The 56,423-nt window shown below is 60.7% G+C and carries 53 protein-coding genes and 1 pseudogene (1 of these 54 only partly in view); 28 read left to right on the top strand and 26 right to left on the bottom strand.

Annotation, left to right across the window (positions count from 1 at the left end; all coding sequences use genetic code 11):
• From J2Y90_RS06335 to J2Y90_RS06305, 7 genes are all read left to right on the top strand, one after another.
• Positions 1-239 carry the 3' portion of a c-type cytochrome gene (locus tag J2Y90_RS06335; protein ID WP_253497577.1) on the top strand. The gene continues 67 nt to the left of window position 1, outside the view, so 239 of the gene's 306 nt are visible here — the last part of the coding sequence; its start codon lies beyond the left edge, outside the window; the stop codon is at positions 237-239.
• Between the two features lie 30 nt (positions 240-269).
• A complete protein-coding gene (locus J2Y90_RS06330; protein WP_253497574.1) occupies positions 270-881 on the top strand; it encodes a c-type cytochrome in 612 nt (203 codons plus the stop codon).
• Positions 882-1,080: 199 nt separating this feature from the next.
• The gene (locus tag J2Y90_RS06325) at positions 1,081-1,722 is read left to right on the top strand and encodes a thiol:disulfide interchange protein DsbA/DsbL (protein ID WP_253497572.1); all 642 of its coding nucleotides are present in this window, start codon (positions 1,081-1,083) and stop codon (positions 1,720-1,722) included.
• A 14-nt stretch (positions 1,723-1,736) separates the two neighbouring features.
• Entirely contained in the window at positions 1,737-2,615 is an 879-nt protein-coding gene (locus J2Y90_RS06320; RefSeq protein WP_253497570.1) for an endonuclease/exonuclease/phosphatase family protein, read from the top strand.
• On the top strand, positions 2,612-4,627 hold the full coding sequence (locus tag J2Y90_RS06315; RefSeq protein ID WP_253497567.1) for a diguanylate cyclase: 2,016 nt from the start codon (positions 2,612-2,614) through the stop codon (positions 4,625-4,627). Before J2Y90_RS06320 ends, J2Y90_RS06315 begins: the two co-directional genes overlap by 4 nt.
• A gap of 101 nt (positions 4,628-4,728) precedes the next feature.
• Positions 4,729-5,511 (top strand): N-acetylmuramoyl-L-alanine amidase, encoded by a 783-nt coding sequence (locus J2Y90_RS06310; protein WP_253497564.1) that lies wholly within the window; start codon positions 4,729-4,731, stop codon positions 5,509-5,511.
• Positions 5,512-5,586: 75 nt separating this feature from the next.
• Positions 5,587-7,200, top strand: a complete 1,614-nt coding sequence (locus J2Y90_RS06305) for an EAL domain-containing protein (RefSeq protein WP_253497562.1) — start codon at positions 5,587-5,589, stop codon at positions 7,198-7,200.
• Here the strand turns inward: J2Y90_RS06305 and J2Y90_RS06300 are convergent.
• The gene (locus tag J2Y90_RS06300; protein WP_253497559.1) at positions 7,197-8,987 is read right to left on the bottom strand and encodes an ATP-binding protein; all 1,791 of its coding nucleotides are present in this window, start codon (positions 8,985-8,987) and stop codon (positions 7,197-7,199) included. The two genes, J2Y90_RS06305 and J2Y90_RS06300, sit on opposite strands and share 4 nt — an antisense overlap.
• A gap of 10 nt (positions 8,988-8,997) precedes the next feature.
• A complete protein-coding gene (gene algB, locus J2Y90_RS06295) occupies positions 8,998-10,344 on the bottom strand; it encodes a sigma-54-dependent response regulator transcription factor AlgB (RefSeq protein ID WP_039757147.1) in 1,347 nt (448 codons plus the stop codon).
• A 428-nt stretch (positions 10,345-10,772) separates the two neighbouring features.
• On the opposite strand from algB, the gene J2Y90_RS06290 reads away from it, so the two are divergent.
• The 5 genes from J2Y90_RS06290 (at position 10,773) to J2Y90_RS06270 (ending at position 15,254) form a co-directional block, all read left to right on the top strand.
• Complete coding sequence (locus tag J2Y90_RS06290) at positions 10,773-11,057, top strand: hypothetical protein (RefSeq protein ID WP_024014979.1); 285 nt, start codon at positions 10,773-10,775, stop codon at positions 11,055-11,057.
• 75 nt (positions 11,058-11,132) lie between these two features.
• Positions 11,133-11,297: a DUF1328 domain-containing protein gene (locus J2Y90_RS06285; RefSeq protein WP_003177151.1), complete on the top strand. Its 165-nt coding sequence runs from the start codon at positions 11,133-11,135 to the stop codon at positions 11,295-11,297.
• 2 nt (positions 11,298-11,299) lie between these two features.
• Positions 11,300-11,764, top strand: coding sequence for an inhibitor of vertebrate lysozyme family protein (locus J2Y90_RS06280; protein ID WP_253497556.1), 465 nt, complete (start codon positions 11,300-11,302; stop codon positions 11,762-11,764).
• A 713-nt stretch (positions 11,765-12,477) separates the two neighbouring features.
• The gene (gltP, locus tag J2Y90_RS06275) at positions 12,478-13,809 is read left to right on the top strand and encodes a glutamate/aspartate:proton symporter GltP (RefSeq protein ID WP_253497553.1); all 1,332 of its coding nucleotides are present in this window, start codon (positions 12,478-12,480) and stop codon (positions 13,807-13,809) included.
• Positions 13,810-14,024: 215 nt separating this feature from the next.
• Positions 14,025-15,254, top strand: coding sequence for a nucleoside recognition domain-containing protein (locus tag J2Y90_RS06270; protein WP_042608285.1), 1,230 nt, complete (start codon positions 14,025-14,027; stop codon positions 15,252-15,254).
• A 115-nt stretch (positions 15,255-15,369) separates the two neighbouring features.
• Here J2Y90_RS06270 and J2Y90_RS06265 read toward each other — a convergent pair whose 3' ends face one another.
• From J2Y90_RS06265 to J2Y90_RS06215, 11 genes are all read right to left on the bottom strand, one after another.
• Complete coding sequence (locus J2Y90_RS06265) at positions 15,370-15,996, bottom strand: ABC-type transport auxiliary lipoprotein family protein (protein WP_253497550.1); 627 nt, start codon at positions 15,994-15,996, stop codon at positions 15,370-15,372.
• Positions 15,993-16,931 carry an MlaD family protein gene (locus J2Y90_RS06260; RefSeq protein WP_253497548.1) on the bottom strand — a complete coding sequence of 313 codons (939 nt, stop codon included), beginning with the start codon at positions 16,929-16,931 and terminating at the stop codon, positions 15,993-15,995. The genes J2Y90_RS06265 and J2Y90_RS06260 overlap by 4 nt, the downstream gene beginning before the upstream one ends.
• A gap of 1 nt (position 16,932) precedes the next feature.
• On the bottom strand, positions 16,933-17,736 hold the full coding sequence (locus J2Y90_RS06255) for an ABC transporter ATP-binding protein (protein WP_253497546.1): 804 nt from the start codon (positions 17,734-17,736) through the stop codon (positions 16,933-16,935).
• Positions 17,733-18,881: an ABC transporter permease gene (locus tag J2Y90_RS06250; protein WP_042608281.1), complete on the bottom strand. Its 1,149-nt coding sequence runs from the start codon at positions 18,879-18,881 to the stop codon at positions 17,733-17,735. Before J2Y90_RS06250 ends, J2Y90_RS06255 begins: the two co-directional genes overlap by 4 nt.
• 54 nt (positions 18,882-18,935) lie before the next feature.
• The gene (locus J2Y90_RS06245) at positions 18,936-19,964 is read right to left on the bottom strand and encodes a DUF5924 family protein (protein WP_253497543.1); all 1,029 of its coding nucleotides are present in this window, start codon (positions 19,962-19,964) and stop codon (positions 18,936-18,938) included.
• A 174-nt stretch (positions 19,965-20,138) separates the two neighbouring features.
• Positions 20,139-21,536, bottom strand: coding sequence for a M16 family metallopeptidase (locus J2Y90_RS06240; RefSeq protein WP_253497540.1), 1,398 nt, complete (start codon positions 21,534-21,536; stop codon positions 20,139-20,141).
• Positions 21,537-21,701: 165 nt separating this feature from the next.
• Positions 21,702-23,360 carry a Na/Pi cotransporter family protein gene (locus J2Y90_RS06235; protein ID WP_253497538.1) on the bottom strand — a complete coding sequence of 553 codons (1,659 nt, stop codon included), beginning with the start codon at positions 23,358-23,360 and terminating at the stop codon, positions 21,702-21,704.
• A 214-nt stretch (positions 23,361-23,574) separates the two neighbouring features.
• Positions 23,575-24,276, bottom strand: coding sequence for a hypothetical protein (locus tag J2Y90_RS06230; RefSeq protein ID WP_253497536.1), 702 nt, complete (start codon positions 24,274-24,276; stop codon positions 23,575-23,577).
• Positions 24,254-24,883, bottom strand: coding sequence for a hypothetical protein (locus J2Y90_RS06225; protein WP_042608274.1), 630 nt, complete (start codon positions 24,881-24,883; stop codon positions 24,254-24,256). The genes J2Y90_RS06230 and J2Y90_RS06225 overlap by 23 nt, the downstream gene beginning before the upstream one ends.
• Positions 24,883-26,040, bottom strand: a complete 1,158-nt coding sequence (locus J2Y90_RS06220; protein ID WP_253497534.1) for a DUF2515 family protein — start codon at positions 26,038-26,040, stop codon at positions 24,883-24,885. Before J2Y90_RS06220 ends, J2Y90_RS06225 begins: the two co-directional genes overlap by 1 nt.
• Positions 26,041-26,057: 17 nt before the next feature.
• The gene (locus J2Y90_RS06215; protein WP_253497532.1) at positions 26,058-26,555 is read right to left on the bottom strand and encodes a PAAR domain-containing protein; all 498 of its coding nucleotides are present in this window, start codon (positions 26,553-26,555) and stop codon (positions 26,058-26,060) included.
• Between the two features lie 537 nt (positions 26,556-27,092).
• On the opposite strand from J2Y90_RS06215, the pseudogene J2Y90_RS06210 reads away from it, so the two are divergent.
• A pseudogene (locus J2Y90_RS06210) lies at positions 27,093-27,453 on the top strand (DUF6124 family protein).
• A 130-nt stretch (positions 27,454-27,583) separates the two neighbouring features.
• Here the strand turns inward: J2Y90_RS06210 and J2Y90_RS06205 are convergent.
• Both J2Y90_RS06205 and J2Y90_RS06200 read right to left on the bottom strand, forming a co-directional pair.
• Entirely contained in the window at positions 27,584-28,351 is a 768-nt protein-coding gene (locus J2Y90_RS06205; RefSeq protein WP_042608270.1) for a TerC family protein, read from the bottom strand.
• A gap of 85 nt (positions 28,352-28,436) precedes the next feature.
• Positions 28,437-29,744, bottom strand: coding sequence for a CitMHS family transporter (locus J2Y90_RS06200; RefSeq protein WP_042608269.1), 1,308 nt, complete (start codon positions 29,742-29,744; stop codon positions 28,437-28,439).
• Positions 29,745-30,072: 328 nt separating this feature from the next.
• Between J2Y90_RS06200 and J2Y90_RS06195 the strand changes: the two genes are divergently transcribed.
• Positions 30,073-30,483, top strand: coding sequence for a GFA family protein (locus tag J2Y90_RS06195; protein WP_253497530.1), 411 nt, complete (start codon positions 30,073-30,075; stop codon positions 30,481-30,483).
• On the opposite strand, the gene J2Y90_RS06190 is transcribed toward J2Y90_RS06195, so the two are convergent.
• Complete coding sequence (locus tag J2Y90_RS06190; RefSeq protein WP_123417631.1) at positions 30,480-30,806, bottom strand: DOPA 4,5-dioxygenase family protein; 327 nt, start codon at positions 30,804-30,806, stop codon at positions 30,480-30,482. The genes J2Y90_RS06195 and J2Y90_RS06190 overlap by 4 nt on opposite strands.
• A gap of 81 nt (positions 30,807-30,887) precedes the next feature.
• Here J2Y90_RS06190 and J2Y90_RS06185 point away from each other — a divergent pair, with 81 nt between their 5' ends.
• The gene (locus J2Y90_RS06185; RefSeq protein WP_253497528.1) at positions 30,888-31,553 is read left to right on the top strand and encodes an NAD(P)-dependent oxidoreductase; all 666 of its coding nucleotides are present in this window, start codon (positions 30,888-30,890) and stop codon (positions 31,551-31,553) included.
• 46 nt (positions 31,554-31,599) lie between these two features.
• Here the strand turns inward: J2Y90_RS06185 and J2Y90_RS06180 are convergent, their stop codons facing one another.
• The gene (locus tag J2Y90_RS06180) at positions 31,600-32,550 is read right to left on the bottom strand and encodes a choline sulfate utilization transcriptional regulator (RefSeq protein WP_253497526.1); all 951 of its coding nucleotides are present in this window, start codon (positions 32,548-32,550) and stop codon (positions 31,600-31,602) included.
• Between the two features lie 114 nt (positions 32,551-32,664).
• Between J2Y90_RS06180 and betC the strand changes: the two genes are divergently transcribed.
• From betC to J2Y90_RS06165, 3 genes are all read left to right on the top strand, one after another.
• Positions 32,665-34,179, top strand: a complete 1,515-nt coding sequence (gene betC, locus J2Y90_RS06175) for a choline-sulfatase (RefSeq protein WP_253497523.1) — start codon at positions 32,665-32,667, stop codon at positions 34,177-34,179.
• A 16-nt stretch (positions 34,180-34,195) separates the two neighbouring features.
• Complete coding sequence (gene choX, locus J2Y90_RS06170) at positions 34,196-35,116, top strand: choline ABC transporter substrate-binding protein (protein WP_253497520.1); 921 nt, start codon at positions 34,196-34,198, stop codon at positions 35,114-35,116.
• Between the two features lie 255 nt (positions 35,117-35,371).
• Positions 35,372-36,940 carry a SulP family inorganic anion transporter gene (locus J2Y90_RS06165; RefSeq protein ID WP_253497517.1) on the top strand — a complete coding sequence of 523 codons (1,569 nt, stop codon included), beginning with the start codon at positions 35,372-35,374 and terminating at the stop codon, positions 36,938-36,940.
• A gap of 77 nt (positions 36,941-37,017) precedes the next feature.
• Here J2Y90_RS06165 and aroE read toward each other — a convergent pair whose 3' ends face one another.
• Positions 37,018-37,839, bottom strand: coding sequence for a shikimate dehydrogenase (aroE, locus tag J2Y90_RS06160; RefSeq protein WP_253497514.1), 822 nt, complete (start codon positions 37,837-37,839; stop codon positions 37,018-37,020).
• A 9-nt stretch (positions 37,840-37,848) separates the two neighbouring features.
• Positions 37,849-38,763, bottom strand: a complete 915-nt coding sequence (hemF, locus tag J2Y90_RS06155) for an oxygen-dependent coproporphyrinogen oxidase (protein ID WP_253497511.1) — start codon at positions 38,761-38,763, stop codon at positions 37,849-37,851.
• A 150-nt stretch (positions 38,764-38,913) separates the two neighbouring features.
• Between hemF and J2Y90_RS06150 the strand changes: the two genes are divergently transcribed.
• Positions 38,914-39,891: a quinone oxidoreductase family protein gene (locus J2Y90_RS06150; RefSeq protein ID WP_253497508.1), complete on the top strand. Its 978-nt coding sequence runs from the start codon at positions 38,914-38,916 to the stop codon at positions 39,889-39,891.
• 172 nt (positions 39,892-40,063) lie between these two features.
• Here J2Y90_RS06150 and J2Y90_RS06145 read toward each other — a convergent pair whose 3' ends face one another.
• The 4 genes from J2Y90_RS06145 to J2Y90_RS06130 form a co-directional block, all read right to left on the bottom strand.
• Positions 40,064-40,810, bottom strand: a complete 747-nt coding sequence (locus tag J2Y90_RS06145) for a hypothetical protein (RefSeq protein WP_253497505.1) — start codon at positions 40,808-40,810, stop codon at positions 40,064-40,066.
• 184 nt (positions 40,811-40,994) lie between these two features.
• A complete protein-coding gene (locus J2Y90_RS06140) occupies positions 40,995-41,552 on the bottom strand; it encodes an L-threonylcarbamoyladenylate synthase (RefSeq protein ID WP_042608257.1) in 558 nt (185 codons plus the stop codon).
• A gap of 54 nt (positions 41,553-41,606) precedes the next feature.
• Positions 41,607-42,704: a DNA-processing protein DprA gene (gene dprA, locus J2Y90_RS06135; RefSeq protein ID WP_253497502.1), complete on the bottom strand. Its 1,098-nt coding sequence runs from the start codon at positions 42,702-42,704 to the stop codon at positions 41,607-41,609.
• Between the two features lie 84 nt (positions 42,705-42,788).
• Positions 42,789-43,814 (bottom strand): LysM peptidoglycan-binding domain-containing protein, encoded by a 1,026-nt coding sequence (locus J2Y90_RS06130; RefSeq protein ID WP_253497499.1) that lies wholly within the window; start codon positions 43,812-43,814, stop codon positions 42,789-42,791.
• 159 nt (positions 43,815-43,973) lie between these two features.
• Between J2Y90_RS06130 and def the strand changes: the two genes are divergently transcribed.
• The 5 genes from def to J2Y90_RS06105 all read left to right on the top strand — a co-directional run bounded on the left by def (position 43,974) and on the right by J2Y90_RS06105 (position 48,649).
• Entirely contained in the window at positions 43,974-44,480 is a 507-nt protein-coding gene (gene def / locus J2Y90_RS06125) for a peptide deformylase (protein WP_042608254.1), read from the top strand.
• 57 nt (positions 44,481-44,537) lie between these two features.
• Positions 44,538-45,497, top strand: a complete 960-nt coding sequence (gene fmt, locus J2Y90_RS06120) for a methionyl-tRNA formyltransferase (RefSeq protein WP_253497496.1) — start codon at positions 44,538-44,540, stop codon at positions 45,495-45,497.
• Positions 45,494-46,804 carry a 16S rRNA (cytosine(967)-C(5))-methyltransferase RsmB gene (gene rsmB / locus J2Y90_RS06115; RefSeq protein WP_253497493.1) on the top strand — a complete coding sequence of 437 codons (1,311 nt, stop codon included), beginning with the start codon at positions 45,494-45,496 and terminating at the stop codon, positions 46,802-46,804. The genes fmt and rsmB overlap by 4 nt, the downstream gene beginning before the upstream one ends.
• Positions 46,805-46,825: 21 nt before the next feature.
• Positions 46,826-48,202, top strand: a complete 1,377-nt coding sequence (trkA, locus tag J2Y90_RS06110; protein WP_042608251.1) for a Trk system potassium transporter TrkA — start codon at positions 46,826-46,828, stop codon at positions 48,200-48,202.
• 132 nt (positions 48,203-48,334) lie between these two features.
• On the top strand, positions 48,335-48,649 hold the full coding sequence (locus tag J2Y90_RS06105; RefSeq protein WP_253497491.1) for a tetratricopeptide repeat protein: 315 nt from the start codon (positions 48,335-48,337) through the stop codon (positions 48,647-48,649).
• A 51-nt stretch (positions 48,650-48,700) separates the two neighbouring features.
• Here the strand turns inward: J2Y90_RS06105 and J2Y90_RS06100 are convergent, their stop codons facing one another.
• The gene (locus J2Y90_RS06100) at positions 48,701-49,588 is read right to left on the bottom strand and encodes a lysophospholipid acyltransferase (RefSeq protein ID WP_024014955.1); all 888 of its coding nucleotides are present in this window, start codon (positions 49,586-49,588) and stop codon (positions 48,701-48,703) included.
• Between the two features lie 41 nt (positions 49,589-49,629).
• Positions 49,630-50,187: a DNA-3-methyladenine glycosylase I gene (tag, locus tag J2Y90_RS06095; protein ID WP_253497488.1), complete on the bottom strand. Its 558-nt coding sequence runs from the start codon at positions 50,185-50,187 to the stop codon at positions 49,630-49,632.
• 81 nt (positions 50,188-50,268) lie between these two features.
• Here tag and glyQ point away from each other — a divergent pair, with 81 nt between their 5' ends.
• The 4 genes from glyQ (at position 50,269) to J2Y90_RS06075 (ending at position 54,680) form a co-directional block, all read left to right on the top strand.
• Positions 50,269-51,222: a glycine--tRNA ligase subunit alpha gene (glyQ, locus tag J2Y90_RS06090; protein ID WP_003187265.1), complete on the top strand. Its 954-nt coding sequence runs from the start codon at positions 50,269-50,271 to the stop codon at positions 51,220-51,222.
• Positions 51,219-53,273, top strand: coding sequence for a glycine--tRNA ligase subunit beta (gene glyS, locus J2Y90_RS06085; RefSeq protein WP_253497485.1), 2,055 nt, complete (start codon positions 51,219-51,221; stop codon positions 53,271-53,273). Before glyQ ends, glyS begins: the two co-directional genes overlap by 4 nt.
• A 4-nt stretch (positions 53,274-53,277) precedes the next feature.
• Positions 53,278-53,817, top strand: coding sequence for a D-glycero-beta-D-manno-heptose 1,7-bisphosphate 7-phosphatase (gene gmhB / locus J2Y90_RS06080; protein ID WP_253505076.1), 540 nt, complete (start codon positions 53,278-53,280; stop codon positions 53,815-53,817).
• A gap of 83 nt (positions 53,818-53,900) precedes the next feature.
• Complete coding sequence (locus J2Y90_RS06075) at positions 53,901-54,680, top strand: lysophospholipid acyltransferase family protein (protein ID WP_253497482.1); 780 nt, start codon at positions 53,901-53,903, stop codon at positions 54,678-54,680.
• A gap of 167 nt (positions 54,681-54,847) precedes the next feature.
• On the opposite strand, the gene J2Y90_RS06070 is transcribed toward J2Y90_RS06075, so the two are convergent.
• Complete coding sequence (locus J2Y90_RS06070; RefSeq protein ID WP_253497480.1) at positions 54,848-56,383, bottom strand: sensor histidine kinase; 1,536 nt, start codon at positions 56,381-56,383, stop codon at positions 54,848-54,850.
• Positions 56,384-56,423: the final 40 nt, after the last annotated feature.

Raw genomic sequence — 56,423 nt, 5'->3', positions numbered from 1 at the left:
CGGAAGCTGTGTACAACCGTGTTTGTGGTGCCTGTCATTCCGGCCAACTACCCATGGCGCCCAAAAGAGGCGATCAGCAAGCCTGGACGCCGAGGTTGGCGAAAGGTATGGGGACGCTGGTGCAACACGTGACCCAGGGTTTCAAGGCGATGCCGCCGCGTGGTTTGTGCATGGACTGCAGTGCCGAGGATTACCAGGCCATCATCCTGTGGATGAGCGAGAGTAAGCCCGGCCCATAACTTAACCCTTAGCCGTAGTTGGATTAGCTGATGAACAAATTGATCGTGAGTCTGCTGTTGACCGTGGGAATTTCAGGTTTCGCCCATGCTGCCGGCGATGCCGCAGCAGGCCAGGCCAAAGCCGCCGTGTGCGGGGCCTGCCATGGCCCGGACGGCAACAGCATGGCGCCAAACTTTCCGAAACTGGCAGGTCAGGGTGAACGCTACCTCGACAAGCAATTGCACGACATCAAGTCGGGCAAGCGCGTGGTGCTGGAAATGACCGGGCTGCTGACCAACCTGAACGATCAGGATCTGGCCGATATCTCCGCCTACTTCGCCAGCCAGAAAGGCAGCGTTGGTGCCGCCGATCCGAAGATCGTTGCTCGCGGTGAAGCGCTGTTCCGTGGCGGCAACCTGGAAAAAGGCCTGCCAGCCTGCACCGGTTGCCATTCGCCGAATGGCGCCGGCAACGCCGCCGCAGGCTTTCCGCATCTGGGCGGCCAGCACGCACAATACATCGCCAAGCAGCTGACCGATTTCCGCAAGGAAGTCGACGGTCGCGCCAATGACGGCGACGCCATGACCATGCGCACCATCGCGCGCAAGCTGAGCGATGAAGACATCGCTGCGGTTTCCAGCTACATCCAGGGCCTGCACTGAGGCCCTTGTTCGAGTGTAGAGCGAGGTGCGCAACGCCTGCCACGTTAACGCTCGATTAATCCTTCGCAGCAAGTATAAAAAGGGTGGCTTTGGCCGCCCTTTTTTGTGGCCGCTGCCGTTACACTACAGCACTCATGCCCGCCAGGATCTGTGTCGAAACAGGTCGAGCGAGGCGACCCATATTGTCCAGGAGTAAAGCATGCGTAATCTGATCATCAGCGCCGCCCTCGTCGCTGCCAGCCTGTTCGGCGTCACCGCCCAGGCCGCTGAAGCCCCTGCCGCGCCTTATGTAGAACTGGCCAACCCGGTGCCGGTGGCAAAGCCTGGCAAGATCGAAGTGGTCGAGCTGTTCTGGTACGGCTGCCCGCATTGCTACGCCTTTGAACCCGTCATCAACCCGTGGGTTGAAAAATTGCCGTCCGACGTCAACTTCGTGCGCATTCCGGCGATGTTCGGCGGACCGTGGGACGCTCACGGTCAGATGTTCCTGACCCTCGAAGCGATGGGTGTCGAGCACAAGGTTCACGCTGCGGTATTCAACGCCATTCAGAAAGAACACAAGAAGCTCACCGACAAGAACGACATGGCCGACTTCCTCGCCACTCAAGGCGTGGACAAGGACAAGTTCATCGCCACCTTCGACTCGTTCGCCATCAAGGGCCAGATCGTCAAGGCCCGTGAGCTGGCCAAGAAGTACGAAATCACTGGCGTGCCAACCATGATCGTCAACGGTAAATACCGATTCGACATCGGCTCTGCCGGTGGTGCCGAGCAAGCGCTGAAACTGGCTGACGATCTGGTCGCCAAAGAGCGAGCGGCAACCAAGGCGGCTGCCAACTAAGCGCGGCATTCGCCATGCGCCGCTGGAACACCCACCGCACCGTTGGCCTGCACGATCCGCAGGTCAACGAGCATCACCTGGCGTCTACGGGCCTGCCCGCAGACCAGCGTCTGCGCTTGCTCAGTTTCAACATCCAGGTCGGCATCAGCACCGAGCGTTATCGGCATTACCTGACCCGCAGCTGGCAGCATCTGCTGCCGCACACAGGGCGTTCCGGCAATCTGCAGAAGATTGGTGACCTGCTTGGCGACTTCGATCTGGTCGCCCTGCAGGAAGCCGATGGCGGCAGTCTGCGCTCAGGCTACGTCAATCAGGTCGAACACCTGGCCCATCTCGGCGCCTTCCCCTACTGGTATCAACAACTCAATCGCAACCTCGGCCGGCTGGCCCAGCACAGCAATGGCGTGCTCAGTCGCCTCAAACCCTGGGCGATCGAAGATCACCCGCTGCCCGGTCCGAAAGGTCGCGGCGCGATCCTGCTGCGTTTCGGCGAAGGTCCGGAAGCACTGGTGGTGGTGATGATGCACCTGGCCCTTGGCGCGCGGACGCGCAGCCTGCAACTGGCCTACATTCGTGATTTGATCAGCGGTTACAAGCATCAGGTGCTGATGGGCGACATGAACACCCACGCCAGCGACCTGCTCGAACACTCGCCGTTACGCGATCTCGGCCTGCTGGCCCCGCAGGTGGAAGCGACCTTCCCCAGCTGGCGCCCACAGCGTTGCCTTGATCATATTCTGCTCAGCCCGACCCTGACCCTGGAAAAGGTCGAGGTGCTGGCCCAGCCTATTTCCGATCACCTGCCGGTCGCGGTGGAAATTCGTCTGCCGGGTTCGCTCACGGCCGACGCATTGCCCGCGTTGAGCCCTGCCCCTCGCGGAACCTGTGAATGAGCGACGACGCCCAGCGCTGGAAAGAGAAGTACCTCAAGAGCATCGAACAGCAGGACAAGCTCGAACGCCGCTGGGCCGCGCGACTCGACCTGCTGCGGCGCGGTCTGGTGCGCAGCACGCTGGCGGCCGAAGGCACCGACAAGGCTGTCGATCAGTGCATGAAGGAAATGCGCGAAGTCGTGCGCACCGATGACATGGACGCCGGCCTCGCCGCCCTGCTGCCGCGCCTGGAAAAAGCCGTACTCGACTCAGAGCAGCGCCGCGAAACCCGCATCGATCAGGTCAGCACCGCGCTGACCGCGCTGGTCACCCAGTTGCAGGCCCTCCCTTTGCCGCGCGAAGTCGCGCAACCACTGAAGAAATTCGCCAAACAAATGGACAGCCGCGTCGGTCAGGCGCGGGAAATGCCACTGCTGCTCAGCGAGCTCAGTGGCCTGCAGGGCAAGGCCTTGAGTCAATTGGAGACGCCTGCCGAACCAGGCCGGCCAGGGTTGTTGCAGCGATTGTTTGGTAGTCGTGACAGTGAGGACGCCGCTGCTCCTACGGCAGACCCGTCGGTAGCATCAGCGCCACAGCCGATCGCCACCGCGCAACCTGAACCGGAGCCGGCGCAAATGGCACCGGTCGCGGACGCTGAGTCGGCGATGGTGGCTCCCGCCGCCGTCGAAGCGCCGGTGCAGGCCGCGCCCGAACCGCAAATCGTTGCGTTCGCTACGCCCGCCGTCGTCGTTGAACCCGAGCCGACACCGGTTGAGCCAGCCGCTCCCGCCGCGCCAGACCCCGTTGCGCCACCGCTTGCAACCGAGGCATTCAACCCCGACGAACTCAGCCACCCCGGCAATCCGTCGCCGCTGGTTCCCGATAGCCTGCCGCTCCCCGAGCCGACCACTCAAGCCTTGGCCGCTATAGACCCGGAGCAGCCGGAACACGACATCCTCTTCGCCCTGCCGGACTCGCCGGAGCCATCCTACAGCTCCGTGGCCAGGCATATCGAAGACACGCTGATCGGCCTGCTCGACGACCTGACCCTGCCCGAACGTCACCGCCCGCAAGCCGAAGCCATGCGTGAAAGGCTCAAACATGGCTTGAACTGGTACGAACTGCTGCCGATCCTCGACGATCTCGCAACTTTGATGCTGGCGATTAACGATAGTGGTCAGCATGAGTTCGAAGCGTATCTGCAACAGCTCAACCAACGCCTCGAAGCGTTTCAGAGCAACCTCCAAGCGGCCAGTGAAGGGCATGCCGACAACAGCTCAGCGGCGCGGGCCATGGACACGCAGATCCGTGAACAGGTCGATGGACTGCAGAGCAGCGTCCAGCAAGCAGCCGACCTCGATGACCTCAAGCACGTGCTGGAGAATCACCTCGAAGGCCTGCTCGGCACCATGGATCAGCACCAGAAACAGCGCGACGCCCGCGAACAGGAAGTCGCCGCCAGACTGAAAAGCCTGTCGGAACGGGTCGCGCACATGGAACAGGAGGCCTTGGGTTTCCGCGAACATCTCGAGGAACAGCGGCAGAAAGCCCTGATCGACCCGTTGACCGGCCTGCCCAACCGCGCGGCGTGGAGTGAACGCCTGGAGCATGAAATCCAGCAGTGGCAGCAACACGGCAATACCCTGAGCCTGGCCATGCTCGACCTCGATCACTTCAAGCGCATCAACGACAGCTACGGTCATCTGGCCGGCGATAAAGTGCTGAAGATTATCGCCACAGTGCTGCGCAAACGCCTGCGCGGTTCGGATTTCATCGCCCGTTTCGGCGGTGAAGAGTTCGTGCTGTTACTGCCGGCAACGCCGCCAGCGGTGGGCGCAAAGCTACTGGAAACCCTGCGTGCGGCAATCGAGGCCTGCCCGTTTCACTTCAAGGGCGAGCGAGTGACCATCACGATTTCCATGGGCCTTACATCATTCCGGGTGGGTGAACACAGCGATCTGGTGCTCAAAAGAGCCGATCAGGCGCTGTATCGGGCGAAAAACGCCGGACGCAACCGAGTAGAGCTGGGCTGAGGCAATTGTTCCATTTTGTTTAAATCCGCCCGCTGGCGGACTCTGGCCAGATCCGTACGTTACACTGTTGCATTATTGTCTTTTGCGTATCGTCCTCTGCCATGAAATTCTTTGCCCTGATTGCCTCGCTGCTCGTCCTCGCTGGTTGCGCCAGCGGCCCGCGCTACGACACCAGTCATCCTTCGGCCAATTACGACAGCCGCATCCAGTTCGTCGTAGTGCATTACACCTCGGCATCGCTGGAGCGTTCGCTGCAACTGCTGACTCACGGCGAGGTCAGCAGCCATTACCTAATCGGCGATGACGAGGGCGCCACGATCTATAAGTTGATGGATGAGAACCAGCGCGCCTGGCATGCGGGCGAGAGTCAGTGGCAGGGCCGCACCTGGTTGAACTCCAGCTCCATCGGCATCGAAATCGTCAATCCCGGCTACAAGGACACCCCGACCGGGCGTCTGTGGTACCCGTACAGCGAAGCGCAGATTCAATCACTGATCACCCTGCTCAAGGACATCAGCCAACGCAACGGCATCAGCCCTCGGCACATCATCGGTCACAGCGATATCGCGCCGCTGCGCAAGCTTGATCCGGGGCCACTGTTCCCGTGGAAACGCCTCGCCGCCGAAGGCCTTGGCCTGTGGCCGAACGAGCAAGCGGTGGCGCGGCAGCAGGCTGTATTCGACACCAACCCACTGCCGGAAATCGGCTGGTTCCAGGCGCAACTCGCGCGGCTGGGTTACGACACGCCGCAAACCGGCGAGCTGGATGTCGCCACGCGCCACGTCCTCGCTGCGTTCCAGATGCACTATCGCCCTGCCCGCTTTGATGGCACGCCGGATGCACAAACCGCAGCACTTCTGCTGGTGCTCAACCAGACAAAATAATGACGCCCGCCCGACGGTCAGGGCGAAATCGCAATCAGCAGCTATAACTCATGGTAATTCTTCGGAAAATCCTTGATGGCTGCGACCCGAGAGACGCTGCGTAGCTGGTTTTATCGCCCTGTATTTTTGGCGATGATCGCGGCTGTCCTCAGTGCCAGCCTGCTGATCGCCGGCGGTATGTTCGCGGCGATGCGCCAGATGGAAATGCGCGAGAGCCAGGAAATGAACGCTCAGGGCGAGCGTTTCCTCGCCCGCCTCGAACAATTGTTCGGCCAGTTGCGCGAAAGTCTCGACGATCTGGAAGCCCAGCCCTTGCGCGGCTGCGACGAAGAAATGATCGCGACCCTGCAGCAAGTCACCTTCAACTACCGCTTCGTCTATGAAGCCGCGTACATGGACGCCTCGCGGTTCTGCTCAAATCGTCCGCGCCAGGAAGGACTGTCGTTGGTGCGTGCGCCGGACATTCAGGGCCCGACCTACAGCTATTGGCTGAACACCACCACCGAACCCGATGAAAACCGCGCGGCGCTGATGCTCGGGCGCGGCAATTTTCGCGTCGCCACCTCGCGCGGGCATTTGACCGACATGGTCGATCTGTCGCCCGGCAGCAGCCTGCTAGTGGTACTCGATCACGGCACCCGTGCGATCCCGGTGCTCGGCCATGCACAGACCTGGCCGCCGACCGAACCCTGGCCACCGAAAAGTCGTGATGCGCTGCAGGTGACTCAAACGCGGCTGATCTACCGCATGCCCACCAACAATCCGGAATATCAATTGGTACTGATCACGCCGCGCACGGGCATGCACGTCCCGGCTGTGTGGTGGTGGCTGTTGCCGGTGTGCCTGATCGCAGGGGCCATTGTCGGCTTTCTGACCTTCCTGCTGGTGCGCCAGCGCCAGTCACTGGACGCCGAGCTGCACGGGGCGATCCGCCGGGGTGAGTTGCAGGTCCTGTATCAGCCGATCTTCGACCTCGACAGCCGCAATTGTGTAGGTGCCGAAGCCCTGCTGCGCTGGCGGCGTCCGGACGGCACGTTGACCAGTCCCGATCTGTTCATTCCGATGGCCGAGAACACCGGGCAGATCCGGCAGATGACCGACTTCGTCTTGCAGCGTCTGCTCGAACAACTGGGCCAGTTACTGCGCGCCAACCCGCAGCTGTATATCTCGGTGAACCTCGCAGCCTGTGACGTGATGGTGCCGCGCATCGGCCAGGTCATGGCGCGGCTGCTGGCGCTGCACCGTGTCGCCGCGCGGCAGATCGCCTTCGAAGTCACCGAGCGTGGGCTGATCGATGTGGTGGTGGCGCGGGAGAACCTGCAAGCCTTGCGCGACGTCGGCCATCAGGTGTTGATCGATGATTTCGGCACCGGCTATTGCAGCCTCGCCTACCTGCAGACTCTGCCGGTTGACTGCCTGAAAATCGACAAAGCCTTTATTGATGCGCTGGGCCATGACGCGGCGAGCAGCGGCGTCGCGCCGCACATCATTCACATGGCGCAGGCGCTGGATCTGAAGGTGATTGCCGAAGGCATCGAGCTGGAATCCCAGGCGACATTGCTCAGCAGTGAGGGAGTGAAATTCGGTCAGGGCTGGTTGTTCGCCCACGCGCTCAGCGCCGTGCAGTTCATCGAACTGATCACCCGCGGCAGGCGCTTGGCGGGGCGGCGTATGGACGACGAGGCCTAGACTGCCAGCGCCATGTAGAACTGGGTGCCCTGCCCCGGCCGCGAATAGACGCCCATGCGCCCGCCGTGCAACTGGACGATTTCCTTGCACAGTGCCAGACCGAGGCCGGCGCCGCCCTTTTTACGTCCGACCTGCACGAACGGCTCGAAGATCCGTCCCTGCTGGCCGTAGGCAATGCCTTCGCCGTTGTCTTCAACGCTGATGATCACCCGCTCGCCATGGCGCCGCGCCTGCAGACGGATCTGCCCGTCGCGGGCGGTGTGGCGCAGCGCGTTGTCGATCAGGTTGTCGAGGACGCGTTCGAGCTGCGCCTGATCGGCCTGCAATCTCGGCAGTGAGCCTTGGATCTCGACGTTCAGCGCCACACCCTTGGCCGCAGCCGCCTCGGCAAAGCGCAGCTGCGCCTGCTCCAGCAAGTCTTCGATGGAACATGGCGCCAGCGTCAATTTCTGCAGACCGTTCTGGTAGCGCGAGAAGTTGAGCAAGTCGTTGATCAACTGCATCAGGCGCTGCATTTCCTCGTTGACCGTATCCAGCAGGTCAGCCTCGCGCGACTCCGCCGGAAACTTGGCCCGCTCACGAAACAGCCCGAAAGCCATGTGCATGCCCGTCACCGGCGTGCGCAGTTCATGGGAAGCGCGCAAGACAAACTCACTGCGCACGCGCTCGAATGCACGCTGCTCAGTGACATCGTGCAGGACCATGACCGCACCGAGAATATGCCCTTGGGTGTGGCTGACCGGCGTCAGGCTGTAGGTCAGCAGGCGCGATTCGCCATCGACTTCGATGCTCAGATCTTCCGGCGCCCGCTCCAGCGTGCCGCCGCGCAGCACCAGTTGCAGTTGCGCATCCAGCTCCGGGCGGCCGAGTGCAGTGCCCAAGCCTTGGCCGAGACGATCATCTTCCCAGCCCAACTGGCGCTGAGCCACCGGGTTGAGGTGTTCGAGCTGGCCTTGGCGATCGATCATCAACAAACCGTCGTCAATACTGTCGAGCACCGCCTGCAAACGTTGTTGTCCGGCCAACAGCTCGTCGACATTCATCGCCTGGTGTTCGCGCAACGCCTCGGCCATCAGGCCGAAGCGCCGCGACAGCAGGTTGACTTCCATGGCGGTGGAAATCGGCAGGGTCACGTCGTAGTTACCCTGCCCTATGTTATCGGCAGCCTTGGCCAGCGCTTCGATCGGCGCGCCGAAGCGGCGGGCAATGCCTTGCGCTGTGACAAAACCGATGATCAGCACCGCCAGCCCGACCAGACCAAGCAGCCCGGCGATCAGCAGGGCGCGTTCACGAGCGGCGTGTTGTACCTCGTTGATGCTGTCCAGGGCGTGCTTGTGCTCAGCGATCAAACCGTTGCGCAGGATATTGAAACGCTCGCGGAAATCCGCGCTGGTGCTGGCGTCCTTCGCCGCTTCGGCGCTCACATCGAAGGAGTCGAGAAAGTTAAGGTAATCGGCCTTGGCCTGGCGGAAACCGTAAGGTTGATCTTCACCCTCCGGCTGCTGGGCGATGCCCTGGTCGAGCAACTGGAAGTAATGCTGCTTGGACGCTTCAAAGGCAACGGGGTCGGGCTTTTCCGCGAGCATGATGATCAATTGATCGCCGAGGGTCTGGCGCAATTTGAGGCCCAGATCCAGGGTGACGAAGTTGCTGCGCACCAGCGCTTCCTGCGACCCGGCCATCTGCATCACGCTGACCAGCCCGAGCAGAAGCCCGAGCAAGGCGACGGTGATCAACGCGGAAATGCTCAGGAACAGGCGCGTGCGCAGCTTGATCGCCAGTTTCATCGCGCAATGCTCACAGGTTGTACTGCTTGCGTTTGCGATACAGGGTCGAGGCGTCGATGCCGAGGGTTTTCGCCGCTTGGTCCAGGGTGCCGGCGGTGGCCAGTACCGCACCAATGTGCGCTTTCTCCAGCTCATCCAGGCTCAGCGCCGCGCCGACCCGTGGCGCATTGTTGGCCGGTTGTTCGGCCATGCCCAGGTGGCTGATTTCCACGCGCTCCTGCGGGCAGATGATGCTCGCCCGCTCGACCACGTTGCGCAGCTCCCGAATGTTGCCCGGCCAGCGATAACCGAGCAGCGCTTCGCGCGCCTCATCGCTGAAGCCCCGCGCCGGGCGCGCGTACTCTTTGACGAAGCGTGCGAGGAAGCGATCGGCGAGGGTCAGGATGTCTTCGGCGCGCTCACGCAATGGCGGCAGATGCAGGGTGATGACATTGAGGCGATAGAGCAGATCCTCGCGGAAGCGACCGTCGCGGACCATGTCTTCGAGATTGAGATTGGTGGCGGCGAGAATGCGCACATCGGCACGGCGAGTCACCGGATCGCCCACCCGCTCGTATTCCTTGTCCTGAATGAAGCGCAGCAACTTTGGCTGCAATGTCAGCGGAAAGTCGCCGATCTCGTCGAGAAACAGCGTGCCGCCGTCAGCCTGGTTAACCCGACCGAGCGTGCTTTCGCTGGCCCCGGTGAAGGCGCCACGGCTATGGCCGAACAGCTCGCTTTCCATCAGCTCGGCAGTCAGCGACGGGCAGTTGATGGTCACGCAGGACTTCTTCTCGCGCTTGCTCCAGCCATGGATCGCACGGGCCAGTTCACCTTTACCGGTGCCGGATTCGCCGAGGATAAGAATGTTGGCGTCGGTGCTCGCCACCTGACGGGCTGTCTCCAGTACTACCTTCATCGCCGGACTATGGGAATCGAGGCCGTCTTTCGGTTTGCGAATCTCGCCTTCGAGCGCCTCAAGACGCGCCGATAGCTGGCGCACTTCCAACTGCTTGGCCGTGGCCAGACGCAATTGGTCGGGGCTGCACGGTTTGACCAGATAGTCGGCGGCGCCGGCCTGGATGGCATCAACGGCGGTGTCGACCGCCGAATGCGCGGTGACGATCACCACGCGCATCCATGGCGCCTGAATGCGCATTTGCGCGAGGACGTCGAGGCCGTTGTCCTCGCCCAGGCGCAAATCGAGGAAGCACAGGTCGAAGACCTGGCGTTGCAGCAAAGCCTCGGCCTGGGCCGCGCTGTTGGCCGTGGCGACCGTATAGCCTTCGTCTTCGAGGCAATAACGAAACGTACGCAGGATGGCGGATTCATCGTCCACCAGCAGAATGCGGCCTTGTTGCTCAGTGGCAGATTCCATTTTTCCTACGCTCCATAGTGATTAGTCTTGGGTTAGTCCCGGAAAAATCGGGCAAGTTGCATGGTTGATTCTGAACGATACCAGCCATAGGAGGGTAGCTCTCTACTGCCATAACGGCCAATTCATTGATTTCGTTGAGTTTTAAACCATTCGGCGTTTTGCAGGGCGGATCCTGCGTCCTCTTCTGACATCTGCGTACCGGTAGCAATTCCATATCATCGAAATTTCCCACGAAATAATCGTGCATTGCGCACGACCGCAGAAGAGCCATCGTGCAGGATGCGTCGCAGGAAATTTCCCAAGCGTACGTAACCTACTGTTTTTATTGATATTTTCTGACATTAAAAAACTGGCATGCAGGCTGCAATACCTCATTCAGCCCGGGCAGAACAGCACTGCCCTAACAGAACAAGTGTGAGGAACACAGGATGACTCGCCCAATCGCCGCCCAAGTACGTATTTCGCCACTGCAGATCCAGCAAGGTCTGTTCGGTGTACTGGCGTTGCTGATCACCCTGATCGTCTGCCAGCAGTACATGAGCTGGGAAAACAGCCGTAAACCCGAGCCACTGATTTCGATGCAGCACAGCACTCAAACGCACTTCAGTGCCGTGAGCAGCAGCCAGGCTGAAAACGCTTCGATGCACATGATCGATGTAGACCAGGCGCAACCGCTGGACCAACTGCCACGGGAAGAGCGCTGGGTTTTCTAAGTCGTTGAACAGATTCGGACGCCTGAGCGTCGGAAACCGGAAACACCCCTAAATAGAGAAGTAAGGAGAATCACCATGTTGAGCTGGGCAATTACATTCTTGATCATTGCCATCATCGCCGCCGTACTGGGCTTCGGTGGTATCGCGGGCACCGCCACGGGTATCGCCAAGATTCTCTTTGTCGTGTTCCTGGTGATGTTCATCGCTTCCTTCTTCTTTGGCCGTCGCGGCCGAGGTTAACGATGATCGGTCTCAAGACACTGGCCGCCGCCCTGCTTCTGGGCGGCAGTGCCATGGCCATGGCGGCCAATGACGGCCAGGCCCGGGTCAACGAACTGCTCGCTTCCGACGAGCAGTACCGCGAAACCTGGGAAGGTGTGCTCAAAAAGGAAGAGCGCGTACCGGAATGGGTAATCAACCTGTCCGGCACTTCCGAGCAACAGATGCATGCCGTTACGGAAGATGGCGACAAGTATCTGGTCGGGCCGCTCTGCGAGAGTCAGGACAAGTGCCTGAATCACCGTTTGATCGTTGCCTTCAGCTTCGACAAGGATGACGCTTACGCCATGCTGGTCGATGTGCCGGAAGGTCTGCCGCAGGACAAGTCGCCGACGCGACATGCGACCTATCGCTTCTTCGGCAAACCTGATCAGGGCATGCAGGATCTGCTGATGGAAACCCTGAAGAAAGATCCGAAGTGGTACTGACGCAGGACGCACAGGTTTCGAACACGAAAGCAGCACCCGCTGCTTTCCATTGCGCCGCCCGATGAGGGCCGGTGCATGACCAGGGGGCCGGGACGTTCTGACTGATGCAGGGTCGGAGTGACCTACGGGTACAGGGAGTACCTGCGCAAGGGCCGGGTCAGGGTAAAAGCTGCGCCGCAGGTTCGTCGACCCGCTGGTCTGACGAATCTGCGCTGGGCTTTGAATCAGCTAAAACGTTGATCCAGCACGCCAATTCCCTTCTTTCAATCGTCGACACTGTGAGGAAAACATTTCGCGGTGTTTCCTGGCGACCGTATATCGACAAAGATCGCGCTCCATCGGAGTGACTTCCAGTCTTGCGATTCAGAATTTTCCGGGAAATTTCCGCCGATTTCACCTGCGCGAAATTTAGCCAGCCTACGCTGTAATGGCCGGTTCACGGCACTTATGCCGGCTGAAATGTCACAATCGAACCGCTTGGGACGCCAGTTTCAATTGAAAAAAGCTCATGCCGATTCGGCATAGGGTAGGCGTTTACGGCATTAGACGGCGCCACCTTGCATCGGAATAGTTGCGCCTTTTTTCGCTTGCCGAAGAGCCGTAAACACGCGCTTCGGGGCACCTTATACGGAGGCAGATGCACAGACTTTTCCGCTGATGAGCGTTCCAGTTCCTGCATGTGCCTGAGTCAAACGCAAGTAAGGGTAAAGATAATGAAGAAGGCAAAAATCAGCCTCGCCTGGCAGATCCTCATCGGTCTGGTTCTGGGGATTGCACTGGGTGCGTTGCTCAACCACTTCAGCGCCGAGAAGGCCTGGTGGATCAGCAACGTCCTGCAACCAGCAGGCGATATCTTTATCCGTCTGATCAAGATGATCGTCATCCCGATCGTCATTTCTTCGCTGATCGTCGGCATTGCCGGCGTCGGCGACGCCAAGAAGCTCGGGCGAATCGGCCTGAAGACCATCATCTACTTCGAGATCGTCACCACCATCGCCATCGTCGTCGGCCTGGTGCTGGCCAACGTGTTCCATCCGGGCACCGGCATCGACATGAGCACTCTGGGCACGGTGGACATCTCGAAGTACCAGGCGACCGCCGCCGAAGTGCAGCATGAACATGCCTTCATCGAGACCATCCTCAACCTGATCCCGTCGAACATCTTCGCGGCCATGGCTCGCGGCGAAATGCTGCCGATCATCTTCTTCTCCGTACTGTTCGGCCTCGGTCTGTCGAGCCTGCAGTCGGACCTGCGCGAGCCGCTGGTGAAGATGTTCCAGGGCGTTTCGGAAAGCATGTTCAAAGTCACCCACATGATCATGAACTACGCTCCGATTGGCGTATTCGCACTGATCGCGGTGACCGTGGCCAACTTCGGCTTCGCCTCGCTGTTGCCGCTGGCGAAACTGGTGATCCTGGTTTACGTCGCCATCGCCTTCTTCGCCTTCGTCGTGCTGGGCCTGATTGCCAAGCTGTTTGGTTTCTCGGTGCTCAAGCTGATGCGCATCTTCAAGGATGAGCTGGTGCTGGCCTACTCCACCGCTTCCTCGGAAACCGTGCTGCCACGGGTGATCGAGAAGATGGAAGCCTACGGCGCACCGAAAGCCATCTGCAGCTTCGTGGTGCCGACCGGTTACTCGTTCAACCTCGACGGCTCGACCCTGTACCAGTCGATCGCGGCGATCTTCATTGCCCAGCTGTACGGCATCGACCTGTCGATCAGCCAGCAACTGCTGCTGGTGCTGACCCTGATGGTCACCTCCAAAGGCATCGCCGGTGTACCGGGCGTTTCCTTCGTGGTGCTGCTGGCGACTCTGGGCAGCGTCGGCATTCCGCTGGAAGGCCTGGCGTTCATCGCCGGTGTCGACCGCATCATGGACATGGCCCGTACCGCACTGAACGTGATCGGTAATGCTCTGGCGGTGCTGGTTATCGCGCGCTGGGAAGGCATGTACGACGACGCCAAGGGCGAGCGCTACTGGAACTCCCTGCCGCACTGGCGCAGCAAGGAAAAACTGCCGGCGGGCGAGATTTCCAAGCCGTAATGCAAAACCCTGTAGGAGCTGCCGAAGGCTGCGATCTTTTGATCTTGCTTTGAAAACAAAGTCCAAAGATCGCAGCCTTCGGCAGCTCCTACAGTAGATTGGCGTCACCCGGTGAATCGGTGGCAGCAGATCCAGACAAACCCCGGAGCAATCCGGGGTTTGTCGTTTCTGGCGACCCCGCTATCATTCGCCGCATTCTTCGGGGGATTTGACTGATGCTTAATGGCCTGTGGCTTGGCTTCTTCATCGTGGCAGCCGTGTCGGCGCTGGCGCAGTGGCTGATCGGCGGCAATGCCGGAATCTTCGCGGCGATGGTGGAGAGCATTTTCGCCATGGCCAAGCTCTCGGTCGAAGTCATGGTGCTGCTGTTCGGCACCCTGACCCTATGGCTGGGCTTTCTGCGCATTGCCGAGAAAGCCGGGATCGTCGAATGGCTAGCCAAAGTCCTTGGCCCTTTATTCCTGCGGCTGATGCCGGAAGTCCCGGCCGGCCACCCTGCCCTTGGCTTGATCACGCTGAACTTCGCTGCCAATGGCCTCGGCCTGGACAACGCCGCCACGCCTATTGGTCTCAAAGCCATGAAAGCGCTGCAGGAGCTCAACCCCAGCGCCACCATCGCCAGCAATGCGCAGATCCTCTTTCTGGTGCTCAACGCCTCCTCGCTGACCCTGCTGCCCGTGACCATCTTCATGTACCGCGCCCAGCAAGGCGCGCCGGATCCGACGCTGGTGTTCCTGCCGATTCTGCTGGCGACCAGTTGCTCGACCATCGTCGGTTTCCTCTCCGTAGCCTTCATGCAGCGCCTGCGCATCTGGGATCCGGTGGTGCTGGCCTATCTGGTGCCCGGCGCGCTGATCCTCGGCGGCTTCATGGCGCTGCTCGGCACGCTTTCCGCGACTGCGCTGGCGGGATTGTCGTCGATCCTCGGCAATCTCACGCTGTTCGGCTTGATCATGCTGTTTCTGCTGATCGGTGCAATGCGCAAGGTCAAAGTTTACGAAGCGTTTGTCGAAGGCGCGAAAGAAGGCTTCGATGTGGCGAAGAATCTTCTGCCGTATCTGGTGGCGATGCTCTGTGCGGTTGGTGTACTGCGCGCCTCTGGAGCGCTGGATTTTGGCCTGGATGGCATTCGCCATCTGGTCGAGTGGGCCGGTTGGGACACGCGTTTCGTCGACGCATTGCCGACGGCGATGGTCAAACCGTTCTCCGGCAGCGCCGCGCGGGCGATGCTCATTGAAACCATGAAGACCTCAGGCGTCGACAGCTTCCCGGCACTGGTCGCCGCAACGATTCAGGGCAGTACCGAGACCACGTTCTATGTGCTGGCGGTGTACTTCGGCGCGGTGGGGATTCAGCGGGCGAGGCATGCGGTGGGCTGCGCGTTGCTGGCGGAGTTTGCCGGAGTGGTTGGCGCCATCGGGGTCTGCTACTGGTTCTTCGGCTGACCAAAATTCCCATGTGGGAGCGAGCCTGCTCGCGAAGACGGAGTGTCAGTCAACGCTTAAGTGACTGATACACCGCTATCGCGAGCAGGCTCGCTCCCACAGGGGTTGTGGTGTGTCAGCGGGGTTGTGGGGCCAGTTTCTGGCCTTGCTCGACGGCCCAGGCCACAACCTTGGCCGTAAGGCGATCACTGGCCTGGCCGAACCCGGCAACCACCGCTGGCACTTGCACCTCATTCAACGGCTGGCGCTCTTCGAAGCGGCGGCTGGCGAGAATGCGCTGGTCATAACCACGCACCAGCAACGCATCGACCCGCACCACGACGCCGGCCTGGGCGCCCTGATATTCGGTCTGGAAGGCCTGCAAACTGCCGCCAAGTTCCAGGTCCGCCTGGAAGTTGCTGTCGTCGGTGCTCAGCAATGTCACCCGGCCATCCCCCGCAAAACCATCAAGCAAGCGATTGCGCAGCAGCACCGGCGCCGGATCGCTCCAGCGCGAACCCTTGTAGCTGCTGATCACATCGCCCTGCGGGATCACAGCAATGCTCGGCCGGTTCAGCGCTTCGCTGGCCTGCAATTTATTCAGGCGCAGCGACCACGGCTGAACCGTCGCCGGGCTGGCCGAGGCGGGCGCCGGCGCGGCGGGCAGGCGATAGACATCCGACGGTTCCGACTCGGGCAAAATCGAGCACGCGCCGATCAGGGTCAGGCCAGCGCCGAGGAGGGCGATTCGATTCAACTTCATGGAGTGAATTCCTTGTTCTTGTCGCTGCCCAGCAGGTAGCCGCTGGGGTTGGCCTCGAGTCGTTGGGAAATGGCACGCAGCGAGGTCAGCGTCTCGCGCAGTTCGCGAATCGCCGGGGCCAGGCCGTTGAGACCCTGCATGCCGTTATCCAGCGAATTCTGGTTTTTGCTGAGCAAGCCATTGATGGTCACGCTGCTTTGCTCCAGCGACTTCATCGCCTGTTCGGCGCTGCCCAAGGCCTGTTTGCCCTGATCGTTGAGCAGGCCATTGGCGTTGCGCATCAGCAGCGAAGTCTGCTCGAGCATGCTGCCGGCCTGTTTGCCCACCGTCGCCAGTTGCTGCATCGCTTGCTTGATGTCGCCGCGCTGGTCGTTGATGGTGCCGGTGGTCTGCTCCAGATGAGCGAGGGTCTTGCTGACGCGCTCGACGTTTTCCGCGGAGAACATATGGTTGGCGTTCTGCAACAAGGCGCTGATGCCGGTCATCAAATCGCTGCTGTCGTTGAGCAGACGCGAAATCGGCGAGGGCGAGGCGATCAGGGTCGGCAACTGGCCGTCATGGCCGCGCAGTTTCGGGCTCTCCGGGGTGCCGCCGCTGAGCTGGATGATCGAGGTGCCGGTGATCCCGGTCAGTGCCAGTTTGGCCTGGGTGTCTTCCTTGACCGGCGTGTCGCCCGCCAGACGAATCCGCGCCAGCACCCGACGCGGGTCCTGCGGGTCGAGGCGCAGGCTGACCACGTCACCGACCTTGATCCCGCTGTACTGCACCGAGCTGCCCTTGGACAGACCGCTGACCGCCTCGTTGAACACCACTTCGTAATCCTTGAACTCGGTGTCGACGCTGGATTTGGCCAGAAACAGGCCGAAGAGCAGGGCGCCGGCCACGACGATCACCGTGAACAGGCCGATCAACACATGATGGGCTCGGGTTTCCATATCAGACCTCGTTGAGCAGTTTGGCGGCGTCCAGCGCCGAGCGGCCGCGCGGGCCGTGGAAGTATTCGTGAATCCACGCGTCGTCGGTTTCCGAGACGATGTCGATCGGGCCGGCCACCAGCACTTTCCTTTGCGCCAGCACCGCCACCCGATCGGTGATGGTGTACAGCGTGTCGAGGTCGTGGGTCACCAGAAACACGCTCAGACCCAGCGCATCGCGCAGGGTCAGGATCAATTGATCGAACTGCGCGGCGCCAATCGGATCAAGGCCGGCGGTGGGTTCGTCGAGAAACAGGATGTCCGGGTCCAGCGCCAGGGCCCGCGCCAGCGCCGCACGTTTGATCATGCCGCCGGACAGCGACGCCGGGTATTTGTCCGCCGCCGACAACGGCAGCCCGGCCAGCGCCAGTTTCACCGCCGCCAGATGCTCGGCGTCGTGACGGCTGAGGCCGGCGTGTTCGATAAGGGGCAGGGCGACGTTCTCGGTCACGGTCAGCGACGAGAACAGCGCGCCTTTCTGGAACAACACACCGAAGCGTCGTTCGATCAGCGAGCGTTCATGCTCGGGCAGATTCGGCAGGTTCTGGCCGAAGACTTTGACCATGCCTTCGCTGGGCCGATTCAGCCCGACGATGCTGCGCAGCAGCACCGATTTACCGGTGCCGGAGCCGCCAACCACGGCGAGGATTTCGCCTTTGTACACGTCCAGATCAAGGTTCTCGTGCACGCTCTGGCTGCCAAAGCGATTGCACAGGCAACGGACTTCGATCACCGCCTCCGAGGGCGCGCGGGGTAGACGACTCACCAGCCCATCTCCATGAAAAACAGCGCAGCCACCGCATCGAGCACGATCACCACGAAAATCGACTGGACCACGCTGGAGGTGGTGTGCGCGCCGACCGATTCAGCGCTGCCGCTGACCTTGAAGCCTTCCAGGCAGCCGATCGCGGCGATCAGGAAGGCGAAGATCGGCGCCTTCACCAACCCGACCAGAAAATGCTGAATGCCAATGTCCGATTGCAGCAACGAAAGGAACATCGCCGGCGAGATGTCCAGCGACACTGCGCAGACCACGCCGCCGCCGACGATCCCCGAGAGCATCGCCAGAAACGTCAGCATCGGCAGCGCCACCAGCAGCGCCAGCACCCGCGGCACCACCAGCAATTCGATCGGGTCGAGGCCAAGGGTGCGGATCGCGTCGATCTCCTCGTTGGCCTTCATCGAGCCGATCTGCGCGGTGAAGGCACTGGCGGTGCGCCCGGCCATCAGGATCGCCGTGAGCAGCACGCCGAATTCGCGCAGGAACGAGAAACCGACCAGGTCTACGGTAAAAATCGTCGCGCCGAAACTGGCCAGCACTGTGGCACCGAGAAACGCCACCACCGCGCCGACCAGAAAGGTCAGCAAGGCCACGATCGGCGCGGCGTCGAGGCCGGTCTGCTCGATGTGCGCGATCATCGGCGTGATGCGCCAGCGCTTGGGCCGCAACAGCCCACGGGCGATGACTTCGAGAATCAATCCGACGAAGCCGAGCAGCTGCATCGTGTCGTTCCAGACCTTATCTACTGCGCGGCCAATGCGCGTCAGCAATTGCACGCTGACGCTGACTTCCGGCTCCTTGATCGGCACGCAGAAATCGTTCAGCGAGCAATACACGGTTTGCAGCAACGCGCGGTCGGCCGTAGAAAGGGTGCAATCGGGGTGTTCAGCGGTCTTGCCCAGGCGTTCGGAACCGAGCAGCTCGACCAGCAACGAGGCGCCAGCGGTGTCGAGAGCGCCGAGGCCGTTGAGGTCGATCGGGGTATTGGCGTCGTACTGGCCGTGGAGCTTTTCGCTCAGGTGCTTGAGCGCCGTGTAGTGGGCAAGCGTCCAGTCACCGCTGACCCGCAGGCGGGCAGGGCTGAGCGCGGTGTCCAGGTGGGCACTGCCGGGGGTTGGGCTGCTGGTCATAAGCTCCGTGCTTGTACGGCCGTTACGAGATCCTACGTAATAGCACGAACCGGATTACTTTTCTTTGGCCGGTGTGCTGTCGGTAATTGCGAAACGCAGCACGCCGATCAACTGGCCATCCTCGGTCAGCACCCGCACTTGCCACTTGCCCGCCGGGTTGCCGGGGAAATTCTGTTTGTGCGTCCACGCCCGGTAGCCTTCCTTGCGCCCGCCATGGATGTCGAGGGCGATGCGGTCGACCTCTTTGCCGTTAAAAGTCCAGACGTGATAAATGCGCTCGTCGAGACCTCGCGGCGCGTTAATCGCGGTGTAGGCGTAGAGCCCGCCGCTGCGGATCTGCTCGGCGCTGACGGTATCGAGGCTGGCGCCGGGGGTGCGATCCTGCAGCTGGGTGCTGATCGCCACGTCGGTCATCCACAGCGTCGCCGGTGGCACCCACGAACGCAGCGCCCAACCGACGCCGCCGATGCCAAAGGTGATGAACAGAATCGCCAGGGCGTTGCGCACGGTGCGGATCGGGAAGATCGACGCCAGGCTCGGGAACGACAGCAGCACGGCAATCCCCAGCGCCCATTTGAAACTCTGCGCGGTGGTCAGGTGCATGATCACCGGCAACGCAGTGAGCAAGGCGGCGAACAGGGTCAGGGTGTGCAGCGCGAGAAACGCCCAGCGCCGTGGCGCCAGCCATTTGTAGTACAGCGGATCGACGATAGAGATCAGTGCAGCAATGCCGAGCAGCCCCGTGAAAATCAACTGGCCGCTGTTCCAGGTGGTGGTGATGAAGAAGAACGGGAGAACGAAAAACAGGCTTTCCTGATGGATCATCTGCGTCGCGTAGCGCAGCAGCGGCTGGGGAATCTCGCGCTTGAAGATCCGCGTGAACAGCCCGGTCAGGGTATTTTCCAGCATCAGCCAGATCCAGCTGAGCAGCATGATCACCGTGATCCAGCTCGCCAGCCCCTGTTGGCGATCAACCAGGATGAAACTGCCGACCCCGGAAATGAAACCACCCGCCGCAATCACCCCGGGGTAGCGCTTGATCAGCCCAAGAATGCGCTGGACCAGAAGGGTTAGTTTCGACATGTGGGCGCTTCACTGCAGGCTAAGAAAATACCCCGACAGAGTAGCGTCCGCCGGGCGTTGTGGCGAGGTGGATGGTCGCTAAACCGACCTGTAGGAGTGAGCCTGCTCGCGATAGCGGTGTGTCAGTTGGCATGTGCATTGGCTGACACACCGCTATCGCGAGCAGGCTCACTCCTACAGGGATTGGTGTTGCGCGGGTTTTCGGCGATGCAGGCGCCAGCCGATCACGATCAGCAGCAATACGCCGACACCACCCGCGACCAGCCACAACACCTGATCATCACTGATCAACGGCTTCTCGATCCGGATATACCCCGGCTGCAACAGCAGCTCGCGCATGGCCTTGTTCGCCGCGTCCAGCGTAACCCCTTGCAGCTCCCGCGCCGGGTTGGCGAAGCGGCCGTCCTGATAGTCGGCCAGGGCGCTCCAGTAATAGTCCGCCAGTGCGCTGTTGCCCTGCACGGCCCAGGCCTGATGGGCGATGGCGGCTTGTTTGATGCGGGCGAAGGTGTCTGCATCGAGGCCGTTTTTCAGCAAGTCAGCCTTGAGGTCTTCCAGCACTTGAATGGCTTCGTCGACGTCATCGCGATCAAGGTCAGCGTTGAGGCTCATGAAGCCGACACCGCCGAACACTTCGCGCTCGGCCCATGGCCCGTACGACAAACCGTGGTTGAGGCGAATCTGCCGATACAGCGCCCAGTCGAGGTAATCCTTGAGGATGTCGAACGTCTGGTCGTACTGATCGTCGAGCACCGGTTCCGGCACCAGCCAGTGCAGCTTGGCGCTGTCGCCGATAAAGCCCCGGGTGAGGGTGCGTTCATGGGCGGCGCTGGTGCGGATGTCCGGCAGCGCCCGGTGTTCGGTGGGCTCGACCGGCTCCAGCTCACCCCAGGTGCGCTCCAGATAGGCCGGCAGCAGTTTGTCGAGTTCGCCGACGACGATCAGGGTCATGTTGTTCGGCGCGTACCAGGCCTTGCGCACTTTCTCCAATTGCTCTTGGGTCAGATGGCCGACTTCGGCGCGCTGCGGGCATTTCAGACCCAACTCGACAGCCAGCTGATTGCTCGCGGTGTGGCCGAGGTCCTGACGGTCGAGGAAACGCTGCAGTTTGGTGTAGTGCCCGCCGTCCTCACGCTCGACCACCCGTTTGGCGGCGTTGATCGCGTTGTCGTCGATGCGTGTCTGGGTCAGCAGCGCGAGCAGCAGGTCGAGCACCTTGCGCTGATTTTTCGCCGGGGCTTCGATGACGAATGTAGTGTCGGCATTGCTGGTGAACGCATTCCAGTCACCACCCAACGCCTGCATGCGCTCTTCCAGACCGCCTTCACCGGTGGCGTCGATGCCGCTGAACAGCAGGTGTTCGAGCAAATGCGGCAGCTCTTTTTCGTCGCAGTCGAAGTCATCGAGACCGACGCCGACCACCAGCCGGATCGCCACATGGCCACGTTCGGTGCCGGGTTTGAGCATCAGTTGCAAACCGTTGGGCAGCGCATAGCCTTCGACCTGGAACCGATCCAGGGCGAAGGAGGGCAGGGAACCGAGCAACAGACAGGCGAACAACAGGCAACGCATAACAGGCTTCCATACGGCTGATTTGGAGATCCGTGTCGTGGTCAGCCACCAGCGCGGGCTGACCCGACTCTACATTTGGAATGCAATCCCTGTAGGAGTGAGCCTGCTCGCGATAGCGGTCTCAAGGCTGAACCACTGTAACTGACTGACCCCAGCCCCAGACGTTCAAGGCGAATGCGTAATGTCGGCCATGTCGTCGACCGCCAGCGCGCCAGTGTCCGCCGTTTCCAGCACCACATAGGCGCTGCTGCAGAACAGGGAATTGAGCCGCTTCATGTCGGCGATCAACTCCAGATGCAGCGAACTGGTCTCCAGACTCTGGACGATCTTGCGTTGCAAACGGCTGACATGCGCATGGGCCAGACGCCGTTCCTGCGCACGAAAGCGGCGTTTCTCCCGCAGCAGCTGCCGGGCGCTTTCGCGGTCGCCACTGAGGAACACCGACAGGCCCAGGCGCAGGTTGGCGATCAGTTGCTGTTGCAGCCCGGCGAGGTCTTCCAGGCCCTCTTCGGAAAACGAACGGCGTTGCGAGGTCTTCTGCTGCTGGATCTTGCGCAGCATGCGCTCGATCAGGTCGGCGGCGAGTTTCAGGTTGATCGCCAGTTCGATGATTTCGGCCCAGCGCCGACTGTCGTGCTCGCCGAGATCCTCGCGGGGCATTTGCGCCAGATAGAGTTTTATCGCGCTGTACAGCGCCTCGACGTCGTCGGTCAGTCGACGCATTTCCTGAGTGACGGCGGTCTGCTTGCCGCGCAGCACATCGAGGGAAGCGTCGAGCATGTTGTCGAGCAGATCGCCCATGCGCAGGGTTTCCCGCGCGGCATTGGCCAGCGCCAGACTCGGCGTGACCAGCGCGGTCGGGTCGAGATGCCGCGGTTTGGCGGTGCCGTTGACTTCCGGGCGCTCCGGCAGCAGCCACGCACAAAGCCGCGCCATCGGCCCGACGCTCGGCAGCAGGATCAGGCAGCGCGCGGTGTTGTAGAGCAGGTGGAAGCCGATGACCATTTCCTGCGGGCTGAAATCGAGGCTGTCGATCCAGTGCACCAGCGGATCGAGCACCGGGATGATCAGCAGCAGGCCGATCAGTTTGTACAGCAGACTGCCTAGCGCCACCTGGCGGCCGGCGGCGTTCTGCATGCTGGTGCTCATGAATGCAAGGATGCCGCTGCCGATGTTCGCGCCGATCACCAGACCGATCGCCACCGGCAGGCTGATCACCGCCGCGCCGGCCAAGGTGGCGGTGAGCAGCACGGCGGCGAGGCTGGAGTAGGAAATCATCGCAAACAGCGCGCCGACCAGGGCATCGAGGAGGATGTCGCCGGTCAGCGAGGCAAAAATCACCTTCACCCCCTGTGCGTGAGTGATCGGCGCAGCAGCCTCGACGATCAATTGCAGGGCGAGAATGATCAGCCCCAGCCCGATCGACACCCGCCCCATCTGCCCGAGCCGCGTCTGTTTGCGCGACAGAAAGAAAATCACCCCGAGGAAAATCAGCAGCGGCGACAGCCACGACAAATCAAACGTCAGCACCCGCGCCATCAACGCGGTACCGACATCGGCGCCAAGCATGGTCGCCAGCGCCGGGGTCAGCGCCATCAGGCCCTGGCCGACAAACGAGGTGACCAGCATCGCCGTGGCGTTGCTGCTCTGCACCATCGCGGTGACGAGAATACCGGCGATGAACGCCAGCCATTTCCTCGACATGTTCTGGCCGATGACATGTCGCAGATTGGTGCCATAAACCCGCAGGATGCCGGTTCGGACGATGTGCGTGCCCCAGATCAACAGAGCAACGGCGGATAGCAGATTGAGCAGGGTGAGCATGCAGACCCCCTGTAGTAGCAGCGCCCCAGAGGGGCAAGTGGACGGCACCGCGCGGTTTCTACGTTTTTGATACTTAAGCTGTAGTTGGCTAACGGTCTCGGCGCCAGCATTGCACAGCTAAAGCGTGGATTGAAACAAAAGTGTCATGAAAACAGCTTCACTCACATCGCTGAAACCGACACAGATACCTGTAGGATCAGCTTGTGGCGACTTTTCATGCCCCGCTTCGATCCCGACCCACACTAATATCAATCAAATATTTTGCAGTCCTCGGATCTTCCCTGTCACAGCTTGCGTAGCACTTGATCAAGAGCAGTAAGCTGTACTTTCCCGGTACGTACAAATCAATGCCTACAGGCTGATCAAAGAGTGTGGCCTGTAGCCGCTCACGCTTGGGAGCGGAGTCCACGCTGAACCAATCATTGTCTTCCAAAGGCTCAATCTTCCACCCGCGCGATTTGAGGATATTTTGCGTAGCAATCAATCGATCCAGAGCTTCTGCAAACGGCAAGGTTTCTGTCATCGGCGACGTCGTCAGTGTCGAGACTTTCTGACTCGCATAAGTAACGACACCGAACACGGTCAGGGGAAGCTTGAAACCATGAACAGGGTCGTCGAACTCAATGATCGTCGGACTGCTGATCCATGTAGAGCCGGGACGAGGGGGATCCGTCGGGTCATTAGGATCACCAGGATAAATTGCCGTTTTGTCTTCAACCGAGAAGGTTGAGTCCTTGATCACCTGTTCGTAAGGTTTTCCGATATGAACGCATAGGGTCGTGGCGCCCCATGGCCACGCCATGACACCACCCAGCAAAATCGTAGCGGCGCCCATCGACAGCCAATGCTTACCTGCCAAAGCCGTCGACTTCCTCTGAGACGATTGAAAACGGTCAATCACTGAAGTGATCTTCACCAAAACCCACATCGATCAAATATTTGGCCGTATCAGGATTTCGTTCGTCGCAACGTGCGTAGCATTTGATGTGGAGGAACAGGCTGTACTTATGCGGAATCAACAGAATGACACCGTCCAACTGGTCAAAAAGCTTGGCTTGAAGGCGCACCTTGTCTTCTTGAGTTTCAGTCTTGAGCCAATCATTCCCTTCAACAGCTTCTGGCGACCAGCCTGCCTTTTTGAACGTCTGCTGCAGCACTCCCAGCAGATTCACTGCTTGCTCGAAAGGTAACGTTTCCAGCATTGGTGAGGTAGAAAGGGTGATCGCTTTGAAATCAGACCAGCCAATCGCACCGAATTTTGTAACGGGCAACGTGAACCCGTGTTGTTCGTCATCGAATGTGATGACCACTGGGCTACTGATCCAAGTCGAACTTGGGTGAGGTGGATCACCGGGATAGATGGCAGTTTTATCCGTCACAGGAAATGATGAGTCGCGCACGACATCGTCATATGTTTTTCCAATGTGGAAAGAAATTTGTTGCGGACCTCTTCCGAAATAGAAGGTTAGCGCGATAGCTCCCAATACGGCGGCAGCAGCAACGTAGAAACTGCGTCTATGCATCACTTAACTCCCCCGCCAGCTGCAATTTCTCGGATAGATTGCTCAAGTTTTGCGCGAGAGGACGGCTGTTTAAGCAGTTCGTTAAATTGAGTGGCAGCGCGCAGTACGAACTCCATTCGCTGATCCTTATCGGCAAGGTTAGCCAGCGGATTGCTGCCAAACGCGACTTTTCGACTGTCGGGCGCTTTACATTGGCTAGCGAGAGTAAGCTGGATCTCCTCGGCAGCACCTGGCAACAATCCGGTCACAACAGAAATCACGTCACCGCCATGTGTGCCTCGCATCAACAGGGCAAAGTGGGTTTCGTCGTACATCGCCGGCTGAAGGATGTTGACTTGTTCATGGAGCGCCATTTGTTCAACGCTACCTGAAATGTTCCCTTGATCAATGGCTTTGAAGGTCGCGTAAATCTCAGGATTATCACGGCCAAACTCTACCTTCTCAGCAATCGGCCACATTACATCCTTCCCAATGCCACGCCGGCTTCTCAAACACTTTTCCATTTCCTTGTACCCCCGCACCATGAAAAACCGGTGCAACGGATAAACGTCGAGAAACAGCGACGTATTACCCAGCGCCAACATCTCATACACATAGTCCAGTTGCTGCTGAACCACTGAGCGTGGGTTGTCGCCGAAGGTGATGTCTTCAGTTGGCATCGGATTGGCTGCCCGAGCCTTGGCCAGCTCCTGCTCTGCCTCGGGATTGGTCCTGCTGAACTTGAAGCCGAAGCCTTCGAACAGGGTTTCCGAGGGAGCGGTTCGGAGCTTTTCCTGTGACGCTTTCTGTGCAGCGATGGCGGTTTGCAGTTTGGTGGCGTGGATCAGCCCACACCCCACCTGCTTAGAAGCAAACGCCGCCAACCCTGCCCACTGAAAGCGGTTATCCGCCAGCCACAACTGCGCATACGCGGCGTTGATCTTGCGGTTGCGGGCCTGGGGGTCGGCGATGAGGACGCCGCCGGGGGCGACCCACTCTTCGGCTTCTTTCTGGAAGCGGCGCCACAGGCAGTTGCAGGTCAGCAGCGGGACTTCGACGCGGGTTTTCGGGTTGGGGCCGGCGGTGCTGGTTTCCCGTTTGCAAGTGGGCAGCTCACAGGTGCTGTCCCAGAGCTTTTTCATGTCCAGGTCGTCTGGAGCGATGCATTGTCCGGTCATTGTTTCTTCCTTGAAGCTCAGGCGGTCCAGCGAACAATGGCGAGATCGGGCTGCAGGGTGGCGACGCTCTGGGTCATGCCCTGCGCATTGGTCAGGCCTGTGACGATACGGCCTTCGGCGGTTTCGATTTCATAACCCTGTTCGGCGATGGGTTCGCCATTGCCGGCGCTGACTGCTTTGAATTCGACCAAGGGCTGGCCGATGATCGGCAACGGTGGAACGAACGGAGCAGGGGTGTGCGAGCTGCCGATAATCACATTACCGGAACCGCCAATCACGACGCCGCCGTGGCTGGCCGTGCTGTCGAGGGTTATGGCGTTTTTGCCGTTGATGAACACCGTGGCGGAGAAGGCGCCATTCAGGGCTTGGCCGCAGGTGCAGGTGTCGCCGAGGCGAGCGGCGGCGAGGCCGTTGAAGAAGACATCGCCCGAACCACTGGCAATCGGGTTGGTGCCGTGGCCGGGAATCGGGCAAGTAGTCGGATCCGTGACGCGCGCGGCGGGTTTTCCAGACATGAACGTTCCTTGTTTGTCGGTGAGGCGAGCGGGGGACGCTAACGATCATTGCTTTGGGCGTCAACCTGGAGTGAGCCTGCTCGCGATTGCGGTCTGACAGCCACCATTACTGTTGAATGAGAAAATGCTATCGCGAGCAGGCTCACTCCTACAGGTTTTGCGGCGATGTTTTGAATGGGGATAAACACGGATTGCGCTGGGTGTTTATGCACACGCCGTGTTACGCGGCGACAGGCTACAAATCCTTGCGCCGTTGCCTACGGCTACGCCAGAATCCGCCGGCTTGTGCGCTTTGGGGCTGGTCTCTATCGTTTGCTGGCCACTGCTCATCAGTGGTCGGGATTAGTAGCCCGGGTTGCTAGTTATTGTGCGCAAGCATCGTTGCGTCAGGTTATGCCTGATCCTGATGGTGGTTGTGCGCAGGGCGCCTTCGGGTGCGCCGGAAAAGCTAGCTCCCCGGTCTACTAACCTGCGTACAGCCGCCTCCCTTCTTTTAGTAGAGAACGGCAGTGGCTTCATTTTATGGAGCAGCTGAATATGAAAAAGATAAGGCCAGATCCACCGGTCACCGATCTTCCTCACCCCGACCTCGAAGCGCAAAGACTCAAACAAGCCGCCGACCGCGCCCTCGATTTCTACCTATGTCCCGGTCTCAAACAAGACCCCGGCGCCGCGCGCAAGCCCAGCACCATTTTCCTCGTCGATCCGGCTGTGGATAACGAAACGCTGCTGGTGCACGCCTGCGAATCTTTAGAGTCGGGCGAGCATCATGGCCAGTGATCTGGCCGGGTTTATTGATGGGCCGCAGCGCAATTCATTGCTGGGGATCCAGCAAGTCATCATGTTGGGTGAGCTGGCCGTCAACCGCGTCCTCGACAACCTCGTGCCGCCTGCCTGAACACAGAAACAAATGTAGGAGTGAGCCTGCTCGCAACAGGGCCATCAGCTTCAACATCATTGTTGACTGACAGACCGCTATCGCGAGCAGGCTCACTCCTACAAGGGGGTGTTGCCTGAAGACTACCGGGTTATTGCCCCGGCACATCCTTGCGCAGTTTCACTGGATCCTGCTGTTGTTTCTTCTTGGCCATCGCACCGCGCAGTTTGATGTTGATCGCTTCCACCGCCAGGGAGAACGCCATGGCGAAGTAGACGTAGCCCTTTGGCACGTGCACGTCGAACGATTCGGCGATCAGTACGGTACCGACCACCAGCAGGAACGACAGGGCGAGCATTTTCAGCGACGGGTGCTTGTCGATGAATTCGCTGATCTTGCCCGACGCCAGCATCATCACCAGCACTGCCACGATGATCGCCGCGACCATGACCGGCACGTGGGAAACCATGCCGACGGCGGTGATCACCGAGTCCAGCGAGAAGACGATATCGATGATCGCGATCTGGATGATGGTGTAGAGGAAGTTGCCGCCCTTGCCCGATGGCGCGTCGTCGCTTTCGTCTTCGCCTTCCAGCGCGTGGTACATCTCCTGCGAGCTTTTCCACAGCAGGAACAGGCCACCGAAGAACAGGATCAGGTCACGACCGGAAATACCCTGGCCGAACACTTCGAAGAGGTCGGCGGTGAGGCGCATGACCCAGGTGATCGACAGCAGCAACAGGATCCGCGTGACCATGGCCAGGCCAAGCCCGAAGATCCGGGTGCGCTGCTGCATGTGCTTGGGCATGCGGCTGACCAGGATCGAAATCATGATGATGTTATCGATACCGAGGACGATTTCCAGGGCGGTCAGGGTAAAGAAGGCAACCCAGATTTCGGGGTTGGTCAGCCAATCCATGTGTATTCCTTTGAGCAATTGTTGAACCGCAAAAGGTCCGGGCTTCAAACCGCGAAGCCAGGACCCGCAACGGTGAGTCTTGGGCTTATAGAGTGCTGAACACCGGGAAAGTCCCCAACAGCAGTGCAGCAATCAGAATGCAGATACACACCAGGATCGCCCATTTCAGGGTGAAACGCTGGTGATCACCGAAATCGATGCCGGCCAGCGCCACCAACAGATAGGTCGATGGCACCAACGGGCTCAGCAAGTGGACGGGCTGGCCGACGATCGAGGCACGGGCCATTTCCACCGCAGTGATCCCATAGTGGCTGGCCGCTTCGGCCAGCACCGGCAACACGCCATAGTAGAACGCGTCGTTGGACATGAAGAAGGTGAACGGCATGCTCACCAGCGCCGTGATCACCGCCAGGTACGGGCCGAGGAACTCCGGAATCACCGCCAACAGGCTTTTCGACATCGCATCGACCATGCCGGTGCCCGACAGGATACCGGTGAAGATACCGGCCGCAAAGATCAGCCCGACCACTGCCAGCACGCTGCCGGAATGCGCGGCGACGCGATCCTTCTGCATTTGCAGGCACGGGTAGTTGACGATCATCGCAATACTGAACGCCACCATGAACAGCACCGGCAACGGCAGCAGGCCGCCGATCAGCGTGCACATCAGGCCAAAGGTCAGCGCGGCGTTGAACCAGATCAGCTTCGGACGGCGCGCATCGGGGAATTGCGAGACGCTGATTTCGCTGTGATCGATTTCGTCGCCGACCAGATGCAGCTCGCCGAGGCGGGCACGCTCACGCTTGCCGTAGAAGTAGGCAATCAGCAGGATCGCCACGACACCGGCGGCCATCGCCGGGATCATCGGCACGAAGATGTCCGACGGATCGACATGCAGCGCACTCGCGGCGCGGGCGGTCGGGCCGCCCCACGGGGTCATGTTCATCACGCCACCGGCGAGGATGATCAGACCTGCCATGATCCGCGGGCTCATGCCGATGCGGCTGTACAGCGGCAGCATCGCGGCTACACAGATCATGTAAGTGGTCGCGCCGTCACCATCGAGGGAAACGACGAGCGCCAGAACGGCGGTGCCGACCGAAACTTTCAGCGGGTCGCCCTTGACCAGTTTGAGGATCTTGCGCACGGCCGGGTCGAACAGACCGGAGTCGATCATCAGGGCGAAATACAGAATGGCGAACATCAACATCACGCCGGTCGGCGCCAGTTTGGTGATGCCCTCGAGCATCATCGGACCGATCTTCGGCGCGAAACCACCGAACAGGGCGAACAGAATCGGGATGATGATCAGGGCGATCAGCGCAGACAGGCGCTTGGTCATGATCAGGAACATGAACGTGATGACCATGGCGAAGCCAAGGAAAGTCAGCATGGGAATACTCCAGGCGTAGCGCGGCTAATGGAATGAGCGGATCGGGCGGGATCAGCGCAGAACGGGAGGCGCGAGGCGTACGGGCGGAGTAATAAGCAGGAAGCGGGAGAGACGGCGGGTTGCAGAGGACATCAGAATCACCATTGTTGTTGTTAATTGGGCCGGGCCTGTGGAACTGACACAGGTCTTGGGCCAACCGGTCTGTTGCCGGGAGTGAGGCGATCCTAATCGGGGAAGCTTTCAGCTACCTTTCGCTAATGAACGCGAAGAATGAACGGTCAACCGGCGGTCGGATGTCGCGAGCGCCAATAAAAATGGGAGAAGGGCGGTGGAAACCAACCATGCACATCACGGCGGCTGTCACTGCAGACACATCCGCTATCAGTTCAGCGGTCCGTTGCGCGATATCGCTCATTGTCACTGTTCGATCTGCCGCAAGGTCAGCGGCGGCATCGTCACCACCTGGATTACCGTGCCGGCGGCGAACTTTCAATGGCTGGCCGGGACGCCGGCGCGCTATGACTCGTCGGCCAGTTGCGCGCGGTTCTTCTGCGCAAACTGCGGCGCACAACTGGCGTTGGTGACCTCGCTCAGCCCCGAGAGCATAGACGTGACCATCGCCACGCTGGACCACCCGCAAACGGCGCCGGCCGAGCGGCATATCTGGACCGACAGCCGCTTACCCTGGCTGCATCTGGATGAACATCTGCCCGGCGAAGCCGAAGAAACCCTCGATTAGAACACCGACAGATTCAGTGGCCGCACCGCACCCATCCAGATCGCGTGGTCGGTGTGGTCAAGCAAGTCATCCCCCGTGTCCGGATGCAGGAACACCACCAGGCCTTTGCGGTTGAGCGCCAGCCATGGCAGCACCTCGCCGATCAGCTCGGGGCCGAAGGCCAGTTGGCAGCTCCAGTCGGGGTGCGGTCCCACCGGGCGTTCGTGCACGCGGCCCATTTTCAGCGCAAACAACTGCGCGGCCTGTTCGCACAAGGCCCGCGCCTGGTCGATGGTTTTCGCGTCGAAATAGACATGGGCGTGGTAGCCCTTGATCCCTTGCATCGTGTCGCCTCTCAATCGGTTCGAACCCTTGGCTGTTTCCACCGTCACAGGCCATATAGGACAACTATAAGGAAAACAGCCATGAAAAATGCCGAAACCCCAGTGGTGAAAGTGGTGCTCTATGGTGCCATGGCCAGCCTGGGCGGTGCGTTGATGGCTGAATTGCTGCGCCGCCAACACGAAGTCATCGCCATTCTCGACGATCTCACCGCACTCGCGCCGCGTCCGGGGTTGCGCACCAAGACCGGCGATCTGTTCGATGCCGAGCGGGTCAATCAGAGCGTCGCCGGCAGTTCGGCGGTGATTTGTCTGCTGGACGCGCCGGGGCTGCCGTTCAGCAGCGACCATGTCGAGCGCTCGGTGACACTGGGGCCGGTCGAACAGGTGCTGGCAGTCGACGCACTGGTCGAAGGTTTGCAACTGGCCAGCGTGCCGCGCTTGTTCCTGGTGGGCAACTTTGGCGTGCTCGACGAGCCTGACAGTGATGATCGCCTGCAACGTCACGCCGCCGAAGAAATCCTTGAGGCGGTGCAAAGCAGCTCACTGCGCTGGACCCTGGTCAATGCGCCGCATGGCGTTGCCGGGTTGACCATCGAGCACTTCAGTCAGGTTGGCGGCAATCTCGAGCCTGGTCTGGCTGAACCGCTGGAGCGCTTGAACCGTGTGGCGATGGGGATTGCCGATGAGCTGCGGTTGAACCTGCATGTCGGTGAGCATGTGAATTTTGTGGCGGCTTCAGATTTTTAAAAGACCGCGCCTCTAGGAGCTGCCGAAGGCTGCGATCTTTTGCTCTTCACACCGCAATTGAAGGCAGAGTCAGACCGTTGAGAGATTCGGCGCTGCTAGCCTGCTCGGCCATCAACCAGTCAACGAACAGTTGAATCAACGCACCCCGGCGCTTGCGTTGCGGCAGCACCACGTAATACCCCAGCCGCGATAACGTGGTTTGCGCCAGCGGCCGGCACAGCAACCCCTGCACCAGCAAGTTATCCACAAGGTGCCGCCAGCCGATCGCCACGCCTTGCCCGCCGATCGCCGCTTGAATCAACAAGGTGTAATTGTCGAAGCGCAACTGCCCGGGCGCCGGCGGCGTGGTCAGGCCCAGTTGGCGGAACAGCCCGCTCCAGTCGAACCAGTTGCTGCTGTTTTCGCCGCGCAAATGCAGCAGTGGAAATTCCAGCAAAGCCTGCGCGGGCAGCGGCAGTGAGCGATCCTTGAGCAACAGCGGACTGCACACCGGGAACACTTCCTCGCTGAACAGCCAAAGGCTCTCACCCTGCTTGAAGCGACCGTCGCCAAACAGGATCGCCACATCGATATCGGTGCGCAGCATGTTGTGATTGCGCTCGCTGGTGACCAGGCTGACATCGATGTGCGGATTGGCTTCATGGAAGCGATGCAGGCGCGGCATTAACCAATAGGCGGCGAAAGCGAAATCCGTGGCTACCTGGAGCACTTCATGTTGTTGCTGTGTGCTAATCGCGCTTAACCCTGCGTCGATATTCTGCAAACCGAGGGCAACTTGCTCGAAGAGCAGGGCGCCGACTTCTGTCAATTCGATGCCCCGATAAATGCGATCGAACAGACGCGTACCGAGCTGTTCTTCCAAACGTTTTATCTGCTGGCTGATCGCCGGTTGCGTGGTGCCGAGCTCTACCGCAGCAGCGGTAAAACTGCGATGGCGGGCCGCTGCTTCGAAGGCGCGCAGCAGGTCGAGGGACAGGTCACCGAGGGCGTCATACATAAGCTGTGCTTATCCTAGTCATTGTCCGGCGCGGGCTTTACCGGAACAGGGATGGAATCCATGCTCGATCGCAGCACTCTCGCATAAATATTCAACATGGAATGCCGCGATCACATGAAGCGCAAGAACATTCTTTTCATCATGGCCGATCAAATGGCCGCGCCAATGTTGCCGTTCTACGGCCCGTCGCCGATCAAACTGCCGAATCTGTCCCGCCTCGCCGCCCAAGGCGTGGTCTTTGACGCCGCTTATTGCAACAGCCCGCTGTGCGCGCCGTCGCGTTTCACCCTGGTCAGTGGTCAGTTGCCGAGCAAGATCGGCGCCTACGACAACGCTGCTGATTTCCCTGCCGATATCCCGACTTACGCGCACTACCTGCGCCGTCTCGGCTACCGCACCGCGTTGTCGGGGAAGATGCACTTCTGTGGGCCGGATCAGTTGCACGGTTATGAAGAACGCCTGACCAGCGATATCTATCCGGCCGATTACGGTTGGGCGGTGAACTGGGACGAGCCGGATGTACGGCCGAGTTGGTATCACAACATGTCGTCGGTACTGCAGGCTGGACCGTGCGTGCGTACCAATCAGCTGGATTTCGACGAAGAGGTGGTGTTCAAGGCCCGGCAATATCTGTTCGATCACATCCGCGAGGACGGCGACCAGCCGTTCTGCCTGACCGTGTCGATGACCCACCCGCACGACCCGTACACAATTCCCAAGAAATTTTGGGATATGTATGACGACGCCGATATCCCCTTGCCTACGGCCTTGAACCAGGACGAACTCGATCCGCACTCGCAACGGCTGCTCAAGGTTTACGACCTGTGGGACAAGCCAATGCCTGTGGATAAAATCCGCGATGCGCGTCGCGCCTACTTTGGTGCTTGCAGTTATATCGATGCAAATGTCGGCAAATTGCTGCAAACACTTGAGGAAACCGGGCTGCTCGATGACACCATCATCGTTTTCTCCGGTGACCATGGCGACATGCTCGGCGAGAAGGGCCTCTGGTACAAAATGCACTGGTTCGAGATGGCCGCGCGGGTGCCACTGTTGATCAGCGCGCCGGGACAGTTCGAGGCGGGCCGGGTCAGTGCCGCCGTTTCCACCGCAGATTTGCTGCCGACGTTCGTGGATCTGGCCGGTGGCACGCTTGAGCCGGGCTTGCCACTGGACGGCCGTTCCTTGCTGCCGCACCTGCAAGGGCAGGGCGGGCACGACGAGGTGTTCGGCGAGTACATGGCCGAAGGCACCGTCAGCCCTTTGATGATGATCCGCCGGGGCGCCTACAAATTTATCTACAGCGAAAGCGACCCGTGCCTACTCTTCGATGTGGATAACGACCCGCGCGAAGAAGAGGAACTGAGCCAATCGCCGCAACATCGTCCGCTGTTCGAAGACTTTCTCGCTGAAGCGCGGGGTAAGTGGGACATTCCGGCGATCCATCGGGATGTCCTGGCCAGCCAGCGCCGACGCCGTTTCGTCGCCGACGCGTTAACCATCGGCAAGCTGAAGAGCTGGGATCACCAGCCGCTGGTCGATGCCAGTCAGCAGTACATGCGCAACCACATCGATCTGGATGATCTGGAGCGCAAGGCCCGTTATCCACAACCCTGCCAAAACCAATAATGTTAAGGGGAAGTCCATGCGCAAGTTATCCACAGCTGTCACCGTCGGCCTGATTGCGTTGAGCAGCGCTTCGGCCTTCGCCGAACAGGGCTGCGAAACCGTGAAGATGGCCGATCCGGGCTGGAGCGACATCGCCGCGACCAATGCCATCACCGGATTTCTGCTGGACGGCATGGGCTACAAGGCCAAGGTCGACACCCTCGCGGTGCCGATCACGTTTGGCGGTTTGAAGGACGGCCAGGTCGACGTGTTTCTCGGCAACTGGATGCCGGCGCAGCAGGGCTTCTACGACAAGTTCGTTGCCACTGGCGACGTGACGCAGCTGGCGAAAAACCTTGAAGGCACCGAATTCACCCTTGCCGTTCCTGACTATGTCTGGGAGGCAGGCGTGCATGATTTTGCCGACCTGAACAAATTCGCCGACAAGTTCGACAAGAAAATCTACGGCATCGGTTCGGGGGCGCCGGCGAACATTTCGTTGCAGGACATCATCAAGAAGAACGACTTCAACATGGGTCAGTGGAAGCTGATCGAATCCAGCGAGCAGGCGATGCTGGCCGAAGTCTCGCGGGCGGTGAAGAAACAGAAATTCGTCACCTTCCTCGGCTGGACCCCGCACCCGATGAACGTACAACTGAAAATGCGCTATCTGAAAGGCGGCGAAAAATACTTCGGCGACACCGGCAGCGTGTTCACCCTGACCCGCAAGGGCTACGCCGAGGCCTGTCCGAATGTGGGCAAGTTGCTGACCAATCTGGCGTTCACTCAGGACATGGAGAACAGCATCATGGCCGAGGTGGTGAACAAGAAAGTCAGCAATGCCGAAGCGGCGAAGGCGTGGATCAAGGCGAATCCGGCGGTGCTGGACAAGTGGCTGGATGGCGTGAAGACCGTGGATGGCAAGGATGCGTTGGCGGCGGTGAAGGCGAAGCTTTGATCTCAGGGTGGCTGGAATAGCGTTCGGCTTGAGATTTTTGCCCCCTCACCTCAGCGCTCTCCCCCAAGGGGGCGAGGGGGAAAGGGAGCCGATCGCTGTTGAATCAAAACGTGCGTTCAACGCCGAAATCGCAGGTCGGTGAATCTTCAACAAACAGCTCGGTCAGTTCCCTCTCCCTCCGGGAGAGGGCTAGGGTGAGGGGTTTTTCCGCCTGACACCCTGATACCCTGAACAAAACTCCAACCGTGAGGACCCATGGCCTTTCCCAGCCGTCATTCACTATTCCCGTTCCTGACCTGGCTGCCACGACAGACCCGCGCCAGCGTCGGGCGGGACCTGATCGTCGGCCTCAGCGGTGCGATTCTCGCCTTACCCCAGTCGATCGCCTACGCACTGATTGCCGGGCTGCCACCGGAATACGGCCTGTATGCGGCGATTATCCCGGTGTTGATCGCCTGCCTGTGGGGGTCGTCATGGCATCTGATCTGCGGCCCGACGGCGGCGATTTCGATTGTCCTGTACGCCAGCGTCAGCCCGCTCGCGGTGCCGGCTTCCGAGGACTACATCACTCTGATCCTGCTGCTGACGTTCCTCGCCGGGATTTTCCAATGGTTGCTCGGCTTGCTGCGCTTTGGCGCACTGGTGAATTTCGTTTCGCATTCGGTGGTGCTCGGCTTCACCCTCGGCGCCGCCGTGGTGATCGCCATCGGCCAATTGCCCAATCTGCTCGGGCTGGAGTTGCCGGCCAACACCACGGCGCTCGCCAGTCTGATGGACCTGTTGCGGCATCTGGGGGCTGTGGATAAACCGTCGCTGATGCTTGGCGTCGCAACGGTGATCGTCGGCGTAATACTGAAAAAACTCGTGCCGCGCTGGCCGACGCTGTTGATTACCCTGGTGCTGGCCAGTCTGCTGGTGTGGATCTGGCCAGGGATGTTCGGCCATGTGCATCTGGTCAGCGCTTTCGTCGGGCGTCTGCCGCCGTTCAGCCCTTTGCCGCTGGATCTTGAAGTGATCCTGCGCCTGCTGCCAAGCGCTGTCGCGGTGGGCATGCTCGGGCTGGTCACCAGTCTGTCGATCGCCCGTTCGATTTCGGCGCGCTCGCAGCAGCTGCTCGACGCCAATCAGGAAGTCCGCGCACAGGGCTTGTCGAACATTGTCGGTGCGTTCTTTTCCGGGTCGCTCTCAGCCGGATCGTTTACCCGCTCGGGCCTGAGCTACGAGGCGGGCGCCTGCTCGCCGCTGGCCGGGGTATTTTCGGCGATCTGGGTGGCACTGTTCGCAGTGTTCGGCGCGGGGCTGATCGCGCACATTCCGATCCCGGCGATGGCGGGCAGCATCCTGTTGATCGCCTGGGGTCTGGTCGATCATCGCGGCATCCGCGCCTTGCTGCGGGTCAGCCGCGCCGAGTTCGTGGTGATGGCGTTGACTTGCCTCGCGACCTTGCTGCTGGAACTGCAGACGGCGATCTACGCCGGGGTGCTGGCGTCGCTGTTCTTCTACCTCAAACGCACCTCGCAGCCACGGGTGCAGCATTGGCGCGACGGTGACGACGATGTGCTGCGGGTGGGCGGCTCGATCTTTTTCGGCGCCAGCCATTACCTGCAAGTGCGCCTGCAACGCTTGCACGGCGCGCGAGTGGTGATCGAGGCGCAGCAGATCAACTTCATCGATTATTCGGGGGTGGAGATGCTGCATCAGGAAGCGCGGCGCCTACTGGGTCAGGGACGCAGCCTGACCTTGCGCCGGGCGCGGCCGCCGGTGGTGGAGGAGTTGAGGAAGCTGGAAGGGGCGCAGAAGTGTCCGATCCGGTTTGAGGATTGATCTGATATCGCGGTGGTGATGCGATTCGCGAGCAAGCTCGCTCCCACATTGGTCGCATTTCAATGTGGGAGCAAAGCTTAAAGGGCCAACTGGCGGCGCAGCTCGGCGAGTACCGGCGCGGTATCCGGGCGCACACCGCGCCACAGCCAGAACGCCTCGGCCGCCTGTTCGGCGAGCATGCCCAGACCATCCATCGCCAGCGCCGCGCCGTGCTCAGTGGCCCAGCGGCAGAACGCGGTAGGTTCCTTGCCGTACATCATGTCGTAGCACAGGGTCTGGCCCGGCTCGATCAGGCTTGGCGCGATCGGCGGCACGTCGCCGGTCAGGCTGGCGGAGGTGGCGTTGATGATCACGTCCACCGGCTCGCGCAGCCAGTCGAAACCACTGGCCGACACCGGTCCCAGGTCGCAGAACAACTCGGCGAGCTGCTCCGCCTTGTCCACCGTACGGTTGGCAATGATCACCGAGGCCGGTTTCTCCGCCAGCAACGGCTCCAGCGCACCACGTACCGCGCCACCGGCACCGAGCAAAAGGATGCGTTTACCCGTCAGGCTGAATCCGGCGTTCACCGTCAGATCGCGGACCAGACCGGCGCCGTCGGTGTTGTCGCCGAGCAGTGAGCCGTCGTCCAGTTTGCTCAAAGTGTTCACAGCCCCGGCGCGCTGTGCGCGTGCGGTCAGGCTGTTGGCCAGACGGTAAGCGTCTTCCTTGAACGGCACCGTCACGTTGGCGCCGCGCCCCTCTCGAAAGAACGCGGTGGCGCAGCCAGCAAAATCGTCGAGCGGCGCCAGCAGCGTGCTGTAATCGAGGCGCTGACCGGTCTGTTCGGCGAACAATTGGTGAATCATCGGCGACTTGCTGTGGCCAATCGGATTACCGAAAACAACGTAACGATCCATCACCCGTCCTCAGGCCTCGGCCAGCCAGTCACGATCCTGCAGGAAATACTCGGTCAGACGCGCTTCGGCGCTGCCCGGCTCGGCCTTCCAGTCATAACCCCAGCGCACTTGCGGCGGCAGCGACATCAGAATCGATTCGGTACGGCCACCCGACTGCAAGCCGAACAGCGTGCCACGGTCGTAAACCAGGTTGAATTCGACGTAGCGGCCACGACGGAATTCCTGGAATTCGCGCTGCTGTGCGGTGAACGCGTCATTCTTGCGCCGCTGCACGATCGGCAGGTAGGCCTCGATGTAGGCGTCGCCGATGGCGCGCATGAAAGCGAAACTGGTATCGAAATCCCACTCGTTCAGATCATCGAAAAACAATCCGCCAATGCCGCGCGGCTCATGACGGTGCTTGATGTGGAAGTAGGTGTCGCACCAGGCCTTGTAACGCGGATAGACGTCCGCACCGAACGGTGCACAGGCTTGCTCGGCGACGCGGTGCCAGTGAATGCAATCTTCCTCAACGCCGTAATACGGGGTCAGGTCGAAACCGCCGCCGAACCACCAGACCGCTTCTTCGCCTTCTTTTTCAGCAATGAAAAAACGCACGTTGGCGTGGGAGGTCGGCACATGCGGGTTGTGCGGGTGGATCACCAGCGACACGCCGAGCGCCTCGAAACCACGCCCGGCCAGTTCCGGCCGATGGGCACTGGCCGACGGCGGCAGACCGCTGCCGAACACGTGGGAAAAGTTGACCCCGCCCTTTTCGATCAGCGTGCCGTTGTCCAGCACACGGGTGCGCCCGCCACCGCCCGCCGGCCGGGTCCAGGCGTCTTCGACGAAGCATTTGCCGCCGTCTTCGGTTTCCAGTGCAGCGCAGATGCGGTCTTGCAGATCGAGCAGATAGGCCTTTACGGCGTCGGTGCGGGTCGTCATGGCTTCACCTTGAATCGGGCGGCGCCCCGGCAGGCGGGCGGCGCAAATGGGCGCGTAGCATACCATCGCAGACCGGCGCGCCGCAGTTGACGAAGATCAAGCAGGGGAGTTGGATAGAGGGCTTAGCAACGACCCAAGGAGAGCAGGCAGATGGCAAAGCGTATCCAGTTCCGCGCCCACGGCGGTCCCGAAGTGCTCGAATATGTTGACTACGAACCCGCTGCACCCGGGCCGAATCAGGTGCGCGTGGCCAACCAGGCGATCGGCCTGAACTTCATCGACACCTATTACCGCAGCGGCCTCTATGCACCACCTGCCTTGCCGTCCGGCCTGGGTTCGGAAGGCGCCGGCACGGTCGAAGCGGTGGGCAGCGAAGTCACCCGGTTCAAGGTCGGCGATCGCGTGGCATACGGCAGCGGCCCGCTCGGCGCCTATAGCCAGCTGCATGTTCTGCCGCAGGACAATCTCGTTCACCTGCCCGATGAAATCAGTTTCGAAACCGCTGCCGGGGTCATGCTCAAGGGCCTGACCGTGCAGTACCTGCTGCGCCAGACCTACGATCTGCGGGGCGGTGAAACCATTCTGTTCCACGCAGCGGCCGGTGGCGTCGGCTCGCTGGCCTGCCAGTGGGCCAAGGCGCTCGGCGTGAAACTGATCGGCACCGTCAGTTCAAAGGAAAAAGCCGAACTGGCCAAGGCCAACGGCGCCTGGGCTACCATCGACTACAGCCATGAAAATGTGGCCGAGCGCGTGCTGGCGCTGACCGACGGGAAGAAAGTCCCGGTGGTGTATGACGGTGTCGGCAAGGATACCTGGCTCACGTCCCTGGACAGCGTGTCGCCACGCGGCCTGCTGGTGAGTTTTGGCAATGCTTCGGGCGCGGTCGACGGCGTCAATCTGGGCATTCTTGCCGCGAAGGGCTCGCTGTACGTCACCCGGCCTACGCTGGCGACCTACGCGAACAACGCCGAGAACCTGCAGCGCATGGCCAACGAACTGTTCGAGATGATCATCAGTGGCAAGCTGAAGGTCGATATCAGCCAGCGCCATGCATTGGCGGATGCGGCGAAAGCACAAACCGAACTGTCGGCACGGCGCACTACCGGCTCCACGATCCTGTTGCCGTAAAGTTGATACCCGGCGAACTCTTCCATGAATTCGCCGGGTATCTTCCAGCTATATCAAGTACATCTTCCGGTGAAGTTTCTTCGCCGCCGGCCTACGACCGGAAAACTTCCTGCGCAACTTCTTCGATTCATATACAAGCCATTTCTCCGCCCACTCTTCGATCACTGGCGGATCAATACTGACGGTTATATTCATCACGATACTCCGGCTGATGCGCGTTCATGTTTACAGGCTGATCAAGGGCCATCAGTATTTGTCGCCACTCGGCAGACAACAACCAATAATCGCCACGGGCGCGTTGTTCGAGATGCATCGCGTGCGAAGCGATCGGGGTCAGGCCGAAACGCTGAAACAGTTGCCGCTGCGGCGTTCTGCACAAAGCCGTCACCCCTTGATATCCGCGATCGATTGCCCACGCGGCAGCAGTGGCGAGCAGACCATTGATCGACACCGGCCGATGCTGCTGGGAATGGGTAATCAGGCGACTGAACTCGATGTGCCGCGCCAATGCCCCGGTGGGAGAAACATGATGCTGCGCCAGTGAGGCCCATTCGAACGGCGCCGGGGTTGCCCGCAGCACTGCAATGAGTTGATCACGCTGGTACAGCAAAAAGTGCGTGCTGCGTGAGGTAATCGCCAAGCGGGTCTCCAGTGCCCGGGCTCTGGAGGTCAGCATGTAATGCTGCAATCGCAGGCGAAATTGCCGATTGATGAAGCGTTCAAATTCCCCGGCATCCGACCCCGCCTCAAGAACGGCCACACGATAATCGGCCTGTTGATTCTTGAGTGTCTCCTGAAAGCCCTGCAGATAATCCTTGAGGTGTAAATCCGTAATATCCATTACTTCTCCGCAGCCATTAACATTTCGAAGTTGTTTCAAGCACATTGAAAGAATGGATGCTTTTGGAAATCTCGCCACTGCACGCGTTCTGATAATCCCGTGGGAAAACTTACTGATATTTCAGACTCAAAGATCCGTCTGACGCATGAAAGAACAATGGCTACAGATAAGTTTTAACAGATGCAGGAAATAATCGCAGGCATGCGCAAAACTCCTCGCCGATACCGCCGAGGAGTGCGCAAAAAATATAAAAAGAATGGCGTCAGTCAGGACGAATGACGTTACCGCTGGCCAGATCGCGAATCACGCTGGGGTTCTTGCGTCCGCCAAGGCTGCCGCCCAGCACCAGATCAACCTGCCCACGGAAATACTGCTCGACGCGCAAGCGCGTGCGCGCTGGCGGTCGCCCCTGGGGATTGGCCGACGTCGAGATCAGCGGCCCGACCAGCGAGCACAAGTCGCGCACTTGCGGGTGATCACTGACCCGCAGCGCCACGGTGTCATGCACACCTGTCACCCATTCCGGCAACAGGTTCTGATGCGGTACCAGCCAGGTGTTCGGCCCTGGCCAAGTACTGGCCATGCGGTCGATCCAGTCCTGCGGAAAGTCTTCGAACAGGAAATCGAACTGGCGGATATTGTCGGCGACCAGGATCAGCCCTTTGCTGACCGAGCGATTCTTGATCGCCAGCAAGCGGTCCACTGCGTCTTCATTCCACGGGTCGCAACCCAGCCCCCAGACGGCTTCGGTTGGATAGGCAATCACCGCGCCGGCGCGAACTTCACGCGCGGCTTGTTGCACACGCCAACTGTTGACCATGAAAAACTCTCCACAAACAGGTTTCGCGCAGTTTACCGATCTTCCCCGTAAAACCTAGCTCGACCGTGCCAGCCAGCGACCGTTTTCGCATACCGCCCGGCCGTCGATCTCCAGCTCGGTCAGCGTCGCCAGCACTTTGGGCAGCGCCCAGCCACAGCTCGCAGCCAAGGCTTCGCTGGTGTGCGGCGCCGCGTGAAGCAGCGCCAGCAACGGGTGGTCGGGCTGGGTTGGCGCTGTGGATAACAGCGGCTGCTGCCAGCCGCGCAGAGCTTCGAGGATGTGTTCAATGGTCTCCACGAGCACCGCGCCGTCGCGGATCAACTGGTGACAACCGCGCGCACCGGGGTGATGGATCGAGCCCGGAATCGCATACACCTCACGCCCTTGCTCAGCCGCCAGTCGTGCAGTGATCAACGAACCGCTGGCTACGCTGGCCTCGACCACCAGCACACCGAGGGCCAAACCGCTGATGATGCGGTTACGACGCGGGAAGTTGCTCGCGCTCGGCCCGGCGTCCAGCGGAAACTCGGAAATCACTGCGCTGCCCGAGGCGATCATCGCTTCAGCCAGGCGTTTATTGCGTTGTGGATAAAAATTTTCCAGCCCGGTGCCGAGCACACCTACGGTAAGCCCGCCAACGTCGAGTGCGGCCTGGTGCGCAGCAGCATCGATGCCCAGCGCCAGCCCACTGGTGATGACAAAACCGGCTCCGGCCAGACTGCGGGAAAACGCCGCTGCCGTGTCCATGCCCGGACGTGAGGCACGACGGCTACCGACCATCGCCAATTGCGGTTTTTCCAGTATCGACAGATCGCCGGCAACGAATAACAGCGGCGGTGGATCGGGAATCTGCGCCAGCAACGCTGGGTAATCCGCTTGATCCCACATCAGCAAATGTTGACCGGGGCGCTCTAGCCAGCGCATTGCGTGGCTGGCGCCGTCGCGCACCGTCGGACAACGCCGCGCCTCGGCACAGGCCGTCGGCAACCCCAGCGAGCGCCAGGCACTGGCCGGCGCACTGATGGCTTTCGACGCAGAGCCGAAGGCTTCGAGCAGTTTGGCGAAACGCTTGGGGCCGATCTCCGGCATGCGGTGCAGGCGCAGACGCGCCTCCAGTTCCGCCGGGGAAATGGCCGTACTGACAGACAACATGAATGGATCATCCTTGATCGTTCTATGCTCCGAACCATTCGGAACAAGCTGTGGATAACTCTGTTGGTAACTTGTTAAGCAAGCTTACGGATTTCGCACCTTGTCGAGCACCGCCAGCGAACGTGAAGCGTTGAGCACCAGGCCGTAACTGAGTTTGTCGTAGGTGCGGAACACCATCAGCAGGCCGGCGCGTTCATCGGGAATCTTCAGCGGCTGGCCGGTGATCCGGTCGCGCACGGTTTCACCGGTTTTCATCACCGCCAGGACATTGCCTTCGGCCAGACCATCGCGCTTGCCCTTGTTCAGGGTGACCACGTCCATCACGCCGATCTGCGTGACGCCACGCGGCACATCGATGATCACGCCGTCGATGGAACGCTTCGGCGCGCTGGGCATGAAGGTCGAATTGATCGAACGTTCTTCACCGCCGAACAGGCGGTCACCGAGGCGCACTTCCTGGGTGGTGCGCTGCAGGGCGAGGGTAGCGACATCGCCTTCGGTGGCAACGATCTCGCCGCCGCCGATATCATCGGCGTTGATGCCGAGAAACTCCTTGGTCTGCGGGTCGGTGTAGACCTTGCCCTGGCGGAAGATGCCGTACACCGGTTGCTCCGGATCGAAATGGCCGCGGGCGAAGATGCGGTCACCGGTGCCACTGAGCACCCGCTCGGCATCGCCGGCGACGATGTACGGCGCCTTGTCGAAATCTTCAGCCTTGTCGACGATGCGGTTGCTCAGCAGAAAGCTGTTGATCGATTTCAGCGGAATGCTCGGAATCGCCTCGGCCACCGGACTGGTGCGAATCCGTGGCGAGAGCTTGATGGTGCCGCGTGACTCGCCACGGTTGACGGTCAGTTGCGGCTGGCCGTTGACGTAGCTGAGGGTCAGCGTGTCGCCGGGATAGATCAGGTTGGGGTTTTCGATCTGCGGGTTGGCCCGCCACAGTTGTGGCCATTGCCAGGGCTCGCGCAGGTATTTGCCGGAAATGTCCCAGAGCGTGTCCCCGGAAACCACCGTGTATTGCTGTGGAAAACCATCCCTGAGTTGCACTTGCCCTTGAGCGCCGCCGGCCGCAGCCAGAAGCAGCAGGGCGAGTAGTGTTTTCCTCATGCAGTGAATCCCTTTATCATGTGCATTCGCGTGAATCGTCAGAGCCCCCGTGGCTCGCTTCTGTTTTTCAGAAGCTACGCTTCACAACGGTAGCCTGCATCTTCGGACCCGCCAGGCCATCGACCCGACTTTACTCAACGTGTGCAGCAATCGAAGCCTATGGCCATTTTAAACATCCTCGAATTTCCGGACCCGCGTCTGCGCACTATCGCCAAACCAGTGGCTGTAGTGGACGACGAAGTGCGTCAGTTGGTCGACGACATGTTTGAAACAATGTATGAAGCGCCGGGCATCGGCCTCGCCGCGACCCAGGTCAACGTGCACAAACGTATCGTCGTGATGGACCTGTCCGAAGACCGCACCGAGCCAAGGGTATTCATCAACCCCGAGTTCGAACCGCTGACCGACGACATGGACCAGTACCAGGAAGGCTGCCTCTCGGTACCGGGCTTCTACGAAAACGTCGACCGCCCGCAGAAGGTCAAAATCAAGGCGCTGGACCGCGACGGCAAGCCCTATGAGCTGATCGCCGAAGGCCTGCTCGCGGTGTGCATCCAGCACGAATGCGACCACCTCAACGGCAAATTGTTCGTCGATTACCTGTCCACGCTCAAACGCGACCGGATCAAGAAGAAGCTGGAAAAGCTGCACCGCCAGAACGCTTGATGCCCCTCTTCAAAGGCTTGCTGCGGCAAGCCTTTTTCTTTTTATGAGACGCTTTTCATGACTGAGCCACTGCGCATTGTTTTTGCCGGTACCCCGGAATTTGCCGCCGAACACCTCAAGGCCCTGCTGAGCAGCCCGTACGAGATCGTCGCGGTCTACACCCAGCCGGATCGCCCGGCCGGCCGTGGGCAAAAACTCATGCCGAGCCCGGTCAAACAACTCGCGTTGGAAAATAATATCCAGGTGTTGCAACCGCCGACCTTGCGCAATGCCGACGCGCAGGCAGAACTGGCCGCGCTGAAGCCGGACTTGATGGTGGTGGTCGCCTACGGTCTGATCCTGCCGCAAGCGGTGCTGGATATTCCGCGCCTGGGCTGCATCAACAGCCATGCGTCGCTGCTGCCGCGCTGGCGTGGTGCGGCGCCGATCCAGCGCGCGGTCGAACACGGTGATGCCGAAAGCGGCGTAACCGTGATGCGCATGGAAGCCGGTCTCGATACCGGGCCGATGCTGCTCAAGGTGGTCACCCCGATCAGTGCTGAAGACACCGGCGGCACCCTGCATGATCGCCTCGCCGAGATGGGTCCACCCGCCGTGGTCCAGGCGATTGCCGGTCTGGCTGCCGGCACGCTGGAAGGTGAGGTGCAAAACGATGAGCTCGCCACCTACGCGCACAAACTCAACAAAGACGAAGCGCGCATCGACTGGAGCCGTCCGGCGCTTGAGCTTGAACGCCTGGTACGCGCCTTCAACCCGTGGCCGATCACCCACAGCACGCTCAATGGCGAAGCGTTGAAAGTGCTGGCCGCGACAGTGGCTGAAGGCACTGGCGCTCCGGGGGAAATCCTCAGCGCCAGCAAGGACGGCCTGACCGTCGCCTGCGGCGAACAAGCGCTGTGCCTGACCCGCCTGCAACTGCCCGGCGGCAAGGCCCTGAACTTCAGCGACCTGTTCAACAGCCGCCGCGAGAAGTTCGCCGTCGGCAGCGTGCTCGGCGCAGCGGTGGACGCGCAATGAACCCGCGTCTGGCCGCCGCCAAGGCCCTCGCTGCCGTGCTCAGCGGCAAGGCTTCGCTGAACAGCTCACTGCCGACGCAACTGGACAAGGTCGAGGATCGCGATCGCGGTTTCACTCAGGATCTGGCCTTCGGCACGGCGCGCTGGCAGCCACGCCTGGCGGCACTGGCGGAAAAGCTGCTGCAGAAACCGTTCAAGGCTGCTGACGCCGACGTCGAAGCACTGCTGTTGGTCGGCCTCTACCAATTGCTCTACACCCGCGTACCGGCCCACGCCGCCATCGGCGAAACCGTCGGTTGCGCCGACAAGCTGAAAAAGCCTTGGGCCAAAGGTCTGCTCAACGCCGTGCTGCGAAATGCCCAGCGCGAAAGCGAGACGATTTTCGCCGAACTCGAACGCGACCCGGTGGTGCGCACCGCTCACCCGCGCTGGCTGCAAAAATCCCTCAAGGCGTTCTGGCCGGAACAGTGGGAAGCGATCTGCGACGCGAACAACGCGCATCCGCCGATGATCCTGCGGGTCAACCGCCGCCATCACAGTCGCGATGCTTATCTCGCGCTGCTGGGCGAAGCCGGAATCGCCGCAACGCCGTGCGTGTACAGCCGCGACGGCATCGTCCTCGAGGCCGCCGCCGACGTGCGCAGCCTCCCGGGTTTCGCCGAAGGCTGGATCAGCGTGCAGGACGAAGCCGCGCAACTGGCCGCCGACCTGCTCGATCTGGCGCCCGGCCAACGGGTGCTCGACGCCTGCTGCGCCCCTGGCGGCAAGACCTGCCACATCCTCGAAGCCGAACCGGCGCTGGCCGGCGTGGTGGCGGTGGATCTGGAAGCCAAACGGCTGGTGCGCGTTAAGGAAAACCTTGAACGCCTCGGCCTCAACGCTGAACTGATCGCTGCCGACGGTCGCGATACAGCGAAGTGGTGGGACGGCAAACCGTTCCAGCGCATCCTCCTCGACGCGCCATGCTCGGCCACCGGGGTGATCCGCCGCCATCCGGACATCAAGCTGACCCGCCAGCCCGACGACATCGCCGCCCTCGCGCAACTGCAAGGCGAGCTGCTCGATGCGATGTGGAAAACCCTCGAGGTCGGCGGCATCCTGGTCTACGCCACCTGCTCGACACTGCCGACCGAGAATACCGAAGTGATTGCCGCGTTCCTCGAGCGCACCCCCGGTGCCCGCGAACTGGATCTGGCCACGGCCGCCGGAATCAAGCAGCCCCATGGTCGCCAATTGCTGGCCCAGCAGGGCGGACATGACGGTTTCTACTACGCCAAGCTGATCAAGATCGCTGCCGCGCGCGGCTAAACGGATTCATGGAGTGACTGGATGAAAATCATCATCCTCGGTGCGGGACAGGTCGGCGGTTCGCTGGCCGAACATCTGGCCAGCGAGGCCAACGACATCACCGTGGTCGACACCGACGGCGAGCGCCTGCGCGACCTCGGCGACCGCCTCGACATCCGCACCGTGCAGGGCCGGGGCTCGCTGCCCTCGGTGCTGCGTCAGGCCGGTGCCGACGACGCCGACATGCTGGTCGCGGTGACCAACAGCGACGAAACCAACATGGTCGCCTGTCAGGTCGCCCACACGCTGTTCCACACGCCGACCAAAATCGCCAGGGTGCGCGAAGCGTCGTACCTCAACCGCGAGGAACAGCTGTTCCAGAACGAAGCGATTCCGGTTGACGTGCTGATCAGCCCCGAGCAAGTGGTGACCAATTACATCAAGCGCCTGATCCAGCATCCCGGCGCCTTGCAGGTGATCGACTTCGCCGAAGGCGCGGCGCAACTGGTGGCGGTGCGCGCCTATTACGGCGGGCCGCTGGTGGGTCAGCAACTGCGCCAGTTGCGCGAGCACATGCCGAACGTCGAAACCCGCGTGGCGGCGATCTTCCGCCGTGACCGGCCGATCCTGCCGCAGGGCGACACGGTGATCGAAGCCGATGACGAAGTGTTCTTCATCGCCGCCCGCGAAGACATCCGCGCGGTGATGAGCGAAATGCGCCGCCTCGACGAAACCTACAAACGCATCGTCATCGCTGGCGGCGGGCAAATCGGTGAACGTCTGGCCGAGGCCATCGAAAGCCGTTATCAGGTGAAGATCATCGAGATGAGCCCGGCGCGCTGCCGCTACCTCTCCGACACCCTCGACAGCACCGTGGTCTTGCAGGGCAGCGCCTCGGACCGCGATCTGCTGCTGGAAGAGAACATCGCCGACGCCGATATCTTCCTCGCCCTGACCAATGACGATGAAGCCAACATCATGTCCTCGCTACTGGCCAAACGGCTGGGGGCGAAGAAGGTCATGACAATCATCAACAACCCGGCCTATGTCGACCTGATCCAGGGCGGCGACATCGACATCGCCATCAGCCCGCAACTGGCGACCATCGGCACCTTGCTCGCGCATGTGCGCCGAGGCGATATCGTCAGCGTGCACTCACTGCGACGCGGTGCGGCGGAAGCGATCGAAGCGATTGCCCACGGTGATGCCAAGTCGAGCAAGGTCATCGGCAAGCCGATCGAGAAGATCGGCCTGCCACCGGGGACCACCATCGGCGCGGTGATCCGCAACGAGAAAGTGATCATCGCCCACGACCACACGGTGATCGAAGCGGGTGATCATGTGATTCTGTTCCTTGTGGATAAAAAGCATATTCGCGATGTGGAGAAGCTGTTTCATGTGGGGTTGAGCTTTTTCTGAGGTTGATCGTTCCCACGCTCCGCGTGGGAATGCAGCCCGGGACGCTCTGCGTCCCATAAGCGCACGCAGAGCGTCCAATGAGGCATTCCCACGCGGAGCGTGGGAACGATCACTCAAACGAGGTTGCAAAAAATGCTCGAATCCCTGGAAAAAATGCTCGCCAAGGGTGTGGATAACGCTCTTCTGCGCTTCGGCCTGGGCAAGGGTTATCTGGACCTGAGCGAAAACGCCAGGGCTGCCGAGCATCTTCAGCGCTGTGTAGCGTTCGATCCGAAATACTCGGCAGCGTGGAAGTTGCTGGGCAAGGCGCACTTGGCGCTGGGCGATCACGCCGCTGCGCGTCAGGCCTGGGAGCAAGGCCTGGAAGCGGCCCGCGCTCATGGCGACAAGCAGGCCGAGAAAGAGATGACAGTGTTTCTGAAGAAGCTTGAGCGGCAGGCGCCTTGAGCTACAGATAGCGCAAGGCGTCTGCATTGACCGTCACCCTACCGAAGCTGCTCAGTACCAGCGAGCCTCGCCCGGCGGGCGTTTCTTGAAGCGCTTCATGCTCCACATGTACTGACTCGGATACGCCGCCACATAACGCTCGACCACTTTGCTCATGGCTGCGCAGGACTCTGCGGTATCGGTGCTGTACATCGCTTCGGGCGCGGCTTCGAGGATCACTTTGTAGCCCGAGCCGTCAGGCAGGCGCAGGGCATGCAGGAACACGCCGACCGCTTTGCCGCCGGCGAGCATGTTCGGCACGAATTTGCTGGTCAGCGCCTGCGTGGCGAAAAACGGCACGAAGATTCCGGCGGATTCGGCCGGTTCCGGGTCAGCGGGAATGCCCACGGCACCTCCCTTACGCACTTCCTTGATCACACTGAGAATGCCTTCCTTGGTCGACGCAGCGACCTTGTTGCCCAATTGCACGCGCTGCTTGCGTAGCAATTCATCCACCGCCTTGAGCTTCGGCGGACGGTAAAAAATGATCGGCTTGCACTGGCTGCAATAGAAGTGGTTGAGCACTTCCCAATTGCCCAAGTGGCTGGTGATACCGACCACGCCTTTACCCGAAGCCAGCGCATCCTTGAGCACATCGAGGCCTTCGACTTCGCGGACCAGGTCGATCGAACGCTGCGCCGGCCAGATCCATGCGCAGGCGCTTTCGGTCAGCGACTTGCCGATGTCCTTGAGGCTCTGCCCGACCAGACGCTCGCGCTCGGCCGCATCCATCTGTGGAAAACATTTGGCGAGGTTGATCCGCACCACGTCGCGGGAGCGGTTGGGGGTTTTCCACATGATCCAGCCGATCGCCGAACCCACGGCCTGCACGGCCCGCCATGGCAGCAGGGCAAACAGCCGCAGAGCGCCTACCAGCAAGGCGCCTTTAAACTTTTCCACAGGTCACTCCTGATCTTTGTGCTGTGCGCGAGGCGGTCATTCTAACCGCCGTTGGCAAGCTGCGCGTAGCGGTCGCAATCGCGGGTGTGGTCCATGACCATGCCCGAGGCCTGCATCAGCGCGTAGCAAATGGTCGGGCCGACGAAGGTGAAGCCGGCTTTTTTCAAAGCCTTGCTCATTGCCAGCGCTTCGGGGGTGATCGCCGGGACCTCGCTGCGATCCTTGAAATGGTTGATGATCGGTTGGTCGCCAACGAACGACCAGAGAAACGCCACCGGATCCTCCAGCGCCAGCCAGGCCTGAGCGTTGCGCCGCGCGGCGTTGAGTTTCAGGCGATTGCGAATGATGCCCGGATCGAGCATGAGTTCGTCGATCTCGGCGTCGCTCATCTGCGCCACGCGCTGCACATCGAAGCCGAACAGCACCTGACGATAACGCTCGCGTTTGCGCAGCACGGTGATCCACGACAGCCCGGCCTGGAACCCTTCGAGCAAAAGCAACTCGAACAAACCCTGCGCATCGCGTAGCGGCGTGCCCCACTCCTGATCGTGATAAGCCATGTACAGCGGATCTTCGGTACACCAAAAGCAGCGTGGCATAAGGCTCCAGGGGGCGTGCGCAGCAACGAATCGGGTATACTCCCGCTCTTTAAATCGCAGCCCAAGAAACAGGTGAATTTCGTGAGCCAGCCTACGCCAGCCGTGCGTACCTTCCAAGACTTGATCCTCGCGCTCCAGCAATACTGGGCCGAGCAAGGTTGTGTGGTACTTCAGCCCTACGATATGGAAGTAGGCGCCGGCACTTTCCACACCGCGACCTTCCTGCGCGCCATCGGCCCGGAAACCTGGAACGCCGCGTACGTGCAGCCAAGCCGCCGTCCGACTGACGGCCGTTACGGCGAAAACCCGAACCGTCTGCAGCACTACTACCAGTTTCAGGTTGTCCTGAAGCCTAACCCGGACAACTTCCAGGAACTGTATCTGGGCTCGCTCAAGCATGTCGGCCTCGACCCGCTGGTCCACGACATCCGCTTCGTCGAAGACAACTGGGAATCGCCGACCCTCGGCGCCTGGGGTCTGGGCTGGGAAGTCTGGCTCAACGGCATGGAAGTCACCCAGTTCACCTACTTCCAGCAAGCGGGCGGCATCGAGTGCTACCCGGTGACCGGCGAGATCACCTACGGGCTCGAGCGCCTGGCCATGTACCTGCAAGGCGTGGATTCGGTCTACGACCTGGTCTGGGCTGACGGCCCGTTCGGCAAAGTCACTTACGGCGATGTGTTCCACCAGAACGAAGTGGAGCAGTCCACCTACAACTTCGAACACGCCAACGTCGACAAACTGTTCGAGCTGTTCGACTTCTATGAAAGCGAAGCCAAGCGCTTGATCGAACTCGACCAACCGCTGCCGTTGCCAAGCTACGAAATGGTGCTGAAGGCGTCGCACACCTTCAACCTGCTGGATGCGCGCCGGGCGATCTCGGTGACCGCGCGTCAGCAATACATTCTGCGCGTGCGCACCCTGGCGCGTTCCGTTGCGCAAGCCTACCTGCTGGCACGCGCCAAGCTGGGCTTCCCGATGGCGACCCCGGACCTGCGTGACGAAGTACTGGCCAAGCTGGAGGCTGCACAATGAGTGCGCAAGATTTTCTGGTTGAACTGGGCACCGAAGAACTGCCGCCAAAAGCCCTGAACACGCTGGCTGAAGCGTTCCTCGCCGGTATCGACAAGGGCTTGCAAGCCGCCGGCCTGAACTACGAAAGCAAAACCGTGTATGCCGCGCCGCGTCGTCTGGCTGTGCTGATCACCGCGCTGGCCACCCAGCAGCCGGATCGCAGCATCAACCTCGATGGCCCGCCACGTCAGGCCGCGTTCGACGCTGACGGCAATCCAACTCAAGCAGCACTGGGCTTCGCCAAGAAGTGCGGCGTCGACTTGAGCGAAATCGACCAGAGCGGTCCGAAACTGCGCTACAGCCAGAACATCGCCGGCAAGCCGACCGCGAGCCTGCTGCCGACCATCGTCGAAGATTCGTTGAACGACCTGCCGATCCCGAAACGCATGCGTTGGGGTGCGCGCAAGGAAGAGTTCGTGCGTCCGACCCAGTGGCTGGTGATGCTGCTCGGTGATCAGGTCATCGACTGCACGATCCTCGCGCAGAAGGCTGGCCGCGATTCCCGTGGTCACCGTTTCCATCATCCGGAAGCCGTGCGTATCGGTTCGCCGTCGAGCTACCTCGCCGACCTGCGTGCCGCGTACGTATTGGCCGATGCCAACGAGCGTCGCGAGATCATCAGCAAGCGCACCGAAGAACTGGCCACGCGCCAGGAAGGCACCGCAATCGTGCCACCGGCGCTGCTCGACGAAGTGACCGCGCTGGTCGAATGGCCGGTGCCGCTGGTGTGCTCGTTCGAGGAACGTTTCCTCGACGTGCCGCAGGAAGCGCTGATCACCACCATGCAGGACAACCAGAAGTACTTCTGCCTGCTGGATGCCGACGGCAAGTTGCTGCCACGTTTCATCACTGTGGCCAACATCGAAAGCAAAGACCCGCAGCAGATCATCGCCGGTAACGAGAAAGTGGTGCGCCCACGTCTGACCGACGCCGAATTCTTCTTCAAGCAGGACAAGAAGCAGAAGCTCGAAGCGTTCAACCTGCGCCTGCAGAACGTGGTGTTCCAGGAAAAACTCGGCAGCGTCTACGACAAGGCCGAGCGCGTATCGAAACTGGCCGCGTACATCGCCGCACGCATCGGCGGCAACGCTTCGTGGGCTGCCCGCGCAGGCCTGCTGTCGAAGTGCGACCTGGCCACCGAAATGGTCGGCGAGTTCCCGGAGATGCAAGGCGTCGCCGGCTACTACTACGCCCTCAATGACGGCGAGCCGCAGGACGTCGCGTTGGCGCTGAACGAGCAGTACATGCCACGCGGTGCCGGCGCGGAGTTGCCGGCGACCCTGACCGGTGCAGCCGTGGCCATCGCCGACAAGCTCGACACCCTGGTCGGTATCTTCGGTATCGGCATGCTGCCAACCGGCAGCAAAGACCCATATGCCCTGCGCCGTGCTGCGCTGGGTGTGCTGCGTATCCTGATTGAAAAGAAACTCGATCTCGACCTGAACGACGCCGTGGCTTTCGCCGTGACTGCGTTCGGCGGCAAGGTCAAGGCTGCCGGCCTCAACGAGGCGGTGCTGGAGTTCATCTTCGACCGTCTGCGGGCGCGCTATGAAGACGAAGGCGTCGATGTCGCAACTTACCTGTCGGTACGTGCGCTCAAGCCGGGTTCGGCGCTGGACTTCGACCAGCGTGTACAAGCGGTGCAGGCCTTCCGCAAACTGCCGGAAGCGGCAGCGCTGGCGGCGGTGAACAAGCGTGTGTCGAACCTGTTGAGCAAAGTCGAAGGCTCGGTACCGACCGTGGTCGAGGCCAAGTACTTCGACAATGCCAACGAGTTCTCGCTGTACTCGGCGATCCAGCAAGCGGATCAGGCTGTGCAACCGATGGCCGCGGCGCGTCAGTACAACGAATCGCTGGCCCGCCTGGCGGCACTGCGCGAGCCGGTGGACGCGTTCTTCGATGCGGTGATGGTCAATGCCGACGACGCCAATGTGCGGGCCAACCGTTACGCGCTGCTCGCGCGTCTGCGTGGTCTGTTCCTCGGTGTTGCCGACATTTCGCTGCTGGGTTGAGGTACTGCTGTTGAAACTGCTGATTCTCGATCGTGACGGCGTGATCAACTACGACTCCGATGCCTACATCAAGTCGGTGGAGGAGTGGATTCCGCTGCCCGGCTCGATCGAAGCGATCGCGCAGTTGAGCAAGGCCGGCTGGACGGTGGCGGTGGCCACCAACCAGTCGGGCATTGCTCGCGGTTATTACGACCTCGCCACCCTCGATGCCATGCACGCGCGCCTGCGCGAACTGGTGGCGGAGCAGGGCGGTGAGGTCGGCTTGATCGTTTATTGCCCGCATGGCCCGGATGAAGGTTGCGATTGCCGCAAGCCGAAACCGGGGATGCTGAAGACCATCGCCGCGCATTACAACGTCGAGCTGGCCAATGTCTGGTTCGTCGGCGACAGCCTTGGTGACCTGGAGGCCGCCAAAGCCGTCGATTCACAGCCAGTTTTGGTGAAGACCGGAAAAGGCGGGAAGACTCAGGGCAAGACCCTGCCGGTTGGCACTCTGATTTTTGACGATCTGGCGGCGATTGCCGCAGAACTTATCCACAACTAGAGTACTTCTGAATTTCCTGGCCAGGGATTGCTCGGGAGTGCGCTTGAACAGTCGGGCATTGCCCCGTAACGGTAACCGTCGCCATGTCGATACTGCGGGCCTTCAGAATCTTTGTTTTTTATCTGCTGCTGGGCACAACAGCGTTGCTGTGGTGCAGCCTGAGCTTTTTCATCGCGCCGTTCCTGTCCTTCAAGGCGCGCTATCGTTTCATCAACGTGTACTGGTGCCGTTGCGCCCTGTGGCTGACCAAGGTGTTTCTCGGTATCCGCTACGAAATCAAAGGCGCGGAAAACGTGCCGGACCGGCCCTGCGTGATTCAATCGAACCACCAGAGCACTTGGGAGACATTCTTTCTCTCCGCTTATTTCTCGCCCTTGAGCCAAGTGCTCAAGCGCGAATTGCTTTACGTACCGTTCTTCGGCTGGGCCATGGCCATGCTGCGGCCGATCGCCATCGACCGCGACAACCCGAAGGCCGCGCTCAAACAAGTCGCGGCCAAAGGCGACGAGCTGCTCAAGGACAACGTCTGGGTGCTGATCTTCCCTGAAGGCACGCGAGTCCCCTACGGCACCGTCGGAAAATTCTCCCGCAGTGGCAGCGCATTGGCCGTGAATGCGGCGCTTCCGGTACTGCCGATTGCACACAATGCCGGCAAATTCTGGCCAAAAATCGGCTGGGGTAAACAGTCTGGAGTGATCAGCGTGGTCATCGGCGAACCGATGTATGCCGAAGGCAGCGGGCCGCGCGCCATCGCTGAGCTGAATGATCGTGTGCAGGCGTGGAACGAGAAAATCCAGCGCGAAATGGGCTCGCTGCCACCGGCGCCACAGGCCCCGGCCGCAAGTGATCGACTGGCTGTCTGAATTTTGTGGATAACCTGTGTACGCTTTCGCTTCAAAAGACCGTAATCGGTCTCTAACTTATTGATTATTATAGATATTTATAAATAGCGGAATTGAACGAAATCCGTGCATAAGTTTTATTCGGATGTAAAAAAACCGGCTGTTATAGCCGGTTTTTTTGTGCCCGTTCATTCGGCAATCAGCGGCAACTCGATGCGGAATGTGGTTCCCGCATTGACCACGCTGTGACATTCGATGGTGCCGCCATGATGGTCGATCACAGCCTTGACCATCGACAAACCCAGGCCCACACCATCGATACCTTGGGCCGAGGAAAAACGCCGATACTGGCTGAACAGGTCAGGCAATTCATCGGCCGCAATCCCCTTGCCCTGATCCGCCAACTCGCAGCGCAACCGCTGCCCGTGACAACTGACCTTCAGTTGCACAGTGGTGTCTGCCGGGCTGTACTTGATCGCGTTCTCCAGCAGGTTGAACAGGGCGCGCGTCAGCAATCCCTGATCGGCCATAAGCAGGCGCTCCTGACATTCTTCATCGACTTGATTCAGCAGTTCGATCTGTTTCTGCTGAGCGATAGGCAGGGCCTGATCCAGTACGTCCAATACCAGCATCGCGAATAACGTCGGGCGGAACTGGTAGGTCTCGGACTCAGCTCGCGCCAGCAAGACGAATCCATCGGTCAGATCCAGCGCGCGGCGCACTTGACGCTCGATCTGCTCGAACAATGGCGCATCAGCGCCCACCTGATGGCGATGCACATCGAGCAAGGCGAGGATGGCCGAATGTGGCGCGCGCAGATCATGGGAGAGAAAGCGCAGCAGAACACCGCGCTGCTCCTCAGCCGCACGCTCGGCACTCAAGTCAGTCAGGCTGAGCAACCAGCCGATCGGCGTATCGCCGTCGACCGGCAGCAGCGCCGCTCTTTCCAGGCGCAGACTGCGTTCCTTGTGATCGCGAAATTCCAGCAGCGCCAGCGTGGCCAGCGGCGGTCGCGGCGCTGTGGATAATTCCGGATAGCCGAGTCGTGCCAGTTGATCGAGCACGTCATCGCCCACCAACGGATCCTCGAACAATTCGCGTGCTTTGCGATTGCCCAGCAGAATCTTGCCCTGCGGATCACTGATCAGCGTCGCCACCGGCAGGTATTCCAGGCCATCGGCAATGAAGCGCCGGGTATCGCGGGTGCGGCTCATGGCTTGTTCGAGCGCCATGATCTGGCCTTGCAACTGGTCGGCACCGGTGAAACGACTCCGGCGTCGTTCCGGGAAGACTTTCGGCTCGCTGTCCAGACGCGCCAGCTCCCAGCCGAAGTAAGTCAGGACTACGCTCAGGCGTCGCCAATTCCAGATCAGGTAACCGAACAACATGCCCAGCGCGGCTGGCGTTGGCGACCACCAGTAGCGGACTTCGGCCAGTATTGCGCTGCCGATGAGCGCGCACGCCATGCCGACCAAGGTGACCCACAGCGCCCAACGAGGCCGCCACAGCAATAATCCCAGCACACATGCCACCATCGCCACCGACAGCAGCGCGCCGGGCGCCAGCGAAGGATTGTGCAGAGTGAATTGGGCGCGGTAAGACAGCAAGGCAGTCAGCGGCAATAGCACCAGGCTTATCCACAACCACTCGCGCACCAGTCGCCGGAACAGACGCTGGACCTGGCTCGGCTCACGACTTTCACGTCGGCGTTGAGGGTTACGCATGAGGCAAAGGGCAGGGCAATGGAAATGGTTTCATAGGGCT

It is taken from the genome of Pseudomonas koreensis (assembly GCF_024169245.1).
Taxonomy (GTDB): Bacteria; Pseudomonadota; Gammaproteobacteria; order Pseudomonadales; family Pseudomonadaceae; genus Aquipseudomonas; species Aquipseudomonas koreensis_F.
This window is presented reverse-complemented; position numbering and strand designations above follow the sequence as displayed.

What these genes read in the sequence shown, in the direction of transcription:
- J2Y90_RS06205 (WP_042608270.1), bottom strand. Translation starts at nt 28,351, where the DNA reads ATGGATTGGCTGACCAACCCCGAAATCTGGGTTGCCTTCTTTACCCTG.
- aroE (WP_253497514.1), bottom strand. Translation starts at nt 37,839, where the DNA reads ATGGATCGTTACGTTGTTTTCGGTAATCCGATTGGCCACAGCAAGTCG.
- J2Y90_RS06165 (WP_253497517.1), top strand. Translation starts at nt 35,372, where the DNA reads ATGGCCTTTCCCAGCCGTCATTCACTATTCCCGTTCCTGACCTGGCTG.
- J2Y90_RS06305 (WP_253497562.1), top strand. Translation starts at nt 5,587, where the DNA reads ATGGCTGCGACCCGAGAGACGCTGCGTAGCTGGTTTTATCGCCCTGTA.
- choX (WP_253497520.1), top strand. Translation starts at nt 34,196, where the DNA reads ATGCGCAAGTTATCCACAGCTGTCACCGTCGGCCTGATTGCGTTGAGC.
- fmt (WP_253497496.1), top strand. Translation starts at nt 44,538, where the DNA reads ATGACTGAGCCACTGCGCATTGTTTTTGCCGGTACCCCGGAATTTGCC.
- J2Y90_RS06290 (WP_024014979.1), top strand. Translation starts at nt 10,773, where the DNA reads ATGACTCGCCCAATCGCCGCCCAAGTACGTATTTCGCCACTGCAGATC.
- J2Y90_RS06200 (WP_042608269.1), bottom strand. Translation starts at nt 29,744, where the DNA reads ATGCTGACTTTCCTTGGCTTCGCCATGGTCATCACGTTCATGTTCCTG.
- J2Y90_RS06260 (WP_253497548.1), bottom strand. Translation starts at nt 16,931, where the DNA reads ATGGAAACCCGAGCCCATCATGTGTTGATCGGCCTGTTCACGGTGATC.
- J2Y90_RS06265 (WP_253497550.1), bottom strand. Translation starts at nt 15,996, where the DNA reads ATGAAGTTGAATCGAATCGCCCTCCTCGGCGCTGGCCTGACCCTGATC.
- J2Y90_RS06280 (WP_253497556.1), top strand. Translation starts at nt 11,300, where the DNA reads ATGATCGGTCTCAAGACACTGGCCGCCGCCCTGCTTCTGGGCGGCAGT.
- J2Y90_RS06130 (WP_253497499.1), bottom strand. Translation starts at nt 43,814, where the DNA reads ATGAGGAAAACACTACTCGCCCTGCTGCTTCTGGCTGCGGCCGGCGGC.
- J2Y90_RS06270 (WP_042608285.1), top strand. Translation starts at nt 14,025, where the DNA reads ATGCTTAATGGCCTGTGGCTTGGCTTCTTCATCGTGGCAGCCGTGTCG.
- J2Y90_RS06235 (WP_253497538.1), bottom strand. Translation starts at nt 23,360, where the DNA reads ATGCTCACCCTGCTCAATCTGCTATCCGCCGTTGCTCTGTTGATCTGG.
- J2Y90_RS06285 (WP_003177151.1), top strand. Translation starts at nt 11,133, where the DNA reads ATGTTGAGCTGGGCAATTACATTCTTGATCATTGCCATCATCGCCGCC.
- J2Y90_RS06105 (WP_253497491.1), top strand. Translation starts at nt 48,335, where the DNA reads ATGCTCGAATCCCTGGAAAAAATGCTCGCCAAGGGTGTGGATAACGCT.
- trkA (WP_042608251.1), top strand. Translation starts at nt 46,826, where the DNA reads ATGAAAATCATCATCCTCGGTGCGGGACAGGTCGGCGGTTCGCTGGCC.
- J2Y90_RS06250 (WP_042608281.1), bottom strand. Translation starts at nt 18,881, where the DNA reads ATGACCAGCAGCCCAACCCCCGGCAGTGCCCACCTGGACACCGCGCTC.
- J2Y90_RS06190 (WP_123417631.1), bottom strand. Translation starts at nt 30,806, where the DNA reads ATGCAAGGGATCAAGGGCTACCACGCCCATGTCTATTTCGACGCGAAA.
- J2Y90_RS06225 (WP_042608274.1), bottom strand. Translation starts at nt 24,883, where the DNA reads ATGCATAGACGCAGTTTCTACGTTGCTGCTGCCGCCGTATTGGGAGCT.
- J2Y90_RS06075 (WP_253497482.1), top strand. Translation starts at nt 53,901, where the DNA reads ATGTCGATACTGCGGGCCTTCAGAATCTTTGTTTTTTATCTGCTGCTG.
- def (WP_042608254.1), top strand. Translation starts at nt 43,974, where the DNA reads ATGGCCATTTTAAACATCCTCGAATTTCCGGACCCGCGTCTGCGCACT.
- J2Y90_RS06320 (WP_253497570.1), top strand. Translation starts at nt 1,737, where the DNA reads ATGCGCCGCTGGAACACCCACCGCACCGTTGGCCTGCACGATCCGCAG.
- J2Y90_RS06180 (WP_253497526.1), bottom strand. Translation starts at nt 32,550, where the DNA reads ATGTATGACGCCCTCGGTGACCTGTCCCTCGACCTGCTGCGCGCCTTC.
- glyS (WP_253497485.1), top strand. Translation starts at nt 51,219, where the DNA reads ATGAGTGCGCAAGATTTTCTGGTTGAACTGGGCACCGAAGAACTGCCG.
- J2Y90_RS06240 (WP_253497540.1), bottom strand. Translation starts at nt 21,536, where the DNA reads ATGCGTTGCCTGTTGTTCGCCTGTCTGTTGCTCGGTTCCCTGCCCTCC.
- J2Y90_RS06220 (WP_253497534.1), bottom strand. Translation starts at nt 26,040, where the DNA reads ATGACCGGACAATGCATCGCTCCAGACGACCTGGACATGAAAAAGCTC.
- tag (WP_253497488.1), bottom strand. Translation starts at nt 50,187, where the DNA reads ATGCCACGCTGCTTTTGGTGTACCGAAGATCCGCTGTACATGGCTTAT.
- J2Y90_RS06140 (WP_042608257.1), bottom strand. Translation starts at nt 41,552, where the DNA reads ATGGTCAACAGTTGGCGTGTGCAACAAGCCGCGCGTGAAGTTCGCGCC.
- J2Y90_RS06185 (WP_253497528.1), top strand. Translation starts at nt 30,888, where the DNA reads ATGAAAAATGCCGAAACCCCAGTGGTGAAAGTGGTGCTCTATGGTGCC.
- gltP (WP_253497553.1), top strand. Translation starts at nt 12,478, where the DNA reads ATGAAGAAGGCAAAAATCAGCCTCGCCTGGCAGATCCTCATCGGTCTG.
- J2Y90_RS06150 (WP_253497508.1), top strand. Translation starts at nt 38,914, where the DNA reads ATGGCAAAGCGTATCCAGTTCCGCGCCCACGGCGGTCCCGAAGTGCTC.
- J2Y90_RS06330 (WP_253497574.1), top strand. Translation starts at nt 270, where the DNA reads ATGAACAAATTGATCGTGAGTCTGCTGTTGACCGTGGGAATTTCAGGT.
- dprA (WP_253497502.1), bottom strand. Translation starts at nt 42,704, where the DNA reads ATGTTGTCTGTCAGTACGGCCATTTCCCCGGCGGAACTGGAGGCGCGT.
- J2Y90_RS06310 (WP_253497564.1), top strand. Translation starts at nt 4,729, where the DNA reads ATGAAATTCTTTGCCCTGATTGCCTCGCTGCTCGTCCTCGCTGGTTGC.
- J2Y90_RS06325 (WP_253497572.1), top strand. Translation starts at nt 1,081, where the DNA reads ATGCGTAATCTGATCATCAGCGCCGCCCTCGTCGCTGCCAGCCTGTTC.
- rsmB (WP_253497493.1), top strand. Translation starts at nt 45,494, where the DNA reads ATGAACCCGCGTCTGGCCGCCGCCAAGGCCCTCGCTGCCGTGCTCAGC.
- J2Y90_RS06300 (WP_253497559.1), bottom strand. Translation starts at nt 8,987, where the DNA reads ATGAAACTGGCGATCAAGCTGCGCACGCGCCTGTTCCTGAGCATTTCC.
- J2Y90_RS06070 (WP_253497480.1), bottom strand. Translation starts at nt 56,383, where the DNA reads ATGCGTAACCCTCAACGCCGACGTGAAAGTCGTGAGCCGAGCCAGGTC.
- betC (WP_253497523.1), top strand. Translation starts at nt 32,665, where the DNA reads ATGAAGCGCAAGAACATTCTTTTCATCATGGCCGATCAAATGGCCGCG.
- algB (WP_039757147.1), bottom strand. Translation starts at nt 10,344, where the DNA reads ATGGAATCTGCCACTGAGCAACAAGGCCGCATTCTGCTGGTGGACGAT.
- J2Y90_RS06315 (WP_253497567.1), top strand. Translation starts at nt 2,612, where the DNA reads ATGAGCGACGACGCCCAGCGCTGGAAAGAGAAGTACCTCAAGAGCATC.
- J2Y90_RS06215 (WP_253497532.1), bottom strand. Translation starts at nt 26,555, where the DNA reads ATGTCTGGAAAACCCGCCGCGCGCGTCACGGATCCGACTACTTGCCCG.
- hemF (WP_253497511.1), bottom strand. Translation starts at nt 38,763, where the DNA reads ATGACGACCCGCACCGACGCCGTAAAGGCCTATCTGCTCGATCTGCAA.
- J2Y90_RS06245 (WP_253497543.1), bottom strand. Translation starts at nt 19,964, where the DNA reads ATGTCGAAACTAACCCTTCTGGTCCAGCGCATTCTTGGGCTGATCAAG.